The following is a 54,815-nucleotide window of genomic DNA, read 5'->3' as shown; positions in this document are numbered from 1 at the left end:
ACGAGGTGGCCGGCGGCCGCTCCGGTGGCCGGCAGCGGGGTGTAGCCGGTGAACAGCTCCGGCCGGTCCCGGCGCAGCCGGAGGGCCCGTGAGGTCACCAGCAGCTTGGCCGCGTCATCCCGGTACGACGCCGGCAGCTCGCCGGCGTCCAGCGCTGCGAGGGCGTCGCGGCGGGCCCCGAAGTCGAAGGGCCGGCGGTTGTCCGGGTCGGTCAGCGAGCGGTCCCAGAATTCTGTGCCCTGGTAGACGTCCGGTACGCCCGGCATCGTGAGCTGGACGAGCTTGGCGCCCAGGGCGTTGGCCGTGCCGTACGGGTCCAGCAGGTCCACCAGGCCGTCGAGTTCGGCGCGCACCGCAGGGTTGTCGAAGGCGGCGTCGACGGCGGCCGACAGCTGGGCTTCGAAGTCCTCGTTCGGGTCGAGCCAGTCGGTGGAGTTACCGGCCTCGCGGGCGGCTTTTTGGGCGTAGGACTGCAGCCGTTCCCGGTCCGCGGGCCAGACCCCGGCGATGGCCTGCCACAGCAGGTTCGCCAGCGGCCCGTCGGGCAGCGGGGCGAGTTCCTGGAGCCTGCGCAGCGACGCGGTCCACTCCGGGGCGAGTTCGGCGAGCACCGAGATCCGGGCGCGGGTGTCCTCGCTGCGCTTGGTGTCGTGGGTGCTCAGGGTGGTCATGGACAGCGGCAGCTCGGCCTGGCGGCGGGCCATCCGGGCGTGGAACTCGTCCGTGGACAGCGCGAACTCGGTGGGGTCCGCGCCGACCTCGGTCAGGGTCCCAAGCCGGGTGTAGCGGAAGAAGGCGGTGTCTTCGACGCCCTTGGCCATCACCATGCCGGAGGTCTGCTGGAACCGGCGGCCGAGTTCCTCGTCCTCCCCCGGCCCTGCGCGCAGCAGCAGCGGCAACAGCGCGTCCACGGCCGTCTCCAGCTCGGGCCGGCGCGAAACGGCGAGCGCACACGCCTCGCGCAGCACCTCCTCGCCCGCGGGCAGGTAGCTGCGGTAGACGGGGAACGCGGCGATGACCTCGGAGAGCGCGTCGGCCGCGGCCTCGACGCTCAGTCCAGCGGAGGCGGGGACGAGGCGGGCGAGCCGCAGCATCTCGGAGTGCAGGATCCCGTCGGTGATCCGGCGCTTGGTGCCCCGGATCATGTCCTCGTAGTCTGCGGTTTCGCCGCCGCGCAGTTCGCTGTCCAGCGCATCGAGGCCGGTCTGTCCGTCGGGGTCGACGAAGACGCGGTCCACGTCAGCGAGGGCGTCGTAGCCGGTGGTGCCCTCGCACTCGAAGCTGGCCGGCAGGACTTCCCCGGGCTCCAGGATCTTCTCGATCAGCAGGTACGCGCCGCCGGCGGCCTCGCGCAGCCGGCGCAGGTAGCCCTCGGGGTCGGCCAGGCCGTCCGGGTGGTCGATCCGCAGCCCGTCCACGAGGTCGTCGCGGAACCAGCGGACGATCTCCTCGTGCGCCTCGTCGAAGACCTCGGGCACCTCCACCCGGATCCCGGCGAGGGAGTTGACCGCGAAGAAGCGGCGGTAGTTCAGCTCATTGTCGGCGCGGCGCCAGCCGACCAGCTCGTAGTGCTGCCGGTCGTGGACGGCCCGGGGGTCATCCCCGTCGGTGTAGCTGCCGTCGGCCAGCGGGAACCGGTGGTCGTAGTAGCGCAGCTCGCCGTCGCGGACCTCGAGGGCGTCGACGTCGGAGTCCTGGCCCAGGACCGGGATCCGGATCCGGCCGCCGCCGAAGTCCCAGTCGACGTCGAACGCCGGAGCGTACGGCGACTGCCGGCCCTCCTTGAGCAGCGACCACCACCACGGGTTCTGGACCGGGGTGGCCACGCCGACATGGTTGGGCACGATGTCCACGAGGACGCCCATGCCGTGTTCGCGGGCTGCCGTGGAGAGCGCCAGCAGCCCTTCCGGGCCGCCACGGTCAGGGTCCACGACCGAGGGATCGGTCACGTCATAGCCGTGATCCGAGCCCTGCTCGGCGGTGAGGATGGGCGAGAGGTACACCCAGTCCACGCCGAGGTCCTTCAGGTACGGGACCCTTTTAGCGGCGTCGAACAGGGTGAAGCCGCTGCGGATCTGGAGGCGGTACGTGGAGACCGGGGTTTTCATGCTTCGGTGGCCCGTGCCTCGCTGGCTTCGGCGGCCCTGGTCTGGGCCTCCACCATCTCCTCCTGCGCTTCCTCCTGCTCGGCCATCGACGCCAGGGAGGCGGCAGCGGAGTAGTCGACCTCTTCCTCCGGACCGGAGTATGCGCGCAGCACCACCATCGACTTGGCCTGCAGTGTCAGCGTGGCGCCTGCCTTCAGCGGTTCGTAGTCGTCGGCCTGGGCGGCGGTGTCGAACTGGACCTCCCAGTACTGCGAGAACTCCTCGGCGGGAATGCAGAAGTCCACGGCATCGTCATGGGCGTTGAAGGCCATGAGGAAGCTGTCGTCGGTGATCCGGCGGCCGCGGGAATCCTGTTCCTGGATCCCGTCGCCGTTGTAGAACACGCCGATGGTCCGGCCGAACCCGCTCCCCCAGTCCTCGGGCAGCATTTCCGTGCCGTCGGTCTTCAGCCAGACAATGTCCGGCAGTTTCTCGCCCTCGCCGCGGCGGACGGGGCGCCCGTCGAAGAAGCGGCTGCGGCGGAAGGTGGGGTGGTCGTGCCGGAGCTTGTTCACGAACGCGGTGAACTCCACCAGGGGCTGGTCCATGGCTTCCCAGTGAATCCAGCTGAGTTCGGAGTCCTGGCAGTAGGTGTTGTTGTTGCCCTGCTGGGTGCGGCCCAGTTCGTCGCCGTGCAGCAGCATCGGGACGCCCTGGGAGAGCAGCAGCGTGCCGATGAAGTTCCGCTGCTGGCGGGCGCGGAGGGCCAGCACGGTCTCATCGTCGGTGTCCCCTTCCACCCCGCAGTTCCACGAGCGGTTGTGCGATTCGCCGTCGTTGTTGCCTTCACCGTTGGCGTCGTTGTGCTTCTCGTTGTAGGACACCAGGTCCCGCATGGTGAAGCCGTCGTGGGCGGTGACGAAGTTGATGGAGGCCACCGGGCGGCGGGCCGAACTTTCGTAGAGGTCGGCGGAGCCGGTCAGCCGGGACGCGAACTCGCCCAGGGTGGAGGGCTCACCGCGCCAGAAGTCGCGGACGGTGTCCCGGTACTTGCCGTTCCATTCGGTCCACTGCGGCGGGAAGTTGCCGACCTGGTAGCCGCCGGGGCCGACGTCCCACGGCTCGGCGATCAGCTTGACCTGGGAAACGATCGGGTCCTGCTGGATCAGTTCGAAGAAGGTCGAGAGCTTGTCGACGTCGTAGAACTCGCGGGCCAGGGTGGAGGCGAGGTCGAAGCGGAAGCCGTCGACGTGCATTTCGGTCACCCAGTAGCGCAGGGAGTCCATGAGCAGCTGCAGGGAGTGCGGGTGGCGCACGTTGAGCGAGTTGCCCGTGCCGGTGTAGTCCATGTAGTGCTTCTGGTCGCCGTCGACGAGGCGGTAGTACGCCTGGTTGTCGATGCCCTTGAAGGACAGCGTGGGGCCGAGGTGGTTGCCTTCGGCGGTGTGGTTGTAGACGACGTCGAGGATCACTTCGATGCCGGCGCGGTGCAGGTCACGGACCATGGCCTTGAATTCCTGGACCTGGTGCCCCACGTCGCCGGTGGCGCTGTAGGTGTTCTGCGGCGCGAAGAAGCCGATGGTGTTGTAGCCCCAATAGTTGTTCAGGCCCTTCTCCACCAGGGTGCCGTCGTTGACGAACTGGTGCACGGGCATGAGCTCGATGGCGGTGACGCCGAGCTTCTTCAGGTGCTCGATCACGGCCGGGTGCGCCACGCCTGCGTAGGTGCCGCGCTGGTCTTCGGGGATCTCGGGGTGCAGCTCGGTGAGGCCCTTGACGTGGGCTTCGTAGATGACTGACTGGTGGTACGGGATCTTCAGCTGGCGGTCGCCGTCCCACTCAAAGAACGGGTTGATGACCACGCCGTGCATGGTGTGCGGCGCCGAGTCGGCATCGTTGACCGAATCAGGGTCGCCGAACTCGTAAGAGAAGAGCGCGGGATCCCAGTCGATCTGGCCCTGGATGGCCTTGGCGTAAGGGTCCATCAGCAACTTGTTGGGGTTGAATCGGTTGCCGTTCGCAGGATCGTAGGGTCCGTGCACCCGGTAGCCGTACTTCTGGCCGGGCTGGATCTGCGGCAGGTAACAGTGCCAGACGTAACCGTCCACCTCAGTCAGTTCGATCCGCGTCTCGGTGAGGTCGTCGGCCAGCAGGCAGAGCTCGACCCGTTCGGCCTGCTCGCTGAACAGCGCAAAATTGGTACCGGTGCCGTCAAACGTGGCTCCCAGCGGGTATGCCGTTCCGGGCCAGACTTCCATGTGTACTCCTCGTGCGTGGCGGACTATCTCTAGACAGACTACTTGTAAGTAGGGTTACTAATTGACCGGGCGGAGCGGGGCCGCGCTTTTGTTACGGTTCCGCGATGGCCTCCGGCAGGCGTGCGGCGATGTCCGACGCGGTCAGCGGGCCGCCCCCCGAGGCCAGTGTCCCGGCCCGGCCGTGCAGGCTGGCAGCCAGCGCCGCGATGGCGGCCCAGTGGTCGGGTTCGTCGATGCCGCGGCGGCCGAAGGCGCTCCGCTCCCCCGCCAGCTGGGCCAGCAGGGCCCCGAGGATCCCGGCCAGGACGTCGCCGCTGCCGGCCGATGCCATCCAGGGACTGGCCTCGGCTTGGCTGAACACCGCGCCGGACGGCGCGGCCACCAGGGTCGTCGCGCCCTTGAGCAGCACGGTGGCGCCGGTCAGCGCGCTGGTCTGCCGGGCGGCGGCCAGGGTGGAGTCTTCGACGGCGGAGCGGCCCGGCGCGGCGCCGTGCCGCTCCAGCAACCTGGCCAGTTCCCCGGCGTGCGGGGTCAGGATTGTGCTGGCCGTCAGAGCGTGGGGAAGCGCCGGGAGCGCGCCGGCGTCGGCCACGGTGGGGAGCCCGGCGGCCGCCGCCTCGCGGACCCGTTCGAGCTGTTCGTGGGCGGCCTCGTCAAGCCCGGAACCGAGCAGCCAAGCCTGGACGTGGGCGTCGGCGACGCTGGAACCGCACACTACCTCGGGGCAGGACTGCCGGACCAGGTCGGCGACCTCGGGCGGTCCGACGTAGCGGACCATGCCGGCGCCGGCGGCGAGGGCGCCCTTGCAGGCGAGGACGGCGGCGCCCGGGTAGCGCGTTGACCCGGCGACGACGCCGAGGACGCCGCGGGAGTACTTGTGGGAGCGCCGGCCGGGGTGCGGCAGCAGCGCGGCCAGGTCGGCGGCCTCCAGCCGGCGCAGCTCCGGCCCGCCGAGGGCGTCCTCGATGCCGATCGGGATGATGCGCAGCCGGCCGGTGTAGTCCGCGCCGGGGTCGGCGAGCAGCCCGGCCTTCGCGGCACCGAAGGTCACCGTGAGGTCGGCGGCCAGCACGGGGCCGTGGGCCTCGCCTGTGTCGGCGTCGACGCCGCTGGGGATGTCGCAGGCGACGACGAACCCGCGGCCGCTGCGCCGCGGTTGGGTCCGCTGCAGATCTGTGGCCCGCTGCAGTTCGTCGAACAGGCGGGCTGCCGGGCCGCGGAGGCCGCCCTGCGCGCCGGTGCCCAGGACCGCGTCGATAATGGCGTCGTCACGGGCGGCGGCCCCGGCCAGATCGCCGGCGTTGGCCTCGGTGAGGACGGTGTCCTCCCCTCCGGCGGCGCGGAAGGCGGCCAGAGCCTTGGGGTGGGCGTCTTCGGCGGTGAGCACCGCCGTCGTCCGCAGTCCCCGGCGGGCCAGCAGCGCCGCGGCGAAGAGCCCGTCCCCGCCGTTGTTGCCCTTGCCGGCGAGCACGGTGGCGCGGGAGCCGTAGGGACGCAGTCCGCGGCGGCGCAGTTCCAGGATCACGGTGTTGGCCAGCCCGTGCGCTGCGCGCTGCATGAGAACAGCGCCCATACCGGGGTCCGCGCTGGCTTCGAGAAGGCGTTGCTCGGTTTCTCGAATGCGGGTTCCGGTATAGGCGCTGATCATGGTGGCTAGCCCTCGGCGATCACCGTGGCGGTGGCGATTCCGCCGTCGTGGCTGATCGACAGGTGCCAGCGCTTGACGCCTTTCGCTTCAGCTACGGCCAGCACCGTGCCTTTGACCTGGACCGTGGGGCCGTTCTGGTCCAGGCCGATCCAGCAGTCCTGCCAGTTCATGCCGGCCGGGGCGCCGAGCACCTTGGCCACCGCTTCCTTGGCGGCGAACCGCGCGGCCAGCGACCGGGTATTCAGTTCCCGCTCCGCGGGCACGAACAGCCGGTCGCGCAGGCCGGGCGTGCGCTCGAGCTGCCGGCCGAACCGCTCAATGTCTACGACGTCAACGCCGATGCCAACAATCATGCGGCTATTCTACGGTCACGCTCTTGGCCAGGTTCCGCGGCTGGTCCACGTCGTAGCCCTTGGCGCTGGCGAGGGCCAGTGCGAAGATCTGCAGCGGGACGGTGGACAGCAGCGGGGCCAGGAGGGTCGGGGTCTCCGGGATGTAGATGACGTGCTCGGCGTAGGCCTTGACCGCCTCGTCGCCTTCTTCGGCGATCACGATCGTCTTGGCGCCGCGGGCCCGGACTTCCTGGATGTTGGAGACAACCTTGGCGTGCAGCGAGTCGCGGCCGCGCGGCGACGGGACCACCACAAATACGGGCTGGCCCTCCTCGATCAGCGCGATCGGGCCGTGCTTGAGCTCACCGGCGGCGAAGCCCTCGGCGTGGATGTAGGCGAGCTCCTTGAGCTTCAGCGCGCCTTCCATGGCCACTGGGAAGCCGACGTGGCGGCCCAGGAACAGCACCGACTTGGCGTCCGCCATGTCCTTGCCGAGTTCCTTGATCTGCTCGGCGTTGTCCAGGATCTCCTGGATCTTGGCCGGCACCTTGCCCAGGTCGGCCAGGATGTCCTTGATCTCGCCCTGGAACTTGTTCCCCCGCAGCTGGGCGAGGTACAGGCCCAGCAGGTACGCCGCAGCGATCTGGGCCAGGAACGCCTTGGTGGAGGCCACCGCGATTTCCGGTCCGGCGTGCGTGTACAGGACGGCATCGGATTCGCGCGGGATGGTGGAACCGTTGGTGTTGCAGATGGAGACCGTCTTGGCGCCCTGTTCCTTGGCGTAGCGGACGGCCATCAGGGTGTCCATGGTCTCGCCGGACTGGGAGATGGAGACGATCAGGGTGTTGGCGTCCACGATCGGATCGCGGTACCGGAACTCGTGGGAGAGCTCGACCTCGGTGGGGATCCGGCACCAGCGCTCGATGGCGTACTTGGCGACCTGGCCGGCGTAGGCGGAGGTGCCGCAGGCCAGGACAATGATCTTGTCGACGCTCTTGAGCAGGTCGGTGTCGATCCGGAGCTCATCGAGGGTCAGCTTGCCGTCGACGTCGGAGCGGCCCAGCAGGGTCTGCAGCACGGCGTCCGGCTGGTCGTGGATTTCCTTCTCCATGAAGGACGGGAAGCCGCCCTTTTCCGCGGAGGCGGGGTCCCAGTTGACGTAGTATTCCTTGCCCTCGGCGGGGGCGCCGAAGAAATCGGTGATCGCGACGGAGTCGGCGGTGATCGTGACGATCTGGTCCTGGCCCAGCTCGACGGCGCGGCGGGTGTAGTCGATGAAGCCGGAGACGTCGGAGCCGAGGAAGTTCTCGCCCTCGCCCAGGCCCACCACGAGCGGGGAGTTGCGGCGGGCGGCCACGACGACGTCGGGCTGGTCCGCGTGCACGGCGAGCAGCGTGAAGGCGCCCTCGAGGCGCTGGCAGGCGAGCTCCATGGCCTTGGTCAGGCCGCCGTTGGCGTTGTCGCCGCCGAGGTGGTTGCGGTAGAGATCGCCGATCAGCGCGGCGGCCACCTCCGTGTCGGTCTCGGAGAGGAACGTCACGCCCTTGGCCGTCAGTTCCTGCTTGAGCTCGGCGAAGTTTTCGATGATGCCGTTGTGGATGAGCGCCAGCTTGCCGCCGTCGGACAGGTGCGGGTGCGCGTTCATGTCCGTGGGGCCGCCGTGGGTCGCCCAGCGCGTGTGGCCGATGCCGGTCACGGCGTCGGGCAGCGGGTGGGCCTCCAGCTCGGCGATCAGGTTGCTCAGTTTGCCTGACTTCTTGCGCGAGGAGATGGTGCCGTCGGCGACGACGGCGATCCCTGCGGAGTCATAGCCGCGGTACTCGAGCCGCCGCAGTCCCTCCAGGACCACGTCCAAGGCCTTGTGTTCAGTATTTCCCCGGCCCGCCGAGTGGCCTACATATCCAACGATTCCACACATGGACACAAGCCTAACTGGTTTCCCGGCCATCCGGCGTCCGGTGACCAAGTCCGGCGGCGGCCGGACGGCGCTTCCATTTCGCTCTGGGCGATGTCAAGGGCAGAATCTCTAGGGTGACTTTGCAACGCAACGACGCGAACGGCGAGGGGGCCTCCCCGTTCGTCGAGCTGGACCGGCAGACCTGGTCCCGGCTCGCTGCCCAGATGGAGCAGCCCCTCAATGAAGAGGACGTGCTCCGCCTCCGTGGCCTTGGCGACCCCTTGGACATGAAGGAGGTCCGCGAGGTCTATCTCCCGCTGTCCCGGCTGCTGCACCTCTACGTCGAGGCCGCCAACCAGCTGCACGCTGCCACGACGACCTTCCTGGGCGAGCAGACCCAGCGCACCCCTTTCGTGATCGGCGTCGCCGGTTCGGTGGCGGTCGGCAAGTCCACTATTGCCCGCGTGCTGCGCGAGATGCTCCGGCGCTGGCCCGGCACTCCGAACGTGGAACTGATCACCACCGACGGCTTCCTGTACCCGCTCGCCGAACTCAAACGCCGCCAGCTGCTGGACCGCAAGGGTTTCCCGGAGTCCTACGACCGCCGGGCCCTTCTCCGGTTTGTCAGCGAGGTCAAGAGCGGCGCGGAGGAAGTACGCGCACCGTGGTACTCCCACGTCACCTATGACATCGTGCCGGGCCGGGAAGTCGTGGTCCGCCGGCCGGACGTGCTGATCGTCGAGGGCCTGAACGTGCTGGCGCCGGCACGGCCCCGGCATGACGGCCGGCAGGGCCTGGCGCTGAGCGACTTCTTCGACTTCTCGATCTATGTGGACGCGAAGACCTCCTACATCGAGGAGTGGTACGTGGACCGGTTCCGCAAGCTGCGGACCACGGCGTTCGCCCAGCCGGAGTCCTACTTCCACCGCTACGCGACGCTGTCCGACAGCGAAGCCGAACAGACCGCCCGGGACATCTGGAAGCGGATCAATGAGCCGAACCTGGAAGAAAACGTCCTCCCCACCCGGGGCCGCGCCCAGCTGGTGCTGACCAAGGACGCCGACCACTCCATCCGCCGCATGCTGCTGCGCAAGGTCTAGCCCAGGTGTGCCACGACGCCGGCCCTGACCTGCCCGGACGGCCGCCCAGCCGGAGGGCGTTCGGCATGTTCCTCGCAGCGGGATCCGCGCTGGCGGCGCTGACCGCCTGCGACCCGGCCCCGCCCCGGGCGGCGCCGGGCTCCGGCACGGGTGTGCCAACTGCGAGCCCGTACGCTCCCGCCGGACCGTTGAGCGGATCGCCCACCGCCACCGCGCCTGCGACCGGCGCCTCGGGGAAGACCGCCACGGCCAGCCCCACGGCGTCCGCGCCGGCACCGTTCCCTTCGGCGCCGTCCCCTTCGGCGCCAGCCAGTTCGGCGCCCGGCAGGAAGTACTCGCTGACGGATCCGGCCAGCCCGTGGGACGTGGTCAACAAGCACCGCCCGCTGTCCCCCATCACCTATGTGCCGAAGGATCTGGTGCAGCCGCCGGTCCGGCTGGCGGTTTCCGGTGAGGCAGCGCTGCTGAACAGCACGACGGCGGCCGCTGCCGGGCGTATGTTCGCCGCGGCGGCGGCCGCCGGCGTCGTCCTGACGCTGGCCAGCGGTTACCGTTCCTTCGCCACCCAGACGGCGACGTACAACGGCTACGTCAATTCCCGGGGACGCGCCGAGGCCGACACGGCCTCCGCCCGGCCGGGATACTCGGAGCACCAGACGGGCTGGTCCTTCGACATCGGCGACGGCGGCGGCGCCTGCAGCTTCCAGCCCTGCTTCGCCCAGCAGCCCGCAGCAGTCTGGGTCAAGGCCAACGCCTACCGCTTCGGCTTCGTGGTCCGCTACCCCTGGATGGAGCATCCCACGACCGGCTACTACTACGAGCCGTGGCACCTCCGCTACGTCGGGGTCGAGGCCGCCGGTGACATGCGCGCCCGGGGCATCACCACCCTCGAGGCGTACTTTGGGCTCGAAGCGGCGCCAGCCTACCGCTGAATCCTGCCCTGCCGGGCTAGCGTGGGCAGCATGCTGACAGGATTCAAGAACTTCATCATGAAGGGCAACGTCGTGGACCTTGCCGTCGCCGTCGTCATGGGTGCCGCCTTTGGCGCCGTCGTGACCTCCATCGTGGAAGGACTGCTCACCCCGCTGATCGGCCGGCTGTTCAACGCCAAAGGCATCGAGGACATGGCGTGGGAAGGCTTCAAGTACGGCTCCGTCATATCCAGCGTGATTTCCTTCGTACTGATTGCCGCCGCTGTCTACTTTGTGGTCGTGCTGCCGATGAACCACATGATCGAACGCCGCAACCGCAAGCTGGGCATCGACGCGGACGTCAAGGAAGAGTCGGCCGAGGATCCGCAGATCGCCCTGCTCACGGAAATCCGGGATGCCCTCACCGGCACCCGCTAAACCCCCGCAACGAACTGTGGCCCGCTTCCGGCTGGAAGCGGGCCACAGTGCGTTGTGCGTCTTAGTCGGAGACCAGCTCGAGGGCGAGCTCGGTGCGGACCACCTGGGCAAGCTCCTCGGCGATTTCCTGCGCCGTTTCCTGGTCCGCTGCCTCCACCATGACCCGGACGACCGGTTCGGTGCCGGAGGGGCGGAGCAGCACGCGGCCGGTTTCGCCCAGCCGGGCCTCGGCCCGGGCCACGGCTTCCGCCACGGCCTGGTCGCCCTTGACCCGGGTGCGGTCGACGCCCTTGACGTTGATCAGTACCTGCGGGAGCTTCGTCATCACCGTGGCGAGGTCCTTGAGCGGACGGCCGGTAAGGGCCACCTGCGCGGCCAGCTGGAGGCCGGTGAGGACGCCGTCCCCGGTGGTGGCATAGTCGGCGAAGATGACATGGCCGGACTGCTCGCCGCCCAGGTTGAAGCCGCCGTCGCGCATGCCTTCGAGCACGTAGCGGTCTCCCACCCCAGTCTCCCGGAGGCTGATGCCGGCCTCGCGCAGGGCGATTTTGAGCCCGAGGTTGCTCATGACCGTGGCCACAAGCACGTCGTCCTTGAGCTTGCCGGAAGCTTTGAGCGCCACAGCGAGGATGGCCATGATCTCGTCACCGTCCACCTCGTTGCCTTCGTGGTCCACAGCCAGGCAGCGGTCCGCGTCGCCGTCGTGCGCGATCCCGAGGTCCGCGCCGTGATCAAGGACTGCCTGCTTCAGCGGACCCAGGTGCGTGGACCCCACGCCGTCGTTGATGTTGAGCCCGTCCGGTTCGGCGCCGATGACGACGACGTCCGCGCCGGCGTGCTTGAAGACCTGGGGCGAGCAGCCACTGGCCGCGCCATGGGCGCAGTCGAGGACGACCTTGAGACCCTCCAGGCGGTGCGGGAGGGTCTGCAGCAGGTGCACGATGTACCGGTCCTCGGCGTCCGAGAACCGCTGGATGCGGCCGACTTCCCCGCCGACGGGGCGGAAGGGTTCCTTCGCGAGCTGTTCCTCGATCGCGTCCTCGACGTCGTCCGGCAGCTTCTGGCCGCCCCGGGCGAAGAACTTGATGCCGTTGTCCGGCGCCGGGTTGTGGGAGGCGGAGATCATCACGCCGAAGTCGGCGTTGAGGTCCGCCACGAGGTAGGCGGCGGCCGGCGTGGGCAGCACCCCCGCGTCGAAGACGTCGATCCCGGAGCTGGACAGCCCGGCTTCAACGGCAGCCGCAAGGAACTCGCCGCTGGCCCGCGGATCGCGGGCCACGACAGCCCGCGGCCGGGTGCCGTTGGTGTTGCGGTCGTGGCCAAGCACGACGGCGGCGGCCTGCGCCAGCTGCAGCGCCAACTCGGCGGTTAGCAGGCCGTTTGCCAGGCCCCGGACACCATCTGTTCCAAATAATCTAGACATCGTGCCCAAGTTTAGTCGATGGCGCACTCTTGTCCTGTTCCGCGGCGTCGAAAGCCCGTTAAACGACGGAAGCCCGCCCCGCGCAATGCGGGACGGGCTTCGGTTCCAGCGCTGCTTGCGCGGGAAGGCGCTGGTTAGCGCTTGGAGTACTGCTGAGCCTTGCGGGCCTTCTTGAGACCAGCCTTCTTACGCTCGATGACGCGGGCGTCACGGGTGAGGTAGCCGGCCTTCTTCAGGGTGGCGCGGTTGTTCTCGACGTCGATCTCGTTCAGCGAACGGGCGATGCCGAGACGCAGTGCACCGGCCTGGCCGGAGGGGCCACCGCCGTGGATGCGGGCGATGACGTCGTAGGCGCCTTCGAGATCGAGGATCTTGAAGGGCTCGTTGACGTCCTGCTGGTGCAGCTTGTTCGGGAAGTAGTTCGACAGCTCGCGGCCGTTGATGGTCCACTTGCCGGAGCCCGGCACGACGCGAACGCGTGCAACGGCTTCCTTGCGGCGGCCAACAGCTGCGCCGGCGACGGTCAGTGCCGGACGTTCCTTCTTCGGGGCGGCCGCGTCAGCAGCACCGCTCTCCGAGGTGTAGCTGGTCAGGTTTTCCTCAGCCTCGACGGCTTCGGTGGTCTCTTCGTTCTGAGCCACGGTTCTCCTTGTATTAATAAGTTGCTTGGTGGCCAGGACTACTGGGCGACCTGGGTGATTTCGAAAGTCTTGGGCTGCTGGGCGGCGTGCGGGTGCTCTGCACCGCGGTAAACCTTCAGCTTGCCCAGCTGCTGTGCAGCGAGCGAGTTCTTCGGGAGCATGCCCTTGATGGCCTTCTCCACGGCGCGGACCGGGTTGGATTCCAGCAGCTCAGCGTAGTTAACGCTCGTCAGGCCGCCCGGGTAGCCGGAGTGGCGGTATGCGCGCTTCTGCTCCAGCTTGGCGCCGGTGAGGGCAACCTTCTCAGCGTTGATGATGATGACGAAGTCGCCCATGTCCATGTGGGACGCAAAGGTGGCCTTGTGCTTGCCGCGCAGCAGGATTGCGGTCTGGCTGGCAAGACGACCAAGGACAACGTCGGTGGCGTCAATGACGTGCCACTGGCGGTTGATATCGCCGGGCTTCGGGGTGTACGTACGCACGGTGTTTGCCTCGTTCTTGTTCTGGCGTTCTTGTTTTAGGCGTCACGCGAGGTGCGCCTACTATCTATGCGCTACCGGAACAGAGGTGAGGGCTCTATGTAACCAGTCATCCTGTGGTCTCGAACGTGCACGTTGAGTAGTTATCCTGCAACCGGATTCTCAATCGGCACGCGTCATCGAGATAGGACACGCACAACGACTACCAAGAATAGCGGAAGCCCTGCGCGTGGGTCAAAATGGGGTGCGCGGTCCGGTTTCAATCCGCCGGCCGCCCGATCCCGGTCCGCAGCGTCCTCGGAGGTACCGTGCTCCTTCCCACCTTCCCAGGCCCCGCACCGCTGCTCCTGATCGCCGGGGCCGCCCTCGCCGGTGCATGCCTTGCGCTCATCGCAGAGCCCGTGATCCGGCGCGTCCTCCCCCGCCTCGCCGGCAGCACGTCCGCCCGCCAGCTGGCGGTAATGGCGGCAACCACGGCGGCGGTTTCCATGCTGCTCGCTTGGCGGTTCGGCAGCGCCCCGGAACTGCCCGCCTATGTCCTGCTCGGGGTCTTCGCGGTGCAACTGGCGCGGATCGACATCGCGCACCACCTGCTGCCGAACCGACTGGTGGGCCCGCTGCTGGTTGCCGGCCTGGCCCTCCTCAGTGTTGCCGCCTGGTTCCAGGGGTCGGCCGGAGACGTGCTTCGCGGAGCCGCCGGGTCCGGAATCTTGTTCTTTTTCTATCTTTTTTTGGCTTTAACCAGCCGGAACGGCCTCGGAATGGGTGACGTGAAGCTGGCCGCACCACTTGGGCTGTACTTAGGCTACCTAGGCTGGACGCAGCTCTTCTACGGCGGAGCTTTCGCCTTCGTGGCGGGTGGCCTGACCTCCGTGATCCTGATGCTGAAGAACCGCGGAAACAAGCCCCAAGAGGTGGCCTACGGCCCCTCCATGCTCGCCGCCGGCCTGGCTGTCATTCTGCTACTCCCGTAACAGGAGCCACCGCCTCATCTCGGCTCACATTAGTAAGCAGCCGCATCAAACCAAGTAGTCCGCGTCCGCTCCGGGGCCCCGACTGAGTACCGCCGAAATTAGCCCTAGGTGATTCGCCCCTTTCGGCCCCCAAAAGACGAGTAGTGCAATGCGTTGCCGCGCCTCAAATGGCCGTGCAACTGTTGTCCCAGCGGAAGTCCAGGGGGTTAGCAATAAGGGGATTTGCTGGAATTCCGTAGTTCATTCAAAACTCTGGAAAAGGATTAATTCAATGACTGGTCTCATGGTTTCAATGCTCGCGTTCGTCGCCGGCGTCAAGGACAAGTTCGAATCCGAAAAGGGCGCCACCGCAACGGAATACTCGCTGCTCGTCGCCTTCATCGCGTTCCTGGTCATCGGCGGGGCCACTCTGTTCGGGCAGTCGCTCAGCAACTGGTTCACGGCTCTGGCAAACGAGGTCAACACCTGGCGCGCTCCGTAGCGAACCGCCTGGCGGCCGGAGGTCTCCCGGCCGGGGTCTCTGCACCACCCGATGTGCCGCGTCCGCCAAGCGCGGACGCGGCACACGTGTTCCTTGATTGATTTTTCTCAACACCAGCTGCATCGATCCCTGGGGGGAAGCAATGAAGCGCAGCACTGCACGGCCACCGGCCACCGGCCGGTCGGAGCGGGGGGCCGCCGCCGTCGAGTTCGCCCTCGTCGCACCTGTCCTGCTGGCCTTGGTGGGCGGCATCGTCGAGTTTTCTCACGCCTACAACCTGCAGATCTCGGTCACTCAGGCCGCCCGCGAGGCGGCCCGCACCATGGCCATCGAGAACGACCAGGCTCTCGCCCGGACCGCCGCCATCGCCGGGGCCCCCGGCCTGAATCCCGGCTCCTTCACCTTCGCCTTTGCTCCGGGCGCCTGCGCCGAGGGGCTGACCGCGAATGTCACCGTCACCTATACCGCCAACACCCTTACCGGACTGTTGGGCGGCACGCTGACCATGACCGGCGTAGGAGCCATGCGATGCGGCGGCTGATCGACAAACGCGAGAAGGAGCGCGGCGCCGCCGGCGTCCTGGTCGCGGTCATGATGCTGGTCCTCATCGGGGCCGGCGCCATGGCGGTGGACGTCGGCCAGATCTATGCCGAACGGGCCCAACTACAGAACGCCGCGGATGCAGGGGCCATGGCTGCCGCACAGCAGTGCCACCGTGCGCCGGGCGATTGCACGGCACAGGCTCTTACCTGGGCCCAGGACATGACCGCCGGAAACTCCAACGATGGCGCCACGACGGTGGACTCCGTGGACCTTGCCGTGCCGGGCCAGGTCACCGTAGCCACGTCCACCCGCAACGGAACCAGCGGTGCCGGCTTCCTCACCCAACTGTTCGCCAGTGCGCTGAACGCTCCCCCGGTGACGGTCGGGGCCCGCGCCACTGCCGTGATCGAACCGCTCGGCGGAGCGACGGCGTTTCCCTTGGCCATCTCTGATTGCCAGTACGACCTCTCCGGCGCGGAGGAGAGCGGCGATATCCAGCTGATCAAGTACAAGCCCGGCACCGGAACCTGCACGTCCACCTCTGGGCACGTCATTCCTGGCGGCTTCGGCTGGCTGGATGATGGCGGGGCCTGCACGGCCACCACCGACTCCGGGGACATCGCCAGTACCGACACCGGCGCGAGCTTCCCGGGCAGCTGCACCGCGATTGTCACCGCCTGGCGGGACACAATCCTCGCCGGCGGCACCGTGGAGGCGACGGTCCCGGTCTATGACGACGCCGGCGGCACCGGCCACGGCGGGTGGTTCCACATCCGCGGCTACGCGACCTTCAAGATCATCGGCTGGGCTTTCTCCGGCGGAGGGACGCCGGAGGTCTTCCGGGCAACGATGCCCTGGGTCGGCACTCCCGCCAATGCCTGCACCGGAAGCTGCCGGGGCATCATCGGCCAATTCATCCGCTTCGAATCCATCGGCGAGGTAGGGGGAACCCCGGGTACCGGCCCGGACCTCGGAACAGTGAATATCCGGCTCATCAAATAGCAATATTTCTAAGGGGTAGAAATGAAAACACGCCTGCTGGGGGGCATCGCCGCACTTATTGTGGCTATTATTGGAACTGTCTTATTGGTCTCTTATGTACAGAATGCTGATAAACGTGCAATGGCCGGGACGGAAACGGAAACAGTTTATGTCGTGCAGCAGGCCATCCCGGCCGGCGCAACGGCGGATAAGATTGCCTCCTCCGTTACCAGGAAAGAAGTACCGAAGGCCGCACTGGCCAGCAACACAGTCACGGACCTCGCTTCGCTTGGCTCAAAGGTCGCAGCCGTCACCCTGGTACCCGGCGAGCAGCTGCTCTCCAGCCGCATGGTGGACGAACAGTCGTTCCTCGGCCCCTCCAGGGTCCAGGTCCCTGCTGGACTGCAGGAAATCACCCTGAAACTCCCGATCGAACGGGTGGCTGGCGGGAAGGTGAACGCCGGTGACACTGTCGGCGTCTTCCTCTCCCTGGAATCAGTCTCCGCCGGAGCGAACGGGCAGAAGGTGAGCAAGACGCAGCTGAGCTTCCACAAGGTCCTGGTCACCGCGGCCCAGTTCAGTGACGGCGCTGCCGCGCAGACCGCCGCCGGGACAGCCGGCACCACCCAGGCCGCGTCGACGACGGGCAGCACCAGCACCAAGGTCCCGAGCGACCGCACCTATCTGATCACCATCGCCCGCAACGCAGCTGACGCCGAGCGGATTGTGTTCGCCGCAGAGTTTGGAAAGGTCTACCTCTCCAAGGAGCCGCAGAACGCGGCCGAAACCGGTGCCAGCTACGTGGATCCGTCGAGGTTGTTCCGATGAGCCGCTTCGTTCTGATCACGCCCAACGCCGACTTCGAGCGGCTGGTACGGCTCGCCGTCAGCGGCATGCACGGCGAACTCCACGCCTTCAAAGCCGACTACCTGCCGGAGGGTCCGGCCGACATCATGCGTCAGATGGTCGGCGAGCCCCCCGAGGTCCTGATCCTTGGGCCAGGCGTCCCCGTGGCCGACTCGCTGAAGCTGGCCGCTGTGGTGGACCTGCAGTACCCGGAGATCAGCGTTGTCCTGGCCGTCACGGCAGACCCGGAGACAGTGGTCCAGGCAATGCGCGCCGGCGTGCGCGATCTGCTGGATCCCGGAGCAGACCCGGACACTATCCGGGTCATGCTCGAGCGGGCCAGCCTTGCCGCCGCCGGCAGGCGCCGCGGACTCGGCCCGCAGGCCACCGAACACGCCGACCACGGCGCCGGGCGGGTCATTGCCGTGATGTCACCCAAGGGCGGCGTCGGCAAAACCACCGTCGCCACCAACATCGCGGTTGGGCTGGGCAAGAGCGCCCCGATGGGCGTGGTGATTGTCGATCTCGACCTGCAGTTCGGCGACGTGGCCAGCGGTTTGCTGCTGGAACCGGAATTCACCATCACCGACGCTGTCATGGGAGCGGCCAGTCAGGACTCCATGGTGCTGAAAACCTACCTGACCGTCCACCCGGCCGGTATCTATGCCCTGTGCGCCCCGCGCACGCCGGTGGAAATGGACCGGATCAGCGCGGCTCACGTCTCCCACCTGCTGGAGCAGTTGCGGAAGGAGTTCCGCTACGTCGTGGTTGATACCGCCCCCGGGCTGGGCGAGCATGTCCTGGCCACGCTGGAACAGGCCACCGATGCAGTCTGGATCTGCGGGATGGACGTCCCCAGCATCAGGGGAATGCGGACCGGCTTCGGAATTCTTGACGAGCTCAACCTGGTCCCGGCCCACCGGCACATCGTGCTGAACATGGCGGACCGGCGCGCGGGGCTGACTCTGAAGGATGTCGAGGCCACCGTGGGCGCCCCGGTGGACGTGGTTCTGCCGCGGTCCCGGACGTTGCCGTTCTCGACCAACAAGGGGGTGCCCGTCCTCCAGGACGGCAGCCGGGACGCCGCGCTGAAAGGCCTGCGCCAACTGGTTGAACGCTTCAAGCCGGAGTGGGACGCCCGACCGCACAAGCAACTGCACCGAAGGGCGGTAGTCCAGTGAGCCTCACCGATCGTTTCCAGCAGCTGCGCGGAGGCACCCCCGCTCCGCCCCGGACGACCCCCGGCGAGGACGTCTTCGCCTCTTACGCCCCACCGGTCACCCTGGGGCGGATCCTCGAGGCGAAGACCGCCGCAGGGGCACAGCCGGGGTTCGACGACCTCCAGCAGACCGACGCTGTCGCCAGTGAGGCGCTGACCGCCCTCAAGGAACGTGCCAGCCAGGCACTCTTCGAACGGCTCGGATCGCGCATCACGGATTCCTCGGTCGACGAAACGGAGCTCCACCAGACGGTCAAGGACGAGCTTAAAGCGGTCGTCGATGAGGAGCAGATTCCGCTCACTTCGGTCGAGCGGCAGCGGCTGATCCGGGAGATTATCGACGACGTGCTGGGCCACGGCCCGATCCAGCGCTTCCTGGACGACCCCACAGTCACCGAGGTCATGGTCAACCGCTTCAACCAGATCTACGTGGAACGCCAGGGGCAGCTCCAGCTCACGGACGCGAAGTTCACCTCGGACGACGCTCTGCGGCGGGTCATCGAGCGGATCGTTTCCAACGTCGGGCGCCGCATTGACGAGTCCTCCCCCTTGGTGGATGCCCGGCTGTCGGACGGTTCGCGCGTCAACGCCATCATCCCGCCGCTGGCCGTCAACGGCGCCGCCTTGACCATCCGGAAGTTCGGCCGCGATCCGCTGACCGTCCACGACCTCATTTCGATGGGCAGCCTCTCGCCAGAGATGGCGGAGCTGTTGCAGGCCTGCGTGCAGGCCCGGCTGAACATCATCGTTTCGGGCGGTACGGGCACCGGCAAGACCACACTGCTGAACGTCCTGTCCTCCTTCATTCCGGGCGCTGACCGGATCGTGACCATCGAGGACGCTGTGGAACTGCAGCTGCAGCAGGATCACGTGGTCAGGCTGGAGAGCCGGCCGCCGAACATCGAGGGGAAGGGCGAAATCTCCATCCGTGACCTCGTGCGCAACTCGCTGCGCATGCGGCCGGACCGCATCGTCGTCGGCGAAGTCCGCGGCGGTGAATGCCTGGACATGCTGCAGGCCATGAACACCGGACATGACGGCTCCATCTCCACCGTCCACGCGAACTCCCCCCGGGACGCCATTGCCCGGCTGGAAACGTTGGTGCTGATGGCCGGCATGGACTTGCCCCTGCGCGCTATCCGGGAACAAGTGGCCTCGGCCGTGAACCTGATCGTGCACATCTCCCGCCTGCGGGACGGATCGCGCCGGGTCACCCACATCACGGAGGTCCAGGGCATGGAAGGGGACATCGTCACCCTCCAGGACGCGTTCGTGTTCGACTACTCAGCCGGCGTCGATGCCCAGGGCCGCTTCCTCGGCAAGCCCATCCCCACCGGCGTTCGGCCCCGCTTCACGGACCGCTTCGCCGAACTCGGCATTGCGATTTCACCGGCCGTGTTCGGTGCCGGCCCCGTCAGGGGGCGGTGACCATGCTGGAGCAGTCGCCGCTCGCCTTCGTCGCCGGGCTGGTCCTGGCTTATGCGTCCCTGGCCATCCTGGTCGGCGTCGTACTCAAGTCAGAGTCGGTGCCGTTGTCGCGGCGCCGCCCCGACGCCGTCCATGTCCCTTCCTCCGGCCTTACCCGGCTCACGGACCAGGCCGTCAGCACCCTGAACCAAGGGCTGCGGAGCCGGGGCCCGGGTTTCCTGAGCCGCGAGAAGCTCGACAGCGCCGGACTGAAGAAGCAGCCCGGGGACTACCTCCTGATGGCCGGTGCGTTCACTTTCGTGGCGGCGGTGCTGGGGTTCCTCCTCGCCGGGCCTGCTTTGGCGGTCCTGCTGGCGGTTGTGACCCCGGTAGGCCTGGTTTTGTTGCTCAACTTTCTGGCCGCCAGGCGGCGGAAGAAGTTCGACGAACAGGTGCCCGACTCGCTGCAGATGTTGGCCGGTGGCCTCCGGGCGGGCCACAGCCTCCTGCGGTCGGTAGATGCCGCAGCCGAGGAGTCGGAAGCCCCCATGAAGGAGGAGCTCAACCGGGTTGTCAACGAAACGCGGATCGGCAGGGACCTCGGCGAAGCTCTCGCTGACGTCTCGCGGCGGACCGACAATGAGGACTTCGCCTCCATCACGCGGGCCATTGAGATCCACCGGGAAGTGGGCGGCGACCTCGCCCAGGTCCTCGACCACGTGGGCGAGACCATCCGGGACCGCAATCAGGTCCGGGGCCAGGTCAGGGCCCTGAGCGCGGAGGGACGGATGTCCGCCATCGTCCTCATGGCGCTGCCTGTCCTGATGTTCACGGTGCTGACTCTTTTCAACCCGCTGTACTCGAAAGTTTTCCTAACGACTCTCCCGGGCTACCTGATGATCGCTGCAGCCCTGCTCCTGCTGGCAGCCGGTGGCTTCTGGCTCAGCCGACTCATCAAGCCGAAGTTCTGAGGAAGGAGACACCGTGCAAACCATTGCTTATGCAGCAATCCTGGCAGTTGTCGCCCCGCTGTCGATCATGACCTGGCTCGCGTTCACCGGGGACCGGGCCGGATTGCGCAACGTGCAAGCGAACCTCGGCCGCGGCCCGCAGGACGCCGGTTCGGCCCTGTCCGCTTCGGGCCAGTTCGCGGCCCTGACCCGGAAGATAACGCCCAAGGGATACACCGCTTGGCTGGACAAGCAGCTCGCCGGCGCGGGTCGGCCCAAGGAGTGGCCGCTCGGCCGCGTCATCATGGTCAAGCCCCTGCTGGCCCTTGCCGGGGCAATGCTCGGCATCTTCGTCGTGGCCGGAAAGCCCACCACCGGCAACGTCCTCCTCATGGTCGCCGTGACCGCGCTCGCCTACTTTGTCCCGGACATTCTCCTTCGGAATCACGCCCAAAAGCGTCGCCAGCGGATCAAGCTTGACCTGCCGGACGCGCTGGACCAGATGCTCATCTCGGTCCAGGCCGGGCTGGGCTTCGAAACCGCCATGGCCCGGGCCGGTCAGAACGGAAACGGCCCGCTGGCCGAGGAACTGATCCGGACATTGCAGGACATCCAGGTGGGCCGTTCCCGCAAGGAAGCGTACCTGGCGATGTCCCAGCGCGTGGACGTGCCGGATCTGCGGTCCTTCGTCCGCGCCGTGGTCCAGGCCGATGCATACGGAATCGCGATCGCGAACGTGTTGAACGCCCAGGCGAAGGATATGCGCACGAAACGCCGCCAGCGGGCCGAAGAACACGCCATGAAGATGCCGGTCAAGATGCTGTTTCCGCTGATCTTCACGATCCTGCCGACCCTGTTCATCGTGGTGCTGGGCCCGACCGTGATGAGCATCGCGGAGGTTTTCACCAATAAATAACCCGCGGCCCGCCTTCGGGCCGCCCCTAGACCGGACCCCCTTGGTACCCAGAGCCAAGGGGGTCCTCCTATGTCCGGACCCCCGGTACGATCCGCGGCTTCCCGGCGCCGGAGCGGGCCTGAGCGCAGGATCTGCGCAGGGAAAGGACAGGAAAGGGACAGTTTAGGAAGCCTTGGCACAGGATGAGCGAAAAACGGATTGACGGCGTGTCGGCCGTTGCTAAGTTCCTTTCAGTGCTGGTGCAGGGCCAGCCGCCCAACTCGCTCAGGAGTCACCAATGCGTTCCTTCTTCTCCACCATCGCAAACCGCCTTCGCCGCGACCAGCGCGGCGCGACCGCCGTCGAATACGGCATCATGGTCTCCCTCATCGCCGTCGTCATCATCGTCGCGGTCACCATGCTCGGCGGAAACTTGAAGTCCACGTTCGACAACGTCGCGTGCAGCGTCAAGGGTGGCACCATGTCCGCCGCGACCACGGTCGACGGTACGACTACACCCGGTACCTGCTCTAAGTAGTACTCCCGCGATCCACCAGAGAGGGTTGGGGAAGGCTCCGGCCTTTCCCAACCCTCGCTGGTTCCCGCGCCATTCCACAGCGCTCCCAGAGAGGCGGTCCCCATGTCCAAGACAAACGAGCGGGGCGCCGTCGCCGTGGAGTTCGCCCTTCTGGCGCCGGTCCTGATCATGGTCCTGCTGGGAATCATGGAGTTTGGCCGCGCCTACAACGTACAGATATCGCTTTCAAGCGCCGCCCGGGAGGGCGTCCGGGTGATGGCCATTAACAACAGCGCCTCCGCGGCGCGCACGGCGGTGAAGAACGCAACAGCCGGCTTGCAGCCGGCCCTCACGGACTCGAACATCACGGTCGGGCCAACCCCGTGCACCTCCGGCGCCCAGGTGACGGTCAAGATCACCTACACCCTCTCCACGATGACCGGCATCGCCGGACCGTTCCCGATGGAAGGCAAAGGAGTCATGCTGTGCGGCGGCTAGGCAGTCCTGTTGCCGGCGGTGACCGCGAGCGCGGCGGCATCGCCGTCGTCGTAGCCATCCTCATGGTCGCCCTGCTCGGGTTTGCTGCCCTCGCCGTCGACGTCGGCATGCTCTACGCGGAGCGCACCCAGCTGCGCAACGGCTCGGACGCGGCCGCCCTGGCCGTCGCGCAAAAGTGTGCCAAAGACATCAACGACGCTGACTGCTCGGCCGCCTCCACCCTCGCGCGAGGGCTCGCCAACGGCAACGCCGGCGACGGCGCGAGCAACGTCGCCGCGCTGCTGCTTGACAAGGCTAACCGCACCGTCACGGTTACCGCCGGAGCCCAGGAACCGGGCAAGACGCCGAACCAGGTTTCGCTGTTCCTCGCCCGGGCGATGGGCATCAACTCCACAGATGTGCTGGCCACCTCAGCCGTCACGTGGGGCAGTCCGGTGAAGGGGCCAACGGCGTTTCCCGTCGCCTTCTCCGTCTGCCAGGTTCGCGGACACGTCGACGGCAGCCTCCAGTTGCTGCAGAACCACGGCAGCAACGCCAACCCGGACTGCAACTACGGGCCCTCCGGCGCGCCCGTCGAGGGCGGTTTCGGCTGGCTGGTCAGCGACCCCGGCGTATGCGGTGGCCTGATCGACCTTGCGGTGAGCGAGGGCGGCAGCGACCCCGGCAACAGCTCCCCCGCCAACTGCGCGGCCACGCTGAACCGCTGGGCCTCCGACCTCACGGCCGGCAAAGAGGTCGTCGTGCTGCTCCCGGTCTTTGACCGCGTGACGGGCACCGGCAACGGCGCCGTTTATGGCCTGACGTCCTTCGCCGCCTTCAAGGTGGCGGGCTGGAAGTTCAGCGGCAACAGCACCCTGCCCGATGCCTTCCGGAACACCGCGCCCACCGTCCCGTCCTCCGTGGCGTGCGACGGCAATTGCCGCGGCATCATCGGGAGTTTCATCAAGTACGTCTCCCTGGCCGACGGATTCACCCTCGGCCCCGTCGACGCCAACGGCGCCACGATCGTTCGACTCACCCAATAACACTTTGTACCCGCAGTCCCCCAACCGGTTCAGGAGCAGTTTTTGAAGTCACGCTTATTGGCAGGGCTGGCCGCCGTCGTGCTGGCCATCCTCGGTGCCATCCTCGTTGTCAGCTACGCCCAGGGCGCCGACACCCGTGCCGTTCAGAACCTCCAACCAGTCACTGTCCTCGTGGTGCAGCGGGCTGTCCCGGCCGGCACCCCGGTGGAAACGCTTAAGGCTTTTGTCACCAGCCAGGAACTCCCCGACAAGGCCGTCTCCGCTTCAGCGCTGAAGACCCTGGACAAGGAGGCCGGCAAGGTCACCGCCGTCGACCTGGTGCCCGGCGAGCAGCTCGTGGCCGAGCGGCTGGTGGAGCCGAAGGAACTTAAGGCCAGTGGATCCGTGCAGGTCCCCAAGGGATTGCAGGAGGTGTCCTTCCAGCTCGAACCCCAGCGCGTCGTCGGCGGTCGTCTGGCACCGGGCGACCACGTGGGGGTCTTCATCAACCTCAAGGAAGGCGGGCTGGAGGCCAAACCGGAGAAGTCGACCACGCAGTTGACGGTTCACAAGGCCCTCGTGACAGCGGTCCAGCGCGCACCCGTGGCAACACCCAAAGCAGCGTCGGACGGGTCCACGGAGCCGACGGAGGACACCTCGCTCCCCACCGGGATGCTGATCGTCACTGTCGCCGTCAACGACGTCGACGCCGCCAAGATCGTCTACGCCGCCGAGTTCGAGAAGTTGTGGCTCAGCCGCGAGCCCCTCGACGCAAAGGACAGCGGCCGGCCCGGCATCATCACCAAACCGGAGGTCTACAAGTGAGCCGCTTTGTCCTCATCACCCCCAACACCGATTTCGACGCGCGGCTCCGGCAGGCGGTTGCAGGCGGCCTGCCGGGCGGCGTCCAGACCTTCGCGTACATCAATCCCGCCGATCCCGGCGAACTTTTCGCCAACCTCAACCAGGAGCGGCCCGAGGTCCTGATCCTGGGCCCGGACATCCCCGTGGAGGACGCCCTGCGGCTCGCCACGGTCTTCGACGTCCAGCTGCCCGAGCTCAGCGTGATCCTGGTCGGGGAGCCCGACCCGGACTTTGTGCTCCTGGCGATGCGCGCCGGCATCCGGGACATCCTCAGCCCCGGCTCGGACCCGGCCCAGATCAGGGTGCTGCTGGAACGTGCGTGTCAGTCTTACGCCAGCCGCACCCGGGCCACGGCCGTCCAGCAGCCGGACAAGAGCCCCAAGGGCCTGGTCATCGGCGTCTTCTCGCCCAAGGGCGGGGTGGGCAAGACCACCATCGCCACCAACATAGCCATCGGCCTGGGCCAGGTCGCCCCGATGGGCGTCGTGATCGTGGACCTGGATCTGCAGTTCGGCGACGTCGCATCCGGGCTGTACCTGAACCCGGAGCACACCGTCACTGACGCCGTCTCGGCCTCGGCCAGCCAGGACTCGCTGGTACTCAAGGCCTTCCTTACCGTGCACCCGAGCAGCATCTACGCCCTCTGCGCTCCCCGGACCCCCGTGGAAGCCGACGACATCACTCCCCAGCAGGTCAGCCGGCTGCTGGAACAGCTCGCCGAGCAGTTCCAGTACGTCGTCGTCGACACCGCCCCCGGCCTCCCCGAGGTGGGCCTGGCCGCGATGGAGCAGTGCACCGACGTCGTCTGGGTCAGTGGCATGGACGTGCCCAGCATCCGGGGACTGCGCTCCGGACTAGAGATCCTGCGCCGGCTGGACCTGCTCCCCGAGACCCGCCACGTGGTGCTGAACATGGCCGACGCCAAGTCCGGGCTCAGCGTCCAGGACGTTGAGGCAACGATCGGCGCACCGGTGGACGTGAGCATTCCGCGGTCCAAGGCTGTGGCGTACTCCACGAACCGGGGCATCCCGGTCCTGCAGGACGGCCGCCGCGACCCCGCGGTGAAGGGGCTGCGGCAGCTCGTGACGCGCTTTGACCCGGCCTGGCGGGCCAGTGCCCAGAAGAAGCTGCACCGACGGGTGGTGGTGTAAGTGAAGCTCTCCGAGCGCCTTTCCGCCGCGGAGACCGGCGCGCCGACGCAGCCAACTCGGCCGGCGCCGCCGTCGCGGGCCACAACGGTGACGACGGCGGCCGCCCAGGCACCCGCGCCCGCCTCAGCCGCGGACGCAGCAACTGCCAACCGGCAGCGCCCCGAGCCTTCGCGCCTGGCCGCGGCCGCGCCGTCGTTCCCCGATACCCACGATGCCCGTGCCAGGGCCCAGCACCCGGTCGACGCCTTCGCGGCGCTGAAGGAACGCGCCGCCACCGCCCTGTTCGAACGGATGGGCACGCGGTTCAGCGACTCCGCGGTCAAGGAAGAAGAACTGCGCGCCACGGCACGCGATGAACTGATCCGCATCATTGACGCCGAACAGGTACCGCTGTCCACCGAGGAGCGCACCCGGCTGGTCCGCGATGTCGCCGACGACGTGCTCGGTTACGGTCCGCTCCAGCGGCTGCTGGACGATCCGGCGGTCACCGAGATCATGGTCAACCGGATGGACCAGATCTACGTAGAACGAAAGGGCCAGCTCACCCTGACCGACTCGCGGTTCAGCTCCGAGGACCACCTGCGCAAGGTGATCGAGCGGATCGTGTCCAAGGTGGGCCGCCGGATCGATGAGTCCTCACCGCTGGTCGACGCCCGGCTCGAGGACGGCTCGCGCGTTAACGCGGTCATCCCGCCGCTCGCCGTCGGCGGCTCCTCGCTGACCATCCGCAAGTTCAGCAAGGTCCCCCTGACCGTCCGCAACCTGATCGACTTCGGCACGCTGACCCCGGAGATGGCCGAGCTGCTCAACGCCTGCGTCCGGGCCAAGCTGAACATCATCGTCTCCGGCGGCACTGGCACCGGCAAGACCACACTGCTGAACGTGCTGTCGTCCTTCCTGCCGCACGATGAACGCATCGTCACCATCGAGGACGCGGTCGAGCTGCAGATCCAGCAGGAACATGTGGTGCGGCTCGAAAGCCGGCCGCCGAACACGGAAGGCAAGGGCGAGGTCACGATCCGGGACCTGCTGCGGAACTCGCTGCGCATGCGCCCGGACCGGATCGTCGTCGGCGAGGTCCGCGGGGGGGAGTCGCTGGACATGCTCCAGGCCATGAACACCGGCCATGACGGTTCGCTGTCGACCGTGCACTCGAACTCGCCGCGCGACGCCGTCGCCCGCCTTGAAACGCTGGTGCTGATGGCCGGGATGGACTTGCCCCTGCGCGCGATCCGTGAGCAGATCGCGTCCGCCGTGAACCTGATCGTCCAGATCTCCCGGCTGCGGGACGGGACGCGGCGCATCACCCATGTGACCGAGGTGCAGGGCATGGAAGGCGACATCGTCACCCTCCAGGACGCCTTCGTGTTCGATTATTCCGCCGGTGTCGACGCCCATGGCCGTTTCCTGGGCAGGCCCGTGGCGACGGGGATCCGGCCGCGGTTCATCGACCGCTTCGAGGACATGGGCATTTACGTGTCCCCGAACGTCTTCGCGGCGCCCGCCCCGGCCGGCAGGGCGTGATCCGGCCATGAACCTCACCCTCGGCACCGCCTTCCTGGCCGCTGCGCTGCTGCTGTTCACCGTCGCCGTCCTCGCACCGGGAGCCGCACGCGTTCCCTTGGACCGGCGCCGACCCGTCGAGGTTTCGCCTGATTCCTCGCTCAGCCGCGTCGCCGGCTCGGCGGTCCAGCTGGCGGACACCTTCTTCGCACGGCGGAAGATCCGGCTCTTCAACCGGGAGGCGCTGGAACAGGCCGGCCTGCGCCTAGGACAGGGCGACTTTTACGTGCTGCTGCTGGTCGGCGCGTTCGTCGGCGCCCTCGCCGGCTTCGTCGTCGGCGGCCCGCTGCTTGCCTTCCTGCTGGTGCTGCTGGCGCCGGTAGCCGGCCATCTCGTCCTCACGGTCCTCGCGGGCAAGCGCCGCGCCAAGTTCGACGAGCAACTCGGCGACACCCTGCAACTGCTCTCCGGCGGCCTGCGCGCCGGGCACAGCATCCTGCGGGCCATCGACGCCGCCGGCAGCGAATCGCAGAGCCCCACGGCCGAAGAGATGCGCCGCGTCATTACCGAAACCTCACTGGGCCGGGACCTGTTGGCCTCGCTCAACGACACCGCCGAACGGATGCGGAACGAGGACTTCGTCTGGGTTGCCCAGGCCATCCAGATCAACCGCGAAGTGGGCGGCAACCTTGCCGAGGTGCTGGACCAGGTGAACGAAACCATCCGCGAGCGCAGCGAGATCAAAGGCCACATCAGGTCCCTCGCCGCCGAAGGGAAGTTCTCCGCATACATCCTGATGGCCATGCCGGTGGGAATCGTCCTCATGCTGATGCTGGTCAATCCCGGCTACATGAACGTCATGTTCACCAACCCGCTGGGCTGGGGCATGATCGCGGCCTCCGTGATCCTGATGACGATCGGCGGCCTGTGGATGCGCAAGATCATCGACTTGAAATTCTGAGGCGCCATGAGTCCCCTGATCCTTTCCGCATTGCTCCTGATCTGCATGCCGACGGCGTACTTCACCTGGTCCCTGCTCTCCGTGGACCGGAAATCCCAACGGGCCATCCGGCAGATGCTGCGGCAGGGCACCGGTCCCGCCGAGGCCGCCGCACCCCGGCAGTCGGCCCTGCTGGACCGGGTCGGCTACGCGCTGACGCCCCCGGCCTACGCGCGGAAACTCGACCGGCTGCTGTCCCTGGCCGGCCGCCCGGCCTCGCTCCCCCTCGGCCGCGTGCTGGCTGCCAAGCCGTTGCTGGGACTCGCCGGAGCGCTGCTTGGCCTGTGGCTGGCCGGCACCCCGGCACCGGTGTTAAAGCTCGTGGGCCTGTTCGTGATGCTGCTGGGCTACTTCATCCCCGACCTGCTGCTCTACAGCAAGGGCCAGGAACGGCAGAAGCTCATGCAGCTGGAACTGGCCAACACCCTGGACCAGATGCTGATTTCGGTCGAAGCGGGCCTTGGTTTTGAAGGTGCCATGGCACGGGCCGGCGAGAACGGCAAGGGGCCGCTGGCCGAGGAACTGGTCCGCACCCTGCAGGACATGCAGGTGGGAAGGAGCCGCCGCGAGTCCTACCAGGCCCTGGCCGAACGAACCAGCATCCCGGAGCTGCGCAGCTTCGTCCAGGCCGTCGTGCAGGCCGACACCTACGGCATTGCGATCAGCAGGGTGCTGCGGATCCAGGCCAAGGTGATGCGCGTCAAGCGACGGCAGCGCGCCGAGGAGAAGGCCATGAAGCTGCCCGTCACCATCCTGTTTCCGCTGCTCTTCTTCATCTTCCCGGTGCTCTTCATCGCGATCCTGGGACCTGCGGTCATCAACGCCATCAACACCTTCAGCGGCCAGTAATGACAACCCCGGAAACCGCCAAAACGGCCGCCGAAACCGCCTCCAAAAGACCGGCAGATATCGGGCGGAAGGATAGCCGCAGGGTTTCCGCAGGATCCCCCGCCGCCTCCGGCACGGGTTCGAAGAGCGGGTACCGTAGTGGCATGTCTCTTTTAGCTGCCTGCCCCGACGAGGGGAACGCCGGCCCCGTATCCGCCACCGTTTCACCCGCGGGCGCAGGCGCGCCGGCGGCGGCAGAAACGGCGCCCCTGGTGGACCCGGCCGCCCTGCAGGAGCTGGGCGAGCAGGTCAACAGCGCCGCACTGGCCAAGGGGTTCGCCCGGGACTTCTCGCAGATGTGGGAGCAGCGCTACGGTTCCCTCGCCGACGCCCTGGACCGCCGCGAGCAGGGGGCAGCCCTCGACGCCGTGCTGAGCCTGAAAACGTCCTCGTCGATGGTCGGCGGCCTGCGGCTGGCCGGGCTCGCCGGCGAACTTGAAGAGGCGATCCGGCGCGGGGACCTGGAGCACGCCGCCTCCCGGCTGCCCGAGCTCGCTGCCCGCGGCGGGGAAACCGTGGCGGAGCTGGAGTTCAGCTACATCCTCTGGGACGGCTAGGACCGCTCCGGCGCCAGCCGGTAGCCCACGCCGCGTACGGTCTGCAACCAGCGCGGCTGCACCGGGTCCTCCTGCAGCTTTCTCCGCAGGTTGCCGATGTGCACCTCAACGGCACGTTCATCAGATTCGCTGATGTAGGCATCGGCGCGGTAGTACTCCCCGCGCACCACCCGTACCAGTTCCGTCTTGGACCGGACCGCTCCGGCGCCCTTGAGCAGCGCATGCAGGAGGTCGAACTCGCTGCGGGTCAGGGCGAGCGCTTCGCCGTCGACTGCCACGGAGCGCATGTCCGGGTTGAGCGCCAGTCCGTTGTGGCGCAGCACGTTGTCCGGGGCGGCGTCCGCCTGCGGCCGCTGTGCGGCGCTGCCCGGGGCGACCTGCCCCGGCCGCCGGGGCCGGCGCATCATCGCAGCCACCCGGGCCCTGAGTTCGCGCGGCCGGAACGGTTTGGTAAGGAAGTCATCCGCCCCGGTGTGCAGCGCGGTCAGGGTGTCGAGCTCGTCGGTGCGCGCGGTCAACATGACGATATACGCGTCACTGAACTGCCGGATCCGCCGCAGCACTTCGAAGCCGTCAATGTCGGGCAGGCCAACATCCAGCGTGACCACGCTGGCGTCCCGTTGCCGGACGACGTCAACGCCCTCCCGGCCCTCGGCGGCGGAATGGACCTCGAAACCGGCCTGCCGCAGTACGCCCTCCACCAGGTTGCGCACATCCGCATCGTCCTCAACGACGACGGCCACCCCTAGGTCAGTCATGCCACCCTCACATCCGATGCTGCACACGTTCTGTCACCTTACCCGCGCCAGGACACCATTTCGGGGTACGGCGCAGTAACACCGCCAACACTAGTATGTTTTGTGTCAACTTGACGTGACAGGGATGTAAACTCCAGTTGCGAGGAAGGGGCTGGCGCAGTGGATGAATGGCGGTTGGGCCGCGGCGCGGGCATGGCCCGCCGGGTGGCAGACCTGCCCCCGCGTTTCCGTGTGCTGGCGCGCCAGGCGCCGCTGACTCTGCTCTTCGCCGCCGGCCTGGCCGCGGCCCCGCCCGCCTGGACCCTGCACGTGGACACCGCTTGGGGCCAGGCCGCCCTCGCCCTTCATGCCGCGCTCCTGCTCTCCTCCGCATTCATCCCGTGGCAGCGCCTCGCCCGCTCGGCCCCGCTGGTGATCCCCTTCCTGGACCTGGCCGCTATCGGGCTCAGCCGGGCCGCGGCAGCAGAGGAACTCCCCGGCCTCGGCGTGCTGACCGTGCTTCCCATCGTCTGGATCGCGGCCTCCCGGCTTTCCCCGGCGGTGGTGGTCGCAACCGGATTCCTTGGGCCCGTGCTGGCCGGACTGCCGTGGATCCTGTCCGCCCCCGCGGGGGAAGCCGGGAAACGGATCCCCACCATCCTCCTTCTTGCCCTGATGACTGCGGCGGTCTCGCTCGCCATCCAGGTCGGCCGCGCGCAACTGCGGCGCCAGCAGGCCAAGATCGCGGCCAAGGAAGCCCAGCTGCAGGCCCTGCTCGCGCAGAGCCGGGAACGCGAACGGCTGCTGAACACCATCCTGGACACGGTCGACGTCGGTATTGTCGCCGTCGGAGCGGACGGACGGCGCCTGCTCACCAACAGCTGGCAGTCCCGGCTCGAGGCGTCCGCCGCCCCGGCTGTCCCCGCAGCGGACGGTGCTGCCGGGGACCAGGTGGGGGAAGCGAACCTGCTGCTGACCGGCCTGGACCGGTCAACGCCGCTGCCCGTCGACCGGCGCCCGCTCCGCCGCGCGCTGGAGGGCGGGCCCTTCGCCGACCACCTGGTCTGCTTTGGGACGCCGCCCGGGAGTCGCGTCGTCTCCACCGCCGCGCAGCCGCTGCGCAACGACGACGGCGGCTTCCATGGCGCCGTCGTCGTTTACAACGAGGTGACCGGCCTGGTCAACGCCCTCGCCGCCAAGGAGGACGTCGTCGCGACCGTCTCACACGAGTTCAGGACCCCGCTGACCTCCATCATCGGCAACCTCGACCTGGTCCTGGGCGAGGAGCTGCCGCAGGCGGTGCTGCGCCGGCTCGAGGTGGCGCAGCGGAACGCCGAGCGCCTGCTGGCGCTCGTCTCGGACCTGCTGATGTCGGCCAGCGCCGCCGTTCACGTCCAGCCGCGCCGCACGGACCTCGCCGGGCTGGTCGAGGCCAGCCTCGGCTCGGCCCAGGCCCACGCCCACTGCGCCGGGGTGTCCCTGGCAATGGACGTGCCGGCGCCGCTGTGGGCGAACGTTGACCCGCTGCGGATCAGCCAGGCCCTTGACAACCTTGTCTCCAACGCCATCAAGTACTCCCCCGACGGGGGCGCGGTGACCGTCTCGGCGCGGGCGTGCGACGGGCGGCTGCTGTTACGGGTGCAGGACTCCGGCATCGGGATGACCGCCGCGGACGCGGAGAAGGTGTTCACCAGGTTCTTCCGCAGTCCGGCAGTCCGTGACGGCGCCATCCCGGGCGCCGGGCTCGGCCTGTCCATCACCAAAGCGATCGTGGAAGGCCACGGCGGTTCGATCAGCTGCAGCACGCGGCCGGGCCGCGGCAGCACCTTCACGGTCGAACTGCCTGCGGACGGCACGCCGCCCGCGTTCTAGGGCACAGCGGCCGGCGGAAGGGCTAGACCCGGCGCGCCCTGGTCAGTTCGGCGCGTGCCAGCAGGCCCTCCGCAGACGGATAGGCCACCTCTTCCAGGACCAGGGGGTGCGGGGCAGCGAGCACGGACCGGGCGTCCCGCTGCCGGGCGATCAGCCGCTCGTACAGCCAGCCGGGAGGTTCCGCCCCGGCTCCGACGTAGAGGGCCGAACCGACGAGCGAGCGGACCATGTTGTGGCAGAAAGCGTCCGCCTGGACGGTGGCGACGATAACGCCGTCGGCGCCGCGGGAGAAGTCGAACCGCTGCAGTTCCCGGATGGTCGTGGCGCCCTCGCGGGGTTTGCAGTAGCTCCGGAAGTCCTGCAGCCCCAGGAGGCGGGAGGCGCCCTCGTTCAACAGCGCCGTATCGAGTTGCTCCTTGTGCCAGAGGGTCGAGTGCCGGCCAAGCGGGTCCCAGAGCGCCGGGCCGTCCGCGATCCGGTAGCTGTAGCGGCGCCAGAGCGCCGAGAAACGCGCATCGAATCCTTCCGGTGCCAGCGCGGCGCCGTGGACCTCGACCGCGCCGCCCAGATTTCCGAGTACCCGGCCCAGTGCTCCGCGGAGCCGCCGGAGCAGCGACGACGCCGGGTCAAGGGCGGAGCTGCGGCCCAGCCCCAGCCACTCCGCCTCGCTCAGGTCCAGGTGGACCACCTGGCCGCGGGCGTGCACACCGGCGTCGGTGCGGCCCGCAACGGTCACCCGGACCGGCCGGCGGATCAGCAGCGCGAGGGCTTCCTCCAGGGCTCCCTGCACGGTGCGGAGCCCGGGCTGCAGGGCCCAGCCGTTGAACGGGCCGCCGTCGTAGGACAGGTCCAAACGGATACGCAAAAACCCGCCGCCCCCCAAATCGGGGGCAGCGGGTTTGAGCTCGTTCATAGACCTAAGTCTATAAGAACGCGGTGGGAACTACTTGGCGTCCTTCTCGGACTCCGCGGCAGCTTCCTCGGCGGCCGGAGCCTCTTCGGTTGCAGCGGCTTCGGTCTCAGCGGCCTCAGCCTCGGGAGCCTCTTCGGTCTCGGCGGCTTCGGTCTCGGCGACCGGAGCTGCTTCAGCCTTGTCGGCGTCCTTCTTCTCGGCATCGCGCTGTGCAGCGGAGGTAGCCTCGGCTACGACGGCCTGCTTGGCGGAAACCGGCTCAAGGACCAGTTCGATAACAGCCATGGGAGCGTTGTCGCCCTTGCGGTTGCCGATCTTGGTGATGCGGGTGTAGCCGCCGTCGCGGTTCTCGACTGCCTGGGCGATGTCGGTGAACAGCTCGTGGACGACGCCCTTGTTGCTGATCAGGCCGAGCACGCGGCGGCGGGAAGCCAGGTCGCCGCGCTTGGCGAAGGTCACCAGACGCTCTGCGTAGGGCTTCAGTCGCTTGGCCTTGGTCACCGTGGTGGTGATCCGCTTGTGCTCGAACAGTGCGGCTGCCAGGTTCGCGAGCATGAGACGCTCGTGAGCCGGGCCGCCACCGAGGCGCGGACCCTTAGTGGGGGTAGGCATAACTATTTCTCCTCATATGGAAGCCGGCGGGCTGTGCACGCTGCGGTGCGTCCAGCCTGCTGGCCAAGATCTGTTTTAGAGCTCGTCGTCGCTGAACGCGGCGTCGTCCTCTTCGATGGCTGCGGCGCGGGCTGCGAGATCGAAACCGGGAGGGGAGTCCTTGAGGGACAGACCCAGTTCGACGAGCTTCGCCTTGACCTCATCGATGGACTTCGCACCGAAGTTGCGGATGTCCATCAGGTCAGCCTCGGAGCGGGCAACGAGTTCACCCACGGTGTGGATGCCCTCACGCTTGAGGCAGTTGTAGGAACGGACGGTGAGGTCCAGATCCTCGATCGGAAGCGCCATGTCTGCTGCCAGGGCAGCGTCCGTCGGCGACGGGCCGATCTCGATACCTTCAGCTGCGGTGTTCAGCTCGCGGGCCAGACCGAACAGTTCCACCAGGGTGGTGCCTGCCGAAGCAACCGCATCGCGCGGGGCGATGGCCTGCTTGGTCTCGACGTCGACAATGAGCTTGTCGAAGTCGGTGCGCTGCTCAACACGGGTAGCTTCCACGCGGAAAGTAACCTTCAGGACCGGCGAGTAGATCGAGTCGACCGGGATGCGGCCGATCTCGGAGTCGCCGGACTTGTTCTGAGCTGCCGAAACATAGCCGCGGCCGCGCTCGATGGTCAGTTCGAGTTCGAACTTGCCCTTCGAGTTCAGCGTGGCAATGTGCAGATCCGGGTTGTGGAATTCGACGCCGGCCGGCGGAGCGATGTCCGCGGCGGTGACGACTCCCGGGCCCTGCTTGCGCAGGTAAGCAACAACCGGCTCGTCGTGCTCGGAGGAGACCGACAGGTTCTTGATGTTCAGGATGATCTCGGTGACATCTTCCTTGACACCCGGAACCGTCGTGAACTCGTGCAGCACGCCATCGATCCGGATGCTCGTGACAGAGGCACCGGGGATGGAGGAGAGCAGGGTACGGCGGAGGGAGTTTCCGAGGGTGTAACCGAAGCCCGGCTCCAGCGGTTCAATGATGAAACGGGAGCGGTTATCGGAGACGACCTCTTCGGAGAGGGTGGGGCGCTGTGCAATGAGCACTTAGGTTTCCTTTCGGCGAGCATCCGCTATATGACGCAACACAGGTGGTGGAAAGATCGGTCTAATGGCTTAACGCGGCGGGGGCCTGCCCGGACCCGTGAGGATCCGGGCAAGCTCCGGTCAAGAAATTAGACGCGGCGGCGCTTCGGCGGGCGGCAGCCGTTGTGCGCGCTGGGGGTGACGTCCTGGATGGAACCCACCTCGAGGCCAGCGGCCTGCAGCGAACGGATGGCGGTCTCGCGTCCGGATCCCGGTCCCTTGACGAACACGTCAACCTTGCGCATGCCGTGCTCCTGTGCACGCTTCGCAGCGGCTTCGGCGGCCATCTGGGCAGCGAACGGGGTGGACTTGCGGGAGCCCTTGAAGCCAACCTCACCGGACGAAGCCCAGGAGATGACAGCACCGGTCGGGTCCGTGATGGACACGATGGTGTTGTTGAAAGTGCTCTTGATGTGCGCCTGACCCAGCGCGATATTCTTCTTGTCCTTCTTACGCGGCTTGCGGACCGCACCACGAGTCTTCGGGGGCATTATTTCTCCTACAGAAAGTTATTGGGGGAAGGGAGAACGCTATTTCTAGCGTCCGGCCTTCTTCTTGCCGGCGACGGTACGCTTCGGACCCTTGCGGGTACGGGCGTTGGTCTTCGTACGCTGGCCGCGTACGGGCAGGCCCTTGCGGTGGCGCAGGCCTTCGTAGCTGCCGATCTCGACCTTGCGGCGGATGTCGGCGGCTACCTCGCGGCGAAGGTCACCCTCAACCTTGTAGTTGCCTTCAATGTAGTCACGCAGCTGGACCAGCTCGGCGTCCGTCAGGTCCTTGACCCGAACGTCAGCGCTGATGCCGGTGGCAGCCAGGGTTTCGTGTGCACGGGTCTTGCCCACGCCGTAGATGTAAGTAAGCGCAATTTCCAGCCGCTTTTCGCGGGGAATGTCTACGCCAGCGAGACGAGCCATAGTGGCAGTGCTCCTTGAATAAACCGGAGGTCGTAGGCAGTACACCCGCACAATCCGTACGGCCCCAGCCTCCGACCGGGGGTTAGCTGTCCGGACTCGTTCATGCTTAGTGTCCCAGATCAGCTTGTGCTGCCTTTATTTACTTGCGTGGGTTAGCAACCCAGGGTTTTCCGGTGAAGGAAATTAGCCCTGGCGCTGCTTGTGGCGCGGGTTCTCGCAGATCACCATGACCCGGCCATTACGGCGGATCACTTTGCACTTTTCGCAGATCTGCTTGACGCTCGGCTTGACCTTCATGGCGTTCCTTTGCGTGTTGCAGTTGGTCAGCTGGACCGGCCGCCGGCTGTTGCCGCGGCCGCCCAGTGTTTACTTGTAGCGGTAGACGATACGACCACGCGTCAGGTCGTAAGGGCTCAGCTCCACCACTACGCGGTCCTCAGGGAGAATCCTGATGTAGTGCTGGCGCATCTTTCCAGAGATGTGTGCCAGAACGATGTGCTTGTTGGTGAGCTCAACGCGAAACATCGCGTTAGGCAGCGCCTCGGTCACAACGCCCTCGATCTCAATGACCCCGTCCTTCTTGGCCATACCCTCCGCTAACTGTTGTTGCCACAGCCCCTCCGGCTCGCACCGGTGGCCACTGCGGACGCTTTTTGATTGCTTGGCTGCAGCCACCAGGCCACAAAAGGGCACAACAGGGCAGACAACCAACAGTCAACACTACGGCATTGCGGGCCGAATGTTAAATCCAGCCATGCTAGCGCACCTCGTCCGGGTATGCACGGAAACGCCCCGCCGGCGTCTCCACATCCGACGCGGCCGCTATCCCGTCGAGGATAGCCAGCCGCACAGCATCGGCTGCCGCGCTTTGCAGCGTGATCAGGCTCAATTGCCGCGCAGCGTCGGTGCCGCGGTCCAGCGCGACGGCGCCCGTGGCAAGGCAAAAGACAGTGTCCCCGTCGGCCAGGGTGTGGCTGGGGTTCAGCGCCCGGGCGAGGCCGGCGTGGGCTGCCGACGCCGTCCGTTTGCACTCGGCCTTGTCCAGGATGGCGTTGGTCGCCACGACGACAAGCGTTGTGTTGAGGGTTGGCGGCCCGCCTAGTTCGGTGGGCGGCGCATCCGAAACCCTCTGCGTGCTCCCTCCTTCGTCGCTTAGACGCACGCTGCCGGGTTCCGGATGTGCCGCCTGCTCCGGTTCTGCCACGCTGCCGGTTTCCGCCCGCGGTGGTGACGTGCTGAAGGGCAGACCGATTGCGTTTACTACGGCTAGGGCGCCAACGACGACCGGGCCGTCTGGGGAGATGGTGTCCAGGGTGATGGAGGCGGTGCCTAGGCCGCCTTTGTATTGGCCCCGGCCGATGAGGGCTCCGGTGCCGGCGCCGGTGGTGCCGCGGTCGACGTCGTGCCCGGCCTGGCGGGAGGCGGCGTCGGCGGCGGCCGCGTACCCCATGGCGGCGTCGGGGCGGGCGCCGAAGTCGCCGCCGCGGCCGAGGTCGAAGATGGCGGCGGCCGGTACGATCGGCACCACGCCGCCGGGCACGGCAAACCCGCGGCCGTTTTCTTCGCACCAGCGCTGGGCGCCGTGCGCGGCTGCGAGCCCAAAGGCGCTGCCGCCGGTCAGCACCACCGCGTCGACGGCGGTGCTCAGGGTGGTCGGATCCAGCGCGTCCGTCTCGTGCGTGCCGGGGCCGCCGCCGCGCACATCGACGGAGCCGACGGTGCCCGGCGGCGGCAGGACCACGGTGACACCGGTCAGCCACCCCTCCCCCGTCCGGGAGGCCTGGCCCACCCGGATTCCTTGCACGTCCGTGATAGCAGTCATGGCTCCATTGTGGGCCACCCCGGACCCGGCCGGCAGCCGGTCCCCGGAAAGCGCCGCCCCTTCCCCGACGGCAGGCAAACGGTGTGGAATACTGCAACCAACAAGAGGTAAACGGGCAAGGAAGCCTGGCATAACAAAGCTCTGACAATGCCTTGTGCGGGGTTCCGCCCACCGCCCGTGTGGTGAAGTGTTATTGATCCCCCGCCCAACCGCCTGCCCGCTGCAGGCCCGGATCCGTTAGAGACCCTATGACTAGACAACTGACCGACCGTCCCGCGGCTGCCGCCGGGACCGTCGCCTCGGACCGGCGCAGGGGACGCTGGTCCGCCAGGACCCGCCGGGACTTTATCGTCTTCCTCGCCCTGGCGCTGCCGAACCTCGCACTGATCGCAGTGTTCACCTACCTGCCGCTGATCAACAACATGTACTACTCCACCCTGGACTGGACCCTCGGCTCCGCCTCGGCCACCGTCGTCGGCTTCGACAACTACATCAACTTCTTCACCAGCGCCGACGCCCCGAAGGTGCTCGGCACCACGGCTGTCTTCACGCTGGTCACCGTCGGCGGCTCCATGGTCCTGGGCCTGCTGGTGGCCCTGGCGCTGAACTCCGAGGTCCGCGGCACCACCTTCGCCCGGTCCGCCGTCTTCGCCCCCTACGTCCTCAGCGGCGTCGGCGTCGGGCTGGTCTGGCTGTTCATCTTCGATCCCGGCTACGGGGTGCTGTCCTGGCTGCTGCGGGGCATCGGCCAGCAGAGCCCGCAATGGATCAACGACCCGCAGCTGTCCCTGGTGATGGTCATCGTCGTCTACATCTGGAAGAACCTCGGCTACTGCGCCGTGGTCTACCTCGCCGGGCTCCAGTCCCTGCCCCAGGACGTAATGGAGGCGGCGTCGCTCGACGGCGCCAGCGGGTTCCGCCGCTTTGTCAGCATGGCGATTCCGCTGCTCTCCCCCACCACGTTCTTCCTGCTGATCACCACCATGCTCAGCTCCCTCCAGGCCTTCGACCTGATCCGGATCATGACTCCGCTGGGCAACGGCACGTCCACCCTGATTTACGAGGCATACCTGCAGGCCTTCGGCGCCTTCAACCGGGCCGGATACTCCGCGTCGATCTCGGTGGTCCTCTTCGCCATCCTCCTGGTCATTACCGTGCTTCAGGTCCGGTTCGTCGAACGGAAGGTGCACTACTCGTGAGCACGCTCTCCCCCGTCAACCCCGATCCTGCCGCCAACGCCGGGCCCGCCACCGGGCCGGACGTGCCGCCGCAGCGGCCGCGCCCGCTGTCCCGCGCCAACCTAGTCCAGACGATCGCCGGCGGCTACGTCCCGCTCCTGCTCGCGACCCTCGTCGTCGTCCTTCCGCTGCTCTGGATGGTGCTGAGCTCCTTCAAGCAGCCCGGCGAGATTGTCACCACCGACCTGAAGATCCTGCCGGAGAGCGTGAACCTGGATAACTACCGCGTCGCCATGACGACGGTGCCGTTCGCCCAGTTCTTCGTGAACAGCCTGATCGTCACCACGGTGGGCTCCACGGTGAAGGTCATCCTGGCCATCCTGACCGCCTACGCGCTGGTCTTCGTCCGGTTTCCCTTCAAGAACGCCATTTTCATCATCATCCTGGTCGCGCTCATGGTCCCGCCGCAGGTGTCCATCCTGCCCAACTACATCCTGATCGCGGGACTGGGCGGGAAGAACACGCTCTGGGGCATCATCCTTCCCGGCCTCGGCACCGCCTTCGGCACGTTCCTGCTGCGCCAGCACTTCCTCACGCTGCCCGGCTCCATCCTGGAGGCCGCCGAGATCGACGGCGCCGGGCACTGGCGGCGGCTGTGGCAGGTCGTCGTGCCGGTCTCCGGCCCCTCCATCGCCACGGTGGCCCTGGTGACCGTGGTCAGCGAATGGAACGACTACATCTGGCCGCTGATCATCACGGACCGGCCGGAGACGATGACCCTGCCGGTCGGGCTGACCCTGCTGCAGAACTCCGAGGGCAACGGTTCCGGCTGGGGCATCCTGATGGCCGGCGCGGTGCTGGTCATCGTGCCGATCCTGCTGGTCTTCGCCGCACTGCAGCGCTACATCGTCGCTGGCCTGACCCAGGGCAGCGTTACGGGCTAGGGCACGGCTGCCCCCTCCAACCATTTCCACCGTCACAACAAGTCAGCACCCTTGAGAGGATCCACCATGGCAAGAAACCTTGACCGCCGACACTTCCTTGGCCTGGCCGGCGCCGGAGCCGGTGCCGCAGCCCTGGCTGCCTGCGGCGGACCGTCCACCGGGGGCGGCACCGCCGGGTCCGGCGCGGCCGACATCGACTTCAGCGGCGTGAAGCCGGCCTCCTCGATCGACTTCTGGACGAACCACCCGGGCAAGTCCCAGGACGTCGAGAAGGCGATTATCGAGAAGTTCCAGGCCAAGTACCCGGAGATCAAGGTCAACCTGGTCACCGCCGGGGCCAACTACGAGGAAATCGCGCAGAAGTTCCAGACCTCCCAGGCCGCCAAGTCGGCGCTGCCGGGCCTTGTGGTGCTCTCCGACGTCTGGTGGTTCCGCTACTACACCAACGGCAACATCATCCCCCTCGACAGCCTGATCAAGCAGCTGGACATCAAGGTCGACGACTTCCAGAAGTCACTCGTTGCGGACTACAAGTACGCGGACAAGCAGTGGGCACTCCCCTACGGCCGTTCCACCCCGCTCTTCTACTACAACAAGGACCACTTCAAGGCCGCCGGGCTGCCGGACCGGGCGCCGAAGACGTGGCAGGAGTTCGGCGAGTGGGCCCCCAAGCTCAAGGCCGCCTCCGGGGCGCAGTACGCGTACATCTACCCGGCCCTGGCCGGCTACGCGGGCTGGACCCTGCAGAACATGCTGTGGGGCTGGGGCGGCAGCTGGTCCAACGAGTGGACCATGAACTGCGATTCCGCCGAATCCGTCGCGGCCCTGCAGTGGGCGCAGGATTCGATCTACAAGGACAAATGGGCGGGCGTCTCCTCCAAGGAGGCCGCCGACGACTTTTCCGCCGGCATCACGTCCGCCACGATCGCCTCCACCGGGTCCCTGCTCGGTGTCCTGAAGTCGGCCAAGTTCAACGTCGGCGTCGGCTTCCTGCCGGGCGGGCCAAAGAACGAGACCGGAGTCTGCCCGACGGGCGGCGCCGGCCTGGGCATCCCGAGCGGTGTCAGCAAGGAGGTCCAGCTGGCCGCCGCGACGTTCCTGAAGTTCATGACCGAGCCGGAGAACACCGCGGCGTTCTCCGCCGCCACCGGCTACATGCCCTCGCGCACGTCCGCGGACATGTCCGCCGTGCTGTCCAAGACGCCGCAGATCAAGACCGCCATCGACCAGCTCGCCGTTACCCGGGTGCAGGACAACGCCCGCGTCTTCCTGCCAGGCGCCGACCAGGAGATGGCCAAGGCCGCCGCAAAGATCCTCACCCAGCAGGGCGACGTGAAGGCCACCATGACGGAGCTGAAGGGTACCCTCGAGGGCATCTACACCAAGGACGTGAAGCCGAAGCTCAAGAGCTGACGCGCCCACGAAAGGCAAAATCCCTGGCACGGCCGGTATTCCGGCGGTGCCAGGGATTTTTTGTGCCCGGGACGATTGTCCCGCGACTGCACTTCCCGGTCGTTACGGGATCGGGACGGGTACGACGCCGAGCGGCGCCAGTTTCGCGGCACCCCCGTCGGGGGCGGAGAGCACCCAGATGCCCTTCTCGTGCACCGCGACGGAGTGTTCCCACTGGCAGGAGCGCTTCCCGTCCGTGGTCACGACGGTCCAGTCGTCCTCGAGGACGACGGTGTCGATGCTGCCGCGGACCAGCATCGGCTCGATCGCCAGGCACAGGCCCGGGCGGATCTTGGGGCCGCGGTGGCTCGTCCGGTAGTTCAGCACGTCCGGCGGCATGTGCATTTCGGAGCCGATCCCGTGGCCGACGTAATCCTCCAGGATCCCCAGCGGTTTGCCCGGTACCGAGGAGACGTAGTCATCGACGGCGTTACCGATGTCGCCGACGAACTTGCCGGTCGCCAGCGCGGCGATACCGTGCCACATGGCGGCCTCGGTCACGTCGGAGAGCCGCTGGTCCTCGGGATCGGCGGTGCCCACGATCACGGTCCGGGCCGAGTCGGAGTGCCAGCCGTCCACGATCGCACCGCCGTCGATCGAGATGATGTCGCCGTCGTGCAGCACCCGGTCACCGGGGATGCCGTGCACGACCTCCTCGTTCACCGAGGTGCAGATGGTGGCCGGGAAGCCGTGGTACCCGAGGAAGTTGGACTTCGCACCGGCTTCCTGCAGCACGCCGGCGAAAACGGCGTCGAGTTCACGGGTGGTCACCCCGGGGGCGGCGGCGGCAACGGCGGCGTCCAGAGCACGGGACAGGACCAGTCCCGCCTCGTGCATCGTGCGCATCTGGGCGTTGGTCTTGTATTCAATGCGGGGCTGGCCGAATGCCATGCTCAGCGTCCTTTCGGTGGTGCCGCAGCGGCGGGGCTGCGGAGAAATGGCTGAGGCTCCTCCCGGCACAGCGGGAGGAGCCTCTAACAGTTGCGGGGCCGGTCAGGCGGACTGCGCCGCTTTGATGGCTTGCATGACGCGGTCGGTGACCTCGTCGATGCCGCCGATGCCGTCGACCTGGGTGAGGATGCCGCGGTCGGCATACTTGGCCACGACGGCCTCGGTCTGGCCGTGGTACAGGTCCAGCCGGTGCCGGATGACGGCTTCGTTGTCATCGCTGCGGCCGGTTTCCTTGGCCCGGCCCAGGAGGCGCTTGACCAGTTCTTCGTCGTCGGCGGTGAGCTGCAGGACGACGTCGAGCTTCTGGTCGCCGTCGGCCAGGATCGCGTCTAGGTAGTCGACCTGCGCCGTGGTGCGCGGGTAACCGTCGAGCAGGAAGCCGACTTCGACGTCGTCTTCGGTGAGCCGGTCCCGGACCATCTTGTTCGTCACGCTGTCCGGAACGAAGTCCCCCGCGTCCATGTACTTCTTGGCTTCGATGCCGAGCGGCGTCTCACCCTTGACGTTGGCGCGGAAAATATCGCCGGTGGAGATCGCAACGACGCCGAGGCGCTCCGAAATGCGCTCCGCCTGCGTTCCCTTGCCGGAACCGGGAGGTCCGATAATCAACATTCTCGTCATCGCAAAAGCCCTTCGTAGTGACGCTGCTGTAGCTGCGCATCAATCTGCTTGACGGTCTCCAAACCGACGCCGACCATGATCAGGATCGAGGTGCCGCCGAACGGGAAGTTCTGGTTGGCATTGATCAGGACCAAGGCGATCAGCGGGATCAGGGCCACGAAGCCCAGGTAAATCGCTCCGGGCAAGGTAATCCTGGAAAGCACATACTGCAGGTAGTCCGCGGTCGGCTTGCCGGCACGGATGCCCGGAATGAAGCCGCCGTACTTCTTCATGTTGTCAGAAACTTCCTCAGGGTTGAAAGTGATCGCAACATAGAAGTAAGTGAAGAACACAATCATGGCGAAGTACAGGGCCATGTAGATCGGGTGGTCGCCCCGGGTCAGGTTGTTGTTGATCCATTCGACCCACGGCGCCACGGGCTCGCCCGGCTTGGGCTGGTTGAACTGCGCGATCAGGCCCGGCAGGTACAGCATCGAGGACGCGAAGATGACGGGCACGACGCCGGCCATGTTCACCTTGATCGGGATGTACGTGCTGGTGCCGCCCACGGTGCGGCGGCCAATCATGCGCTTGGCGTACTGGACCGGAATGCGGCGCTGGGACTGCTCCACGAAGACCACGAGGGCCACGGTCAGCAGGCCGATCGCGAGCACCATGAAGAAGGTGCCCGGGCCCTGGGCGCTCCAGATCGCCCCGAGGGAGGTCGGGAAGCCTGCGGCAATGGAGGTGAAGATGAGCAGGGACATGCCGTTGCCGACGCCCTTCTCCGTCACGAGTTCGCCCATCCACATGATCAGGCCGGTGCCGGCCGTCAGGGTGATGATGATAAGGATCGTGGTGATGATGCTGGAATCAGGAATGATCGGCAGCTGGCAGTTCGGCAACAGCTGGCCCGAACGCGCGAGCGAGACCAGCGTCGTGGCGTTCAGCAGGCCCAGGGCGATGGTCAGGTACCGGGTGTACTGCGTCAGCTTGGACTGGCCCGCGGCGCCTTCGTCGTAGAGCTGCTGGAAGCGGGGAATGACCACGCGGAGCAGCTGGACGATGATGCTGGCCGTGATGTACGGCATGATCCCGAGCGCGAAGATCGAGACCTGCAGCAAGGCGCCGCCGCTGAACAGGTTGACGAGCTGGTAGATCCCGCCCGTGGTCTGACCGTTCTGCAAACATTGCTGGACATTCTGGTAGTTCACACCAGGCGAGGGGATGAAGGCACCCAAGCGGAAGATTGTGATGATTCCCAGCGTGAACAACAACTTGCGTCGCAGATCAGGCGTGCGAAAGGCCCGGCCAAATGCGCTAAGCAAGCGTCCTCCTGAGTAATAAGTAAAGTCGTGTGAGATAGGTCAAATAAACCCAACAACCGAGTCTAACGGGTGGATGCGCCCGGCGAACAATCGACGGGCCCCCGGGGCAAGAAAAAACTCCCGGCCCCAGGGCCAAGGGCCCCGGAACCGGGAGTTTCAACAACGGGCGTCTGCCCCGCCGGCTCCTTAGAGCGCGGTGGTGCTGCCGCCCGCTGCGGCAATCTTTTCTGCGGCGCTGGCCGAGAATGCGTGGACGGTGACGTCAACCTTGACGGTGATATCGCCGGTACCCAGGATCTTGACGGGCTGGTTCTTGCGAACGGCACCCTTCTCGACCAGGTTCTCCACGGTGACTGCGCCACCTTCCGGGAACAGCTCGTTGAGCTTGTCCAAGTTTACCACCTGGTACTCAACCCGGAACGGGTTCTTGAAGCCGCGCAGCTTCGGCAGGCGCATGTGCAGCGGCAGCTGGCCGCCGGCAAAGCCAGCCTTGACCTGGTAGCGGGCTGCAGTGCCCTTCGTGCCACGACCGGCGGTCTTACCCTTGGAGCCTTCACCACGACCAACGCGGGTCTTGGCGGTCTTGGCACCCGGGGCGGGACGCAGGTGGTGAACCTTCAGTGCGTTCTGCTTCTCAGCGGCGCCCTGTGCCTTGTCGGCGGTGTTCTTCTCTGCCATTTACTTCGCCTCCTCTACCTTTACCAGGTGCGGAACCGTGTTGAGCATTCCCACGGTCACGGCGTCGGCGGTGCGGACAACGGTGTGTCCGATCCGCTTCAGGCCGAGGGACCGAAGGGTGTCGCGCTGGTTCTGCTTGCCGCCAATGGCGGACTTGATCTGAGTGATCTCCAACTGAGCGTCGGAGGGAATCAGGTTCTTAGCCATGACTCAGACACCTGCCTTCTGGTTGAGCAGTGCGCGCACCAGGGCCTGCGGAGCAACCTCGTCCAGCGGCAGGCCGCGGCGTGCTGCCACGGATGCCGGCTCTTCGAGGCGCTTCAGCGCGTCAACAGTCGCGTGAACGATGTTGATGGCGTTGGAGGAACCGAGCGACTTGGAGAGGATGTCGTGGATGCCCACGCACTCCAGTACTGCACGGACCGGACCGCCGGCGATAACACCGGTACCGGCGGAAGCCGGACGCAGCATGACGACGCCTGCGGCGGCCTCACCCTGAACGCGGTGCGGGATGGTGCTGCCGACGCGGGGAACGCGGAAGAAGGACTTCTTGGCCTCTTCAACGCCCTTCGCGATGGCGGCGGGAACTTCCTTAGCCTTGCCGTAGCCGACGCCGACCATGCCGTTGCCGTCACCGACGACGACGAGGGCGGTGAAGCTGAAGCGACGACCACCCTTGACGACCTTGGAGACACGGTTGATGGTTACGACGCGCTCTACGAACTGGCTCTTCTCGGCTTCGCGGCCGCCGTCACGGCCACCACGGCCGCCACGGTCGCCACGGCCCTGGCCGCGGTCGCCACGCTCACCACGACGGGCACCGCCGCGGCGGTCGTCGGTGGTAGCAGGCGCAGCGGTCTCAGTTGCCGGAGCAGCTACAGCTTCAGTCACCTGAATGTCCTTTTCGTTATTTTCGGTCACAGTGCCAGCCCACCTTCACGTGCGCCGTCGGCGACGGCGGCGATCCGGCCGTGGTACTTGTTGCCACCGCGGTCGAAGACAACAGCTTCGATGCCTGCAGCCTTGGCACGCTCGGCAACGAGCTCGCCAACGCGCTTGGCCTTGGCGGTCTTGTCACCGTCGAATGCACGAAGGTCGGCTTCCAGAGTGGACGCGCTCGCTACGGTCAGGCCCTTGGTGTCATCGACAACCTGGACGAATACGTGGCGGGCGGAACGGTTGACGACCAGACGCGGACGAACAGCCGTACCGGAAATGCGCTTGCGGATACGAAGCTGGCGGCGGCTGCGCTGGGCAGACTTGCTCTTGTTCGTACGCTTCTTGTTAATTGCGATGGCCATGGTTACTTACCAGCCTTTCCGACCTTGCGGCGGATGACTTCGCCGGCGTAACGGATGCCCTTGCCCTTGTAGGGGTCCGGCTTCCGCAGCTTGCGAATGTTGGCAGCAACCTCGCCGACCTGCTGCTTGGAAATGCCTGAGACAGAGAGCTTGGTCGGGGTCTCTACTGCAAAGGTGATGCCGTTCGGAGCCGAGACGTTGACCGGGTGGCTGTAGCCCAGAGCGAACTCCAGGTCAGAACCCTTGGCCTGGACGCGGTAACCGGTACCGACAATCTCAAGCTTCTTCTCGTAGCCTGCGGTGACACCCTGGATCATGTTGGCGATCAGGGTGCGGGTCAGGCCGTGCAGCGAACGGGAGGCGCGCTCGTCGTTCGGGCGGGCGACAGTCAGGGTGCCGTCTTCCAGGGTGACCTCGATCGGGCTGGCCACAGTGTGGCTCAGCTCGCCCTTGGAACCCTTGACGGTGACGACAGAGCCGTCAACCTTGACCTCAACGCCGGCAGGAACGGTGATGGGGAGACGTCCAATACGTGACATTATTCTCTTCCTTTCCCGTTACCAGACGTACGCGAGGACTTCGCCGCCCACGCCCTTCTTGCCGGCCTGCTTGTCAGTCAGGAGGCCGGAAGAGGTGGACAGGATTGCGATACCCAGGCCACCCAGCACGTGCGGCAGGTTGGTGGACTTCGCGTAAACGCGGAGACCCGGCTTGGAAATACGACGAACGCCAGCGATGGAACGCTCGCGGTTCGGACCGAACTTGAGCTCGAGGGTCAGCTTCTTGCCAACCTCCGCGTCTTCTTCCTTCCAGGAGGCGATGAAGCCTTCGGCCTTCAGGATGTCGGCAACGCGTGCCTTGAGCTTGCTGTACGGCATGGACACGGAATCGTGGTATGCCGAGTTAGCGTTGCGCAGACGCGTGAGCATATCTGCGACAGGATCTGTCATAGTCATGTGGGCTCTTGCCCTTCCTCATAACGGTTTCCGCTGCGGCGGCGTCCCGAACACTGTCGGAAAGCGGCACAGCCGGACCTTTTACGTAGTTAGATTAGTCTTCGGTCTTGAACGGGAAGCCAAGCGCCTTGAGCAGCGCGCGGCCTTCGTCGTCGGTCTTGGCAGTGGTCACGACGGTGATGTCCATACCGCGAACGCGGTCAATGGAATCCTGGTCGATCTCGTGGAACATAACCTGCTCGGTCAGACCGAAGGTGTAGTTGCCGTTGCCGTCGAACTGCTTGCCGCTGAGGCCCCGGAAGTCGCGGATACGCGGCAGTGCCAGCGTGACCAGACGGTCCAGGAATTCCCACATGCGGTCCCCACGCAGAGTTGCGTGCGCACCGATCGGCATGCCTTCGCGCAGCTTGAACTGGGCGATCGACTTGCGGGCCTTGGTTACCTGCGGCTTCTGGCCGGTGATCAGGGTCAGATCGCGGACAGCGCCGTCGATCAGCTTGGAGTCCTTGGCGGCATCTCCAACACCCATGTTCACAACGACCTTCACCAGACGGGGAACCTGGTTGACGTTCTCGTACTTGAATTCCTCAACGAGCGCGCTCTTGATGGAATCCGCGTACTTGGTCTTCAGACGAGGAACGATCTTGCTTGCCGGAGTCTCGAGAGTCTCAGTCATTAGATGTCCTTCCCTGAGCTCTTGGCCACGCGGACACGCACTTCACGCTTCACGCCATTGCGCTCAACGGTCTCGGTGCGGAAACCGACGCGGGTGGGCTTCTTGGTGGACGGGTCAACCAGAGCCACGTTGGAGATGTGGATTGAAGCCTCGACGACCTCGATGCCACCGGTCTTGGTGCCGCGCTGCGACTGACCGACGCGGGTGTGCTTGGTTACGCGGTTGATGCCTTCGACCAGCACGCGGTTGGTCTCCGGGAAAACGCGCAGAACCTTGCCCTGCTTGCCACGGTCGCCGCCGCGCTCAGCCTTGGCGCCAGTGATGACCTGAACGAGGTCACCCTTCTTGATCTTAGCCATGGACTAGAGCACCTCCGGAGCCAGGGAAACGATCTTCATGAACTTCTTGTCGCGAAGTTCACGACCAACCGGTCCGAAGATACGGGTACCGCGGGGGTCACCGTCGTTCTTCAGGATCACAGCTGCGTTCTCGTCAAACTTGATGTAGGAACCATCCGCACGGCGGCGTTCCTTCTTGGTACGGACGATGACAGCCTTGACGACGTCGCCCTTCTTTACGTTGCCGCCCGGAATTGCGTCCTTGACGGTAGCGACGATCACGTCGCCAATGCCTGCGTAGCGACGGCCGGATCCACCGAGAACGCGAATGGTAAGGATTTCCTTAGCACCCGTGTTGTCGGCGACCTTGAGTCGCGACTCCTGCTGAATCACTATTTACTCCTTGCGTCGCGCCGGTTCTCAGGCCGTGGTCTCGCTACGGAATGAGCCTTGCGGAACGGTTGATCGGGGTGTCTCTTGACCTGACTGGATTTTGCCAGACCAGGCCTAAACGCCCGTGCCAAAAACAGTTGCTTCCCGGGCGCGCGGGGCGCGAGGGGGCACTATGCCGTGGCACGATTGTTTACGAGGTTGACGATGGCACACGAAAGGCGCCATACAAACTCAAAATCTTAGCACGGACGGGGCCCCTCCGTAGAATCGGCCCTTACCACAGACCCTCCCCCAGCCCCGCCCCAAAGCGCGAACGGACACTTCAGGCCCGCGACTCGCCAGCCCCAGCGCCGCCCCAAAGCGCGAACGGACACTTGAAGCCCTGGAGCCGGCGGGAAGCGGGCCGCAAGTGTACGTTCGCGCATTGAGGAACCGGCGGGAAGGGGCCTCAAGTGTACGTTCGCGCGTGGTGCAGCGTCCCGGGAACGGCGAAACCCCCGCTCCCAGAAGGGAACGGGGGTTTCGGTTCAGCGTCCCGGAGGGGATGCTGCAGGTGTTACTTGGCCTTCTCGAGGATCTCCACCAGGCGCCACCGCTTGGTAGCGGAGAGCGGGCGGGTCTCGGCGAGGAGAACCAGGTCGCCGATGCCGGCGCTGTTCTCTTCGTCGTGAGCCTTGATCTTCGTGTTGCGGCGCATGACCTTGCCGTAGAGGGCGTGCTTCACACGGTCTTCGACCTGGACAACGATGGTCTTTTCCATCTTGTCCGAGACGACGTAACCGCGCTTCGTCTTACGGTAACCGCGCTCGTCAGCCTTGGCTGCGTCGGAAACAGTTTCCGTCACGTTCTCGTCCTTTTCACTCACTTGGCGTCCTCCTCGGTCTCAACCGTTTCAGCCTTGTCAGCCTTCTTGGTTGCAGCCTTCTTGGACTTCTTCTCTTCCTTGGCTTCCACAACCGGTGCGGCAACCTCGGCACGAATGCCCAGCTCGCGCTCACGAAGAACGGTGTAGATGCGTGCGATGTCCTTCTTTACCGCGCGCAGGCGACCGTGGTTCTCCAGCTGGCCGGTGGCGGACTGGAAACGCAGGTTGAACAGCTCTTCCTTGGACTTGCGGAGTTCTTCAACGAGACGCTCGTTGTCGAAACCGTCCAGCTGTGCGGGTGCGAGATCCTTCGACCCTACTGCCATTTCTATTCACCACCTTCGCGACGCACAATGCGTGCCTTCAACGGGAGCTTGTGGATTGCCAGGCGCAGGGCCTCGCGAGCTACCTCTTCATTAACACCGGAGAGTTCGAAGAGAACCCGGCCCGGCTTGACGTTTGAGACCCACCATTCCGGAGAACCCTTACCGGAACCCATGCGGGTTTCGGCCGGCTTCTTGGTCAGCGGACGGTCCGGGTAGATGTTGATCCAGACCTTGCCGCCACGCTTGATGTGGCGGGTCATCGCGATACGGGCGGATTCGATCTGCCGGTTGGTGACGTATGCCGGGCTCAGAGCCTGGATACCCCACTCGCCGAACGAAACCTCGGTGCCGCCCGTGGCAGCGCCGGAACGACCCGGGTGGTGCTGCTTACGGTGCTTGACTCGACGTGGGATAAGCATTTAAGCCTGTCCTCCTTCTACAGCGGCAGGAGCCGCCTCAGCTGCCGGTGCTTCGGCAGCAGGTGCTGCGTCGGCGGCCGGACGGTCGTTACGACGACGGCGGTCACCACGGTCGGGGCCACCCGGGCGGCCCGGACGATCGCCGCCACGGCCGCGGGACGGAGCAGCAGCTGCCTGCTGAGCCAGTTCCTTGGCGGTGACGTCACCCTTGTAGATCCAGACCTTCACGCCGATGCGGCCGAAGGTGGTCTTGGCCTCGTAGAAGCCGTAGTCGATGTTCGCGCGGAGGGTGTGCAGGGGCACACGGCCTTCGCGGTAGAACTCCGAGCGGGACATTTCAGCGCCACCCAGTCGACCCGAGCAAGCGATACGGATGCCCTTGGCACCAGCGCGCTGCGCGGACTGCATTGCCTTCTTCATCGCGCGGCGGAAAGCCACGCGGGAAGTCAGCTGCTCGGCAACGCCCTGGGCAACAAGCTGTGCTTCCATCTCGGGGTTCTTGACCTCGAGGATGTTCAGCTGAACCTGCTTGCCGGTGAGCTTTTCGAGCTCGCCGCGGATGCGGTCTGCTTCGGCGCCGCGGCGGCCGATAACGATGCCCGGACGTGCCGTGTGGATATCCACGCGGACACGGTCGCGGGTGCGCTCGATCTCAACCTTGGCGATGCCGGCGCGCTCCATGCCCGTGGACATGAGCTGGCGGATGCGGATGTCTTCGCGAACGAAGTCCTTGTACCGCTGGCCGGACTTGGTGCTGTCGGCGAACCAGTGCGATACGTGATCGGTGGTGATACCGAGTCGGAACCCGTGCGGGTTTACTTTCTGTCCCACTTAGCGAGCCTCCTCTTTCTCCGGGGTAGCGACTACCACGGTGATGTGGCTCGTGCGCTTCTTGATCTGAAATGCGCGACCCTGGGCACGCGGCTGGAACCGCTTCATGGTCGGGCCTTCATCAACAAACGCTTCGCTGATGATGAGGTCACCTTCGTCAAACGCGACGCCGTCGCGGTCCGCGAGGACCCGGGCGTTGGCGATTGCCGACTGAACTACCTTGAATACCGGCTCCGAAGCTGCCTGCGGGGCAAACTTCAGAATTGCCAGAGCCTCGTTCGCTTGCTTCCCACGAACAAGGTTGACGACGCGCCGGGCCTTCATAGGCGTTACGCGGATGTGGCGCGCAATAGCCTTGGCTTCCATTGCTTTCCTTCTCTCGTCTTTGACGTAAGCGCAGGCGCCTAGCGGCGCTTGCCCTTACGGTCGTCCTTGACATGGCCGCGGAAAGTCCGCGTGGGAGCGAATTCGCCGAGCTTGTGCCCGACCATCGACTCAGTGACAAACACCGGGATGTGCTTGCGTCCGTCGTGCACGGCGATCGTGTGGCCGAGCATGTCGGGGACGATCATCGAACGGCGGGACCAGGTCTTGATGACGTTCTTGGTGCCCTTTTCGTTTTCCCTGGCTACCTTCACAAAGAGGTGCTGGTCAACGAAAGGACCTTTTTTCAGGCTGCGTGGCATGTGTCCAGGCTCCTATCGCTTGTTCTTGCCAGTACGACGGCGACGCACAATAAGCTTGTCGCTCTCTTTGTTGGGACGGCGGGTGCGGCCTTCGCGCTTACCGTTGGGGTTGACGGGGTTACGTCCACCGGACGTCTTACCCTCACCACCACCGTGCGGGTGGTCAACCGGGTTCATGGCGACACCACGGACGGTCGGGCGGACGCCCTTCCAGCGCATACGGCCGGCCTTGCCCCAGTTGATGTTCGACTGCTCGGCGTTGCCGACCTCGCCGACGGTTGCGCGGCAGCGCACGTCAACGTTGCGGATTTCGCCGGAGGGCAGACGCAGCTGGGCGAAGCGGCCTTCCTTGGCAACGAGCTGGATCGATGCGCCGGCGGAGCGGCCCATCTTGGCGCCGCCACCCGGGCGCAGTTCGACTGCGTGGATAACGGTACCGACCGGGATGTTGCGCAGCGGCAGGTTGTTGCCGGGCTTGATGTCAGCGTCGGCACCCGCTTCCACGGTGTCACCCTGGGCCAGCTTGTTCGGGGCGATGATGTAACGCTTGGTGCCATCAACGTAGTGCAGGAGAGCGATGCGAGCCGTGCGGTTCGGATCGTACTCGATTTCGGCAACGCGGGCGTTGACGCCGTCCTTGTCGTGGCGACGGAAGTCGATCAGACGGTACTGGCGCTTGTGTCCACCACCCTTGTGACGGGTCGTGATCTTACCGGTGTTGTTACGGCCACCCTTTTTCGGGAGGGGACGTACCAACGACTTTTCCGGCGTCGACCGCGTGATTTCGGTGAAGTCCGCTACGCTCGAGCCACGACGGCCCGGGGTAGTCGGCTTATATTTACGGATTCCCATAATTTATTTCCTCGTTAAAGTGGTCTCCGCTACGCGAGCGGACCGCCGAAGATGTCGATAGTGCCTTCTTTGAGGGTCACAATGGCACGCTTGGTGTTCTTGCGGGTACCCCATCCGAATTTGGTGCGCTTGCGCTTACCGGCACGGTTGATGGTGTTGATCGATTCGACCTTGACGGAGAAGATCTTCTCCACGGCCAGCTTGATCTCGGTCTTGTTCGACCGGGGGTCCACCAGGAAGGTGTACTTGCCCTCGTCGATCAGGCCGTAGCTCTTTTCCGAGACGACGGGTGCAAGCACGACGTCGCGCGGGTCCTTGATGGTGGCTGCACTCACTTGGCATCCTCCTCGTTCTTTGCAGCCTTGCCAGCAACGAATGCTTCGTAGGCAGCCTTGGTGAAGACTACGTCGTCCGAAACGAGCACGTCGTAGGTGTTCAGCTGGTCTGCGTACAGAACGTGAACATCCTGGAGGTTGCGCACGGACAGTGCGGCAACGTCCTCGGCGCGGTCGATGACAACGAGCAGGTTCTTACGCTCGGAGACGCCACGCAGCGCAGCCAGTGCTTCACGGGAGGACGGCTTGGTGCCGGCGACCAGTTCAGCAATGACGTGGATGCGGCCGTTGCGGGCGCGGTCAGAGAGAGCGCCGCGCAGGGCAGCAGCAATCATCTTCTTGGGGGTGCGCTGGCTGTAGTCACGCGGCGTCGGGCCGTGGACGATGCCACCACCGGTCATGTGAGGAGCACGGATGGAACCCTGACGGGCGCGGCCGGTGCCCTTCTGCTTGAACGGCTTGCGACCTGCACCGGAAACCTCGGCGCGGGTCTTGGTCTTGTGGGTACCCTGGCGAGCAGCAGCGAGCTGGGCAACGACGACCTGGTGCAGCAGCGGCACGTTGGTCTGAACGTCGAAGATCTCTGCAGGCAGGTCAACCTTGACAGTGCTAGTCATTGAACTAGGCTCCCTTCACGGCGGTGCGTACGAGTACGACCTGGCCGCGGGCGCCGGGGACGGCACCCTTGATCAGGAGCAGCGACTTCTCGACGTCAACCGCGTGGACCGTGAGGTTCAGCGTGGTGTGACGCACGGCGCCCATGCGGCCGGCCATTTTCATGCCCTTGAAGACGCGGCTCGGGGTGGATGCGCCACCGATGGAACCGGGCTTACGGTGGTTCTTGTGGGCACCGTGGGAAGCTCCAACGCCGTGGAAGCCGTGACGCTTCATAACACCGGCGAAGCCCTTACCCTTGGTGGTGCCAACGACGTCGATCTTCTGGCCGGCTTCGAAGAGCTCAACGGAGAGCTCCTGGCCCAGCTCGTAAGAGTCAGCATCTGCGGTGCGCAGTTCTACGACGTGGCGGCGAGGCGTGACGCCTGCCTTTTCAAAGTGACCAGCCAGCGGCTTGGTGACCTTGCGGGGATCGATCTGGCCGTAGCCGATCTGAACGGCGACGTAGCCATCAGTCTCTGCGTTGCGCAGCTGCGTGATGACGTTCGAGTCTGCCTGGACCACAGTGACGGGGATGAGCTTGTTGTTCTCGTCCCAGACCTGGGTCATGCCGAGCTTCGTGCCCAGCAGGCCCTTTACGTTACGGGTTGCGGTCATAGTCTCTCAGCACCTCCCTACAGCTTGATTTCGATGTTCACGTCGGCCGGCAGGTCGAGACGCATGAGCGAGTCGACGGCCTTGGGCGTGGGATCGATGATGTCGATAAGACGCTTGTGCGTGCGCATTTCAAAGTGCTCGCGGCTGTCCTTGTACTTGTGCGGAGAGCGGATAACGCAGTACACGTTCTTCTCCGTCGGCAGCGGCACGGGGCCAACTACAGTTGCGCCTGCGCGCGTGACCGTCTCAACGATCTTCCGGGCTGAAACGTCAATGACCTCGTGGTCGTATGACTTCAGCCGGATGCGGATTTTTTGTCCCGCCATGTCGCCTGACTCTCTTTCAGTCTGTGCTTCCCCTGGTTAGGGCTGCCCTGTTCACTTACTCGTTGTATGGCTGCCGAAGCATTTGAAGTCGTAACTACCATCAGCCGCACAAGCTGAATCCGGATGAATCCGGGTTCCTCAACCTGCCGGCCAACCGACCCCCGCGGTCGGGCGTGTCGCGCATGGTGCACGTACTCGTCCGCAATTCCTTGGGATGTGGGTTATGTTTGGGCTCTTACCTGGACCCTGCCACCCGGCATTATCCGGATCGGGACGCGAAAGAGCGCTTGAACAACTCATCTAGTATGCCGGAATAAATCCGCAGAAGCGAATCAGCCCCCGGCCCGGGCCGCCGTCGTGATTGCCTTCGGCAACGGCCGGGACGAAGATAGGGGCATGACCGTGCAGGATTCCCCGGATGTCCGGCCCCTTGCCGCCCGGCTGCGGCCGGGCTTCGTGCTGGGGGTGGCGTCCGCAGCGTTCCAGATCGAAGGTTCGCTCGCGGCCGGCGGCCGCGGCCCCTCCGGCTGGGATGCCTTTGCGGAGAAGCCCGGGACCATCCGGGACGGCCACTCCCCCGCCGTCGCCTGCGACCACTACAACCGGGCGGACGAAGACGTC

At 66.2% G+C, this 54,815-nt stretch carries 66 protein-coding genes (2 of these 66 running past the window's edge); 26 read left to right on the top strand and 40 right to left on the bottom strand.

All coding sequences use genetic code 11. The annotated features are described in order from the left end of the window. The 5 genes from treY to glmS form a co-directional block, all read right to left on the bottom strand. On the bottom strand, positions 1-2,108 hold the 5' portion of the coding sequence (gene treY, locus ASG71_RS06520) for a malto-oligosyltrehalose synthase (protein ID WP_056737851.1). The gene continues 217 nt to the left of window position 1, outside the view; only the first 2,108 of its 2,325 coding nucleotides appear in the window; its start codon is at positions 2,106-2,108; its stop codon lies beyond the left edge, outside the window. After that, positions 2,105-4,345 (bottom strand): glycogen debranching protein GlgX, encoded by a 2,241-nt coding sequence (glgX, locus tag ASG71_RS06515; RefSeq protein ID WP_056737850.1) that lies wholly within the window; start codon positions 4,343-4,345, stop codon positions 2,105-2,107. The genes treY and glgX overlap by 4 nt, the downstream gene beginning before the upstream one ends. A 91-nt stretch (positions 4,346-4,436) precedes the next feature. Beyond that, positions 4,437-5,993, bottom strand: coding sequence for an NAD(P)H-hydrate epimerase (locus tag ASG71_RS06510; RefSeq protein WP_082574916.1), 1,557 nt, complete (start codon positions 5,991-5,993; stop codon positions 4,437-4,439). A 5-nt stretch (positions 5,994-5,998) separates the two neighbouring features. Further along, positions 5,999-6,346 carry a holo-ACP synthase gene (locus ASG71_RS06505; RefSeq protein WP_024817557.1) on the bottom strand — a complete coding sequence of 116 codons (348 nt, stop codon included), beginning with the start codon at positions 6,344-6,346 and terminating at the stop codon, positions 5,999-6,001. 4 nt (positions 6,347-6,350) lie between these two features. Next, a complete protein-coding gene (glmS, locus tag ASG71_RS06500) occupies positions 6,351-8,243 on the bottom strand; it encodes a glutamine--fructose-6-phosphate transaminase (isomerizing) (RefSeq protein ID WP_056737848.1) in 1,893 nt (630 codons plus the stop codon). Positions 8,244-8,356: 113 nt separating this feature from the next. On the opposite strand from glmS, the gene coaA reads away from it, so the two are divergent. The 3 genes from coaA to mscL all read left to right on the top strand — a co-directional run bounded on the left by coaA (position 8,357) and on the right by mscL (position 10,671). Continuing rightward, complete coding sequence (coaA, locus tag ASG71_RS06495) at positions 8,357-9,322, top strand: type I pantothenate kinase (RefSeq protein WP_056737847.1); 966 nt, start codon at positions 8,357-8,359, stop codon at positions 9,320-9,322. 65 nt (positions 9,323-9,387) lie between these two features. Beyond that, positions 9,388-10,254, top strand: coding sequence for a D-alanyl-D-alanine carboxypeptidase family protein (locus tag ASG71_RS06490; RefSeq protein ID WP_056737846.1), 867 nt, complete (start codon positions 9,388-9,390; stop codon positions 10,252-10,254). Positions 10,255-10,284: 30 nt separating this feature from the next. Further along, on the top strand, positions 10,285-10,671 hold the full coding sequence (gene mscL / locus ASG71_RS06485; RefSeq protein WP_056738585.1) for a large conductance mechanosensitive channel protein MscL: 387 nt from the start codon (positions 10,285-10,287) through the stop codon (positions 10,669-10,671). A gap of 61 nt (positions 10,672-10,732) precedes the next feature. On the opposite strand, the gene glmM is transcribed toward mscL, so the two are convergent. The 3 genes from glmM to rplM all read right to left on the bottom strand — a co-directional run bounded on the left by glmM (position 10,733) and on the right by rplM (position 13,217). Beyond that, on the bottom strand, positions 10,733-12,094 hold the full coding sequence (glmM, locus tag ASG71_RS06480) for a phosphoglucosamine mutase (RefSeq protein WP_056737845.1): 1,362 nt from the start codon (positions 12,092-12,094) through the stop codon (positions 10,733-10,735). A gap of 134 nt (positions 12,095-12,228) precedes the next feature. Then, positions 12,229-12,735 carry a 30S ribosomal protein S9 gene (rpsI, locus tag ASG71_RS06475; RefSeq protein WP_056737844.1) on the bottom strand — a complete coding sequence of 169 codons (507 nt, stop codon included), beginning with the start codon at positions 12,733-12,735 and terminating at the stop codon, positions 12,229-12,231. 38 nt (positions 12,736-12,773) lie between these two features. Then, entirely contained in the window at positions 12,774-13,217 is a 444-nt protein-coding gene (rplM, locus tag ASG71_RS06470) for a 50S ribosomal protein L13 (RefSeq protein ID WP_015937805.1), read from the bottom strand. Positions 13,218-13,522: 305 nt separating this feature from the next. Between rplM and ASG71_RS06465 the strand changes: the two genes are divergently transcribed. The 18 genes from ASG71_RS06465 to ASG71_RS06380 all read left to right on the top strand — a co-directional run bounded on the left by ASG71_RS06465 (position 13,523) and on the right by ASG71_RS06380 (position 29,492). After that, complete coding sequence (locus ASG71_RS06465) at positions 13,523-14,188, top strand: prepilin peptidase (protein ID WP_056738583.1); 666 nt, start codon at positions 13,523-13,525, stop codon at positions 14,186-14,188. Positions 14,189-14,459: 271 nt separating this feature from the next. After that, complete coding sequence (locus tag ASG71_RS06460) at positions 14,460-14,669, top strand: Flp family type IVb pilin (protein WP_056737843.1); 210 nt, start codon at positions 14,460-14,462, stop codon at positions 14,667-14,669. A 142-nt stretch (positions 14,670-14,811) separates the two neighbouring features. Then, a complete protein-coding gene (locus ASG71_RS06455) occupies positions 14,812-15,210 on the top strand; it encodes a TadE/TadG family type IV pilus assembly protein (protein WP_056737842.1) in 399 nt (132 codons plus the stop codon). After that, positions 15,198-16,214, top strand: a complete 1,017-nt coding sequence (locus tag ASG71_RS06450; RefSeq protein WP_056737841.1) for a pilus assembly protein TadG-related protein — start codon at positions 15,198-15,200, stop codon at positions 16,212-16,214. Before ASG71_RS06455 ends, ASG71_RS06450 begins: the two co-directional genes overlap by 13 nt. 153 nt (positions 16,215-16,367) lie before the next feature. After that, positions 16,368-17,021: an RcpC/CpaB family pilus assembly protein gene (locus tag ASG71_RS06445; RefSeq protein WP_235563944.1), complete on the top strand. Its 654-nt coding sequence runs from the start codon at positions 16,368-16,370 to the stop codon at positions 17,019-17,021. After that, positions 17,018-18,220: an AAA family ATPase gene (locus ASG71_RS06440; RefSeq protein ID WP_056737839.1), complete on the top strand. Its 1,203-nt coding sequence runs from the start codon at positions 17,018-17,020 to the stop codon at positions 18,218-18,220. The genes ASG71_RS06445 and ASG71_RS06440 overlap by 4 nt, the downstream gene beginning before the upstream one ends. Next, complete coding sequence (locus ASG71_RS06435; protein ID WP_056737838.1) at positions 18,217-19,686, top strand: CpaF family protein; 1,470 nt, start codon at positions 18,217-18,219, stop codon at positions 19,684-19,686. Before ASG71_RS06440 ends, ASG71_RS06435 begins: the two co-directional genes overlap by 4 nt. 2 nt (positions 19,687-19,688) lie before the next feature. Then, positions 19,689-20,636: a type II secretion system F family protein gene (locus ASG71_RS06430; protein WP_056737837.1), complete on the top strand. Its 948-nt coding sequence runs from the start codon at positions 19,689-19,691 to the stop codon at positions 20,634-20,636. Positions 20,637-20,649: 13 nt separating this feature from the next. Beyond that, positions 20,650-21,531 (top strand): type II secretion system F family protein, encoded by an 882-nt coding sequence (locus ASG71_RS06425; RefSeq protein ID WP_056737836.1) that lies wholly within the window; start codon positions 20,650-20,652, stop codon positions 21,529-21,531. Positions 21,532-21,808: 277 nt separating this feature from the next. Next, positions 21,809-22,048 (top strand): Flp family type IVb pilin, encoded by a 240-nt coding sequence (locus tag ASG71_RS06420; protein ID WP_056737835.1) that lies wholly within the window; start codon positions 21,809-21,811, stop codon positions 22,046-22,048. Between the two features lie 102 nt (positions 22,049-22,150). Next, complete coding sequence (locus tag ASG71_RS06415) at positions 22,151-22,525, top strand: TadE/TadG family type IV pilus assembly protein (protein WP_056737834.1); 375 nt, start codon at positions 22,151-22,153, stop codon at positions 22,523-22,525. Continuing rightward, positions 22,513-23,550: a TadE/TadG family type IV pilus assembly protein gene (locus ASG71_RS06410; protein ID WP_056737833.1), complete on the top strand. Its 1,038-nt coding sequence runs from the start codon at positions 22,513-22,515 to the stop codon at positions 23,548-23,550. Before ASG71_RS06415 ends, ASG71_RS06410 begins: the two co-directional genes overlap by 13 nt. A 42-nt stretch (positions 23,551-23,592) precedes the next feature. After that, on the top strand, positions 23,593-24,354 hold the full coding sequence (locus tag ASG71_RS06405) for a Flp pilus assembly protein CpaB (RefSeq protein WP_056737832.1): 762 nt from the start codon (positions 23,593-23,595) through the stop codon (positions 24,352-24,354). Beyond that, positions 24,351-25,544 (top strand): AAA family ATPase, encoded by a 1,194-nt coding sequence (locus ASG71_RS06400; protein WP_056737831.1) that lies wholly within the window; start codon positions 24,351-24,353, stop codon positions 25,542-25,544. The genes ASG71_RS06405 and ASG71_RS06400 overlap by 4 nt, the downstream gene beginning before the upstream one ends. Continuing rightward, positions 25,545-27,068, top strand: a complete 1,524-nt coding sequence (locus tag ASG71_RS06395) for a CpaF family protein (RefSeq protein WP_056737830.1) — start codon at positions 25,545-25,547, stop codon at positions 27,066-27,068. It begins immediately after the preceding gene. A 7-nt stretch (positions 27,069-27,075) separates the two neighbouring features. Next, on the top strand, positions 27,076-28,008 hold the full coding sequence (locus ASG71_RS06390; RefSeq protein ID WP_056737829.1) for a type II secretion system F family protein: 933 nt from the start codon (positions 27,076-27,078) through the stop codon (positions 28,006-28,008). A gap of 6 nt (positions 28,009-28,014) precedes the next feature. After that, positions 28,015-28,896: a type II secretion system F family protein gene (locus ASG71_RS06385; RefSeq protein ID WP_056737828.1), complete on the top strand. Its 882-nt coding sequence runs from the start codon at positions 28,015-28,017 to the stop codon at positions 28,894-28,896. A 143-nt stretch (positions 28,897-29,039) separates the two neighbouring features. Next, positions 29,040-29,492, top strand: coding sequence for an Hpt domain-containing protein (locus ASG71_RS06380; protein WP_056737827.1), 453 nt, complete (start codon positions 29,040-29,042; stop codon positions 29,490-29,492). On the opposite strand, the gene ASG71_RS06375 is transcribed toward ASG71_RS06380, so the two are convergent. Beyond that, positions 29,489-30,250: a response regulator transcription factor gene (locus tag ASG71_RS06375; protein WP_056737826.1), complete on the bottom strand. Its 762-nt coding sequence runs from the start codon at positions 30,248-30,250 to the stop codon at positions 29,489-29,491. The two genes, ASG71_RS06380 and ASG71_RS06375, sit on opposite strands and share 4 nt — an antisense overlap. Before the next feature lie 159 nt (positions 30,251-30,409). On the opposite strand from ASG71_RS06375, the gene ASG71_RS06370 reads away from it, so the two are divergent. Then, positions 30,410-32,101, top strand: a complete 1,692-nt coding sequence (locus ASG71_RS06370) for a sensor histidine kinase (protein ID WP_235563943.1) — start codon at positions 30,410-30,412, stop codon at positions 32,099-32,101. Positions 32,102-32,123: 22 nt separating this feature from the next. Here ASG71_RS06370 and ASG71_RS06365 read toward each other — a convergent pair whose 3' ends face one another. From ASG71_RS06365 to ASG71_RS06330, 8 genes are all read right to left on the bottom strand, one after another. Further along, on the bottom strand, positions 32,124-33,014 hold the full coding sequence (locus ASG71_RS06365; RefSeq protein WP_200947946.1) for a tRNA pseudouridine synthase A: 891 nt from the start codon (positions 33,012-33,014) through the stop codon (positions 32,124-32,126). Between the two features lie 30 nt (positions 33,015-33,044). Continuing rightward, positions 33,045-33,626 carry a 50S ribosomal protein L17 gene (rplQ, locus tag ASG71_RS06360; RefSeq protein ID WP_056737825.1) on the bottom strand — a complete coding sequence of 194 codons (582 nt, stop codon included), beginning with the start codon at positions 33,624-33,626 and terminating at the stop codon, positions 33,045-33,047. 75 nt (positions 33,627-33,701) lie between these two features. Further along, positions 33,702-34,712, bottom strand: a complete 1,011-nt coding sequence (locus ASG71_RS06355; protein ID WP_024366109.1) for a DNA-directed RNA polymerase subunit alpha — start codon at positions 34,710-34,712, stop codon at positions 33,702-33,704. A 128-nt stretch (positions 34,713-34,840) separates the two neighbouring features. Continuing rightward, positions 34,841-35,242 (bottom strand): 30S ribosomal protein S11, encoded by a 402-nt coding sequence (gene rpsK, locus ASG71_RS06350; protein ID WP_056737824.1) that lies wholly within the window; start codon positions 35,240-35,242, stop codon positions 34,841-34,843. A gap of 45 nt (positions 35,243-35,287) precedes the next feature. Continuing rightward, positions 35,288-35,665: a 30S ribosomal protein S13 gene (gene rpsM / locus ASG71_RS06345; RefSeq protein WP_011775569.1), complete on the bottom strand. Its 378-nt coding sequence runs from the start codon at positions 35,663-35,665 to the stop codon at positions 35,288-35,290. A 183-nt stretch (positions 35,666-35,848) separates the two neighbouring features. Next, positions 35,849-35,962 (bottom strand): 50S ribosomal protein L36, encoded by a 114-nt coding sequence (gene rpmJ, locus ASG71_RS06340; protein ID WP_009358722.1) that lies wholly within the window; start codon positions 35,960-35,962, stop codon positions 35,849-35,851. 69 nt (positions 35,963-36,031) lie between these two features. Next, positions 36,032-36,253, bottom strand: coding sequence for a translation initiation factor IF-1 (gene infA, locus ASG71_RS06335; protein ID WP_009358723.1), 222 nt, complete (start codon positions 36,251-36,253; stop codon positions 36,032-36,034). 169 nt (positions 36,254-36,422) lie between these two features. Continuing rightward, positions 36,423-37,487 (bottom strand): P1 family peptidase, encoded by a 1,065-nt coding sequence (locus ASG71_RS06330; protein WP_056737823.1) that lies wholly within the window; start codon positions 37,485-37,487, stop codon positions 36,423-36,425. A 248-nt stretch (positions 37,488-37,735) separates the two neighbouring features. Between ASG71_RS06330 and ASG71_RS06325 the strand changes: the two genes are divergently transcribed. From ASG71_RS06325 to ASG71_RS06315, 3 genes are all read left to right on the top strand, one after another. Further along, positions 37,736-38,686, top strand: coding sequence for a carbohydrate ABC transporter permease (locus tag ASG71_RS06325; RefSeq protein ID WP_200947945.1), 951 nt, complete (start codon positions 37,736-37,738; stop codon positions 38,684-38,686). 62 nt (positions 38,687-38,748) lie between these two features. Further along, on the top strand, positions 38,749-39,609 hold the full coding sequence (locus ASG71_RS06320) for a carbohydrate ABC transporter permease (RefSeq protein ID WP_235563977.1): 861 nt from the start codon (positions 38,749-38,751) through the stop codon (positions 39,607-39,609). 66 nt (positions 39,610-39,675) lie between these two features. Beyond that, a complete protein-coding gene (locus tag ASG71_RS06315; RefSeq protein ID WP_056737821.1) occupies positions 39,676-41,022 on the top strand; it encodes an ABC transporter substrate-binding protein in 1,347 nt (448 codons plus the stop codon). 102 nt (positions 41,023-41,124) lie between these two features. Here ASG71_RS06315 and map read toward each other — a convergent pair whose 3' ends face one another. The 23 genes from map to rpsJ form a co-directional block, all read right to left on the bottom strand. Continuing rightward, positions 41,125-41,952: a type I methionyl aminopeptidase gene (map, locus tag ASG71_RS06310; protein WP_056737820.1), complete on the bottom strand. Its 828-nt coding sequence runs from the start codon at positions 41,950-41,952 to the stop codon at positions 41,125-41,127. A gap of 102 nt (positions 41,953-42,054) precedes the next feature. Continuing rightward, positions 42,055-42,624, bottom strand: coding sequence for an adenylate kinase (locus tag ASG71_RS06305; RefSeq protein WP_200947944.1), 570 nt, complete (start codon positions 42,622-42,624; stop codon positions 42,055-42,057). Between the two features lie 5 nt (positions 42,625-42,629). Next, a complete protein-coding gene (secY, locus tag ASG71_RS06300) occupies positions 42,630-43,940 on the bottom strand; it encodes a preprotein translocase subunit SecY (RefSeq protein WP_056737818.1) in 1,311 nt (436 codons plus the stop codon). Positions 43,941-44,126: 186 nt separating this feature from the next. After that, on the bottom strand, positions 44,127-44,618 hold the full coding sequence (rplO, locus tag ASG71_RS06295; protein WP_056737817.1) for a 50S ribosomal protein L15: 492 nt from the start codon (positions 44,616-44,618) through the stop codon (positions 44,127-44,129). Beyond that, a complete protein-coding gene (rpmD, locus tag ASG71_RS06290; protein WP_056626615.1) occupies positions 44,619-44,825 on the bottom strand; it encodes a 50S ribosomal protein L30 in 207 nt (68 codons plus the stop codon). Between the two features lie 3 nt (positions 44,826-44,828). Beyond that, positions 44,829-45,509, bottom strand: coding sequence for a 30S ribosomal protein S5 (gene rpsE / locus ASG71_RS06285; RefSeq protein WP_200947943.1), 681 nt, complete (start codon positions 45,507-45,509; stop codon positions 44,829-44,831). Between the two features lie 26 nt (positions 45,510-45,535). Next, positions 45,536-45,919, bottom strand: coding sequence for a 50S ribosomal protein L18 (rplR, locus tag ASG71_RS06280; RefSeq protein WP_018773674.1), 384 nt, complete (start codon positions 45,917-45,919; stop codon positions 45,536-45,538). A 2-nt stretch (positions 45,920-45,921) separates the two neighbouring features. Continuing rightward, on the bottom strand, positions 45,922-46,458 hold the full coding sequence (rplF, locus tag ASG71_RS06275) for a 50S ribosomal protein L6 (protein ID WP_056737815.1): 537 nt from the start codon (positions 46,456-46,458) through the stop codon (positions 45,922-45,924). A gap of 18 nt (positions 46,459-46,476) precedes the next feature. Next, positions 46,477-46,875: a 30S ribosomal protein S8 gene (gene rpsH / locus ASG71_RS06270; RefSeq protein ID WP_056737814.1), complete on the bottom strand. Its 399-nt coding sequence runs from the start codon at positions 46,873-46,875 to the stop codon at positions 46,477-46,479. A gap of 94 nt (positions 46,876-46,969) precedes the next feature. After that, entirely contained in the window at positions 46,970-47,551 is a 582-nt protein-coding gene (gene rplE, locus ASG71_RS06265; protein WP_056737813.1) for a 50S ribosomal protein L5, read from the bottom strand. After that, positions 47,551-47,910, bottom strand: coding sequence for a 50S ribosomal protein L24 (rplX, locus tag ASG71_RS06260; protein WP_056737812.1), 360 nt, complete (start codon positions 47,908-47,910; stop codon positions 47,551-47,553). Before rplX ends, rplE begins: the two co-directional genes overlap by 1 nt. A 3-nt stretch (positions 47,911-47,913) precedes the next feature. Beyond that, positions 47,914-48,282 carry a 50S ribosomal protein L14 gene (gene rplN / locus ASG71_RS06255; RefSeq protein WP_003803789.1) on the bottom strand — a complete coding sequence of 123 codons (369 nt, stop codon included), beginning with the start codon at positions 48,280-48,282 and terminating at the stop codon, positions 47,914-47,916. 556 nt (positions 48,283-48,838) lie between these two features. Continuing rightward, positions 48,839-49,147, bottom strand: a complete 309-nt coding sequence (gene rpsQ, locus ASG71_RS06250; RefSeq protein WP_056737811.1) for a 30S ribosomal protein S17 — start codon at positions 49,145-49,147, stop codon at positions 48,839-48,841. Further along, a complete protein-coding gene (gene rpmC / locus ASG71_RS17135) occupies positions 49,144-49,473 on the bottom strand; it encodes a 50S ribosomal protein L29 (RefSeq protein WP_056737810.1) in 330 nt (109 codons plus the stop codon). Before rpmC ends, rpsQ begins: the two co-directional genes overlap by 4 nt. Positions 49,474-49,475: 2 nt before the next feature. Next, positions 49,476-49,892, bottom strand: a complete 417-nt coding sequence (gene rplP / locus ASG71_RS06240; RefSeq protein WP_056737809.1) for a 50S ribosomal protein L16 — start codon at positions 49,890-49,892, stop codon at positions 49,476-49,478. After that, entirely contained in the window at positions 49,893-50,723 is an 831-nt protein-coding gene (rpsC, locus tag ASG71_RS06235; RefSeq protein ID WP_056737808.1) for a 30S ribosomal protein S3, read from the bottom strand. Continuing rightward, the gene (rplV, locus tag ASG71_RS06230; protein WP_056737807.1) at positions 50,724-51,089 is read right to left on the bottom strand and encodes a 50S ribosomal protein L22; all 366 of its coding nucleotides are present in this window, start codon (positions 51,087-51,089) and stop codon (positions 50,724-50,726) included. 38 nt (positions 51,090-51,127) lie between these two features. After that, positions 51,128-51,409, bottom strand: coding sequence for a 30S ribosomal protein S19 (rpsS, locus tag ASG71_RS06225; RefSeq protein ID WP_018773666.1), 282 nt, complete (start codon positions 51,407-51,409; stop codon positions 51,128-51,130). Between the two features lie 12 nt (positions 51,410-51,421). Beyond that, complete coding sequence (gene rplB / locus ASG71_RS06220; RefSeq protein WP_056737806.1) at positions 51,422-52,261, bottom strand: 50S ribosomal protein L2; 840 nt, start codon at positions 52,259-52,261, stop codon at positions 51,422-51,424. Between the two features lie 29 nt (positions 52,262-52,290). After that, entirely contained in the window at positions 52,291-52,596 is a 306-nt protein-coding gene (gene rplW, locus ASG71_RS06215; RefSeq protein WP_011692807.1) for a 50S ribosomal protein L23, read from the bottom strand. Continuing rightward, entirely contained in the window at positions 52,593-53,213 is a 621-nt protein-coding gene (rplD, locus tag ASG71_RS06210) for a 50S ribosomal protein L4 (protein ID WP_056737805.1), read from the bottom strand. Before rplD ends, rplW begins: the two co-directional genes overlap by 4 nt. Positions 53,214-53,217: 4 nt before the next feature. Beyond that, positions 53,218-53,868 (bottom strand): 50S ribosomal protein L3, encoded by a 651-nt coding sequence (rplC, locus tag ASG71_RS06205; protein WP_003803812.1) that lies wholly within the window; start codon positions 53,866-53,868, stop codon positions 53,218-53,220. A gap of 17 nt (positions 53,869-53,885) precedes the next feature. Beyond that, positions 53,886-54,194 (bottom strand): 30S ribosomal protein S10, encoded by a 309-nt coding sequence (rpsJ, locus tag ASG71_RS06200; RefSeq protein WP_003803825.1) that lies wholly within the window; start codon positions 54,192-54,194, stop codon positions 53,886-53,888. Positions 54,195-54,590: 396 nt separating this feature from the next. On the opposite strand from rpsJ, the gene ASG71_RS06195 reads away from it, so the two are divergent. Continuing rightward, a protein-coding gene (locus ASG71_RS06195; protein WP_056738575.1) for a GH1 family beta-glucosidase crosses the window boundary here: on the top strand, positions 54,591-54,815 show its 5' end (the start). 1,203 nt of this gene lie beyond the right edge of the window; only the first 225 of its 1,428 coding nucleotides appear in the window; the start codon lies at positions 54,591-54,593; its stop codon lies beyond the right edge, outside the window.

The sequence above is a fragment of the Arthrobacter sp. Soil763 genome (assembly GCF_001428365.1).
In the GTDB taxonomy this organism is placed as follows: Bacteria; Actinomycetota; Actinomycetes; order Actinomycetales; family Micrococcaceae; genus Arthrobacter.
Note: the sequence above shows the minus strand (reverse complement) of the source record. Positions and strands in the feature narration are given on the sequence as shown.

Bases quoted from the DNA above. Each gene is read 5' to 3' on its own strand.
- ASG71_RS06440 (WP_056737839.1), top strand. From the start codon at position 17,018: ATGAGCCGCTTCGTTCTGATCACGCCCAACGCCGACTTCGAGCGGCTG.
- ASG71_RS06430 (WP_056737837.1), top strand. From the start codon at position 19,689: ATGCTGGAGCAGTCGCCGCTCGCCTTCGTCGCCGGGCTGGTCCTGGCT.
- ASG71_RS06510 (WP_082574916.1), bottom strand. From the start codon at position 5,993: ATGATCAGCGCCTATACCGGAACCCGCATTCGAGAAACCGAGCAACGC.
- ASG71_RS06305 (WP_200947944.1), bottom strand. From the start codon at position 42,624: ATGTTGATTATCGGACCTCCCGGTTCCGGCAAGGGAACGCAGGCGGAG.
- ASG71_RS06415 (WP_056737834.1), top strand. From the start codon at position 22,151: ATGTCCAAGACAAACGAGCGGGGCGCCGTCGCCGTGGAGTTCGCCCTT.
- rpsK (WP_056737824.1), bottom strand. From the start codon at position 35,242: ATGCCCCCGAAGACTCGTGGTGCGGTCCGCAAGCCGCGTAAGAAGGAC.
- rpsS (WP_018773666.1), bottom strand. From the start codon at position 51,409: ATGCCACGCAGCCTGAAAAAAGGTCCTTTCGTTGACCAGCACCTCTTT.
- ASG71_RS06455 (WP_056737842.1), top strand. From the start codon at position 14,812: ATGAAGCGCAGCACTGCACGGCCACCGGCCACCGGCCGGTCGGAGCGG.
- rplD (WP_056737805.1), bottom strand. From the start codon at position 53,213: ATGACTAGCACTGTCAAGGTTGACCTGCCTGCAGAGATCTTCGACGTT.
- rpmC (WP_056737810.1), bottom strand. From the start codon at position 49,473: ATGGCAGTAGGGTCGAAGGATCTCGCACCCGCACAGCTGGACGGTTTC.
- ASG71_RS06420 (WP_056737835.1), top strand. From the start codon at position 21,809: ATGCGTTCCTTCTTCTCCACCATCGCAAACCGCCTTCGCCGCGACCAG.
- infA (WP_009358723.1), bottom strand. From the start codon at position 36,253: ATGGCCAAGAAGGACGGGGTCATTGAGATCGAGGGCGTTGTGACCGAG.
- mscL (WP_056738585.1), top strand. From the start codon at position 10,285: ATGCTGACAGGATTCAAGAACTTCATCATGAAGGGCAACGTCGTGGAC.
- rplX (WP_056737812.1), bottom strand. From the start codon at position 47,910: ATGGCTAAGATCAAGAAGGGTGACCTCGTTCAGGTCATCACTGGCGCC.
- rplE (WP_056737813.1), bottom strand. From the start codon at position 47,551: ATGACTGAGACTCTCGAGACTCCGGCAAGCAAGATCGTTCCTCGTCTG.
- rplP (WP_056737809.1), bottom strand. From the start codon at position 49,892: ATGCTTATCCCACGTCGAGTCAAGCACCGTAAGCAGCACCACCCGGGT.
- rplQ (WP_056737825.1), bottom strand. From the start codon at position 33,626: ATGCCTACCCCCACTAAGGGTCCGCGCCTCGGTGGCGGCCCGGCTCAC.
- ASG71_RS06365 (WP_200947946.1), bottom strand. From the start codon at position 33,014: ATGAACGAGCTCAAACCCGCTGCCCCCGATTTGGGGGGCGGCGGGTTT.
- ASG71_RS06380 (WP_056737827.1), top strand. From the start codon at position 29,040: ATGTCTCTTTTAGCTGCCTGCCCCGACGAGGGGAACGCCGGCCCCGTA.
- rpsH (WP_056737814.1), bottom strand. From the start codon at position 46,875: ATGACTATGACAGATCCTGTCGCAGATATGCTCACGCGTCTGCGCAAC.
- ASG71_RS06325 (WP_200947945.1), top strand. From the start codon at position 37,736: ATGACTAGACAACTGACCGACCGTCCCGCGGCTGCCGCCGGGACCGTC.
- rplB (WP_056737806.1), bottom strand. From the start codon at position 52,261: ATGGGAATCCGTAAATATAAGCCGACTACCCCGGGCCGTCGTGGCTCG.
- ASG71_RS06390 (WP_056737829.1), top strand. From the start codon at position 27,076: ATGAACCTCACCCTCGGCACCGCCTTCCTGGCCGCTGCGCTGCTGCTG.
- ASG71_RS06385 (WP_056737828.1), top strand. From the start codon at position 28,015: ATGAGTCCCCTGATCCTTTCCGCATTGCTCCTGATCTGCATGCCGACG.
- map (WP_056737820.1), bottom strand. From the start codon at position 41,952: ATGGCATTCGGCCAGCCCCGCATTGAATACAAGACCAACGCCCAGATG.
- ASG71_RS06460 (WP_056737843.1), top strand. From the start codon at position 14,460: ATGACTGGTCTCATGGTTTCAATGCTCGCGTTCGTCGCCGGCGTCAAG.
- rplO (WP_056737817.1), bottom strand. From the start codon at position 44,618: ATGGCAGAGAAGAACACCGCCGACAAGGCACAGGGCGCCGCTGAGAAG.
- glgX (WP_056737850.1), bottom strand. From the start codon at position 4,345: ATGGAAGTCTGGCCCGGAACGGCATACCCGCTGGGAGCCACGTTTGAC.
- rplR (WP_018773674.1), bottom strand. From the start codon at position 45,919: ATGGCCATCGCAATTAACAAGAAGCGTACGAACAAGAGCAAGTCTGCC.
- rplF (WP_056737815.1), bottom strand. From the start codon at position 46,458: ATGTCACGTATTGGACGTCTCCCCATCACCGTTCCTGCCGGCGTTGAG.
- rpsM (WP_011775569.1), bottom strand. From the start codon at position 35,665: ATGGCTCGTCTCGCTGGCGTAGACATTCCCCGCGAAAAGCGGCTGGAA.
- rpsJ (WP_003803825.1), bottom strand. From the start codon at position 54,194: ATGGCGGGACAAAAAATCCGCATCCGGCTGAAGTCATACGACCACGAG.
- ASG71_RS06375 (WP_056737826.1), bottom strand. From the start codon at position 30,250: ATGACTGACCTAGGGGTGGCCGTCGTCGTTGAGGACGATGCGGATGTG.
- rplV (WP_056737807.1), bottom strand. From the start codon at position 51,089: ATGGAAGCCAAGGCTATTGCGCGCCACATCCGCGTAACGCCTATGAAG.
- ASG71_RS06490 (WP_056737846.1), top strand. From the start codon at position 9,388: ATGTTCCTCGCAGCGGGATCCGCGCTGGCGGCGCTGACCGCCTGCGAC.
- ASG71_RS06450 (WP_056737841.1), top strand. From the start codon at position 15,198: ATGCGGCGGCTGATCGACAAACGCGAGAAGGAGCGCGGCGCCGCCGGC.
- glmS (WP_056737848.1), bottom strand. From the start codon at position 8,243: ATGTGTGGAATCGTTGGATATGTAGGCCACTCGGCGGGCCGGGGAAAT.
- rplC (WP_003803812.1), bottom strand. From the start codon at position 53,868: ATGACCGCAACCCGTAACGTAAAGGGCCTGCTGGGCACGAAGCTCGGC.
- ASG71_RS06505 (WP_024817557.1), bottom strand. From the start codon at position 6,346: ATGATTGTTGGCATCGGCGTTGACGTCGTAGACATTGAGCGGTTCGGC.
- rpmD (WP_056626615.1), bottom strand. From the start codon at position 44,825: ATGGCTAAGAACCTGATTCCCTCCGACGCTCAGTTGGAGATCACTCAG.
- rpmJ (WP_009358722.1), bottom strand. From the start codon at position 35,962: ATGAAGGTCAAGCCGAGCGTCAAGCAGATCTGCGAAAAGTGCAAAGTG.
- glmM (WP_056737845.1), bottom strand. From the start codon at position 12,094: ATGTCTAGATTATTTGGAACAGATGGTGTCCGGGGCCTGGCAAACGGC.
- ASG71_RS06315 (WP_056737821.1), top strand. From the start codon at position 39,676: ATGGCAAGAAACCTTGACCGCCGACACTTCCTTGGCCTGGCCGGCGCC.
- ASG71_RS06330 (WP_056737823.1), bottom strand. From the start codon at position 37,487: ATGACTGCTATCACGGACGTGCAAGGAATCCGGGTGGGCCAGGCCTCC.